48 protein-coding genes (2 of these 48 only partly in view) are annotated in these 57021 nt (G+C 69.8%); 19 read left to right on the top strand and 29 right to left on the bottom strand.

The annotated features are described in order from the left end of the window. Nucleotides 1-1894, bottom strand: the 5' portion of a protein-coding gene (locus AB0J95_RS29210; protein ID WP_364764635.1) for an AarF/UbiB family protein. The gene continues 14 nt to the left of window position 1, outside the view; the window shows 1894 of its 1908 coding nt (coding positions 1-1894); the start codon lies at nucleotides 1892-1894; the stop codon falls past the left edge of the window. 202 nt (nucleotides 1895-2096) lie between these two features. Here AB0J95_RS29210 and AB0J95_RS29205 point away from each other — a divergent pair, with 202 nt between their 5' ends. Both AB0J95_RS29205 and AB0J95_RS29200 read left to right on the top strand, forming a co-directional pair. Further along, nucleotides 2097-3350, top strand: a complete 1254-nt coding sequence (locus AB0J95_RS29205; protein WP_364764589.1) for a histidine kinase — start codon at nucleotides 2097-2099, stop codon at nucleotides 3348-3350. Further along, the gene (locus AB0J95_RS29200) at nucleotides 3347-3994 is read left to right on the top strand and encodes a response regulator transcription factor (RefSeq protein WP_364764586.1); all 648 of its coding nucleotides are present in this window, start codon (nucleotides 3347-3349) and stop codon (nucleotides 3992-3994) included. Before AB0J95_RS29205 ends, AB0J95_RS29200 begins: the two co-directional genes overlap by 4 nt. Here the strand turns inward: AB0J95_RS29200 and AB0J95_RS29195 are convergent. From AB0J95_RS29195 to AB0J95_RS29185, 3 genes are all read right to left on the bottom strand, one after another. Then, complete coding sequence (locus tag AB0J95_RS29195; protein WP_364764584.1) at nucleotides 3991-5427, bottom strand: PLP-dependent aminotransferase family protein; 1437 nt, start codon at nucleotides 5425-5427, stop codon at nucleotides 3991-3993. The two genes, AB0J95_RS29200 and AB0J95_RS29195, sit on opposite strands and share 4 nt — an antisense overlap. Before the next feature lie 198 nt (nucleotides 5428-5625). Further along, entirely contained in the window at nucleotides 5626-7311 is a 1686-nt protein-coding gene (locus AB0J95_RS29190; protein WP_364764581.1) for a GGDEF domain-containing protein, read from the bottom strand. A gap of 42 nt (nucleotides 7312-7353) precedes the next feature. Next, complete coding sequence (locus tag AB0J95_RS29185) at nucleotides 7354-8448, bottom strand: lycopene cyclase family protein (RefSeq protein ID WP_364764578.1); 1095 nt, start codon at nucleotides 8446-8448, stop codon at nucleotides 7354-7356. A 33-nt stretch (nucleotides 8449-8481) separates the two neighbouring features. Between AB0J95_RS29185 and dgt the strand changes: the two genes are divergently transcribed. Both dgt and AB0J95_RS29175 read left to right on the top strand, forming a co-directional pair. Continuing rightward, nucleotides 8482-10035, top strand: coding sequence for a dGTP triphosphohydrolase (gene dgt, locus AB0J95_RS29180; RefSeq protein ID WP_364764575.1), 1554 nt, complete (start codon nucleotides 8482-8484; stop codon nucleotides 10033-10035). A gap of 183 nt (nucleotides 10036-10218) precedes the next feature. After that, nucleotides 10219-13029, top strand: coding sequence for a S8 family serine peptidase (locus AB0J95_RS29175; protein WP_364764572.1), 2811 nt, complete (start codon nucleotides 10219-10221; stop codon nucleotides 13027-13029). 52 nt (nucleotides 13030-13081) lie between these two features. Here the strand turns inward: AB0J95_RS29175 and AB0J95_RS29170 are convergent, their stop codons facing one another. Then, on the bottom strand, nucleotides 13082-14743 hold the full coding sequence (locus AB0J95_RS29170; RefSeq protein ID WP_364764569.1) for a serine/threonine-protein kinase: 1662 nt from the start codon (nucleotides 14741-14743) through the stop codon (nucleotides 13082-13084). 54 nt (nucleotides 14744-14797) lie between these two features. On the opposite strand from AB0J95_RS29170, the gene AB0J95_RS29165 reads away from it, so the two are divergent. The 3 genes from AB0J95_RS29165 to AB0J95_RS29155 all read left to right on the top strand — a co-directional run bounded on the left by AB0J95_RS29165 (nucleotide 14798) and on the right by AB0J95_RS29155 (nucleotide 17669). Next, the gene (locus AB0J95_RS29165) at nucleotides 14798-15433 is read left to right on the top strand and encodes an acVLRF1 family peptidyl-tRNA hydrolase (protein ID WP_364764632.1); all 636 of its coding nucleotides are present in this window, start codon (nucleotides 14798-14800) and stop codon (nucleotides 15431-15433) included. Between the two features lie 222 nt (nucleotides 15434-15655). Beyond that, on the top strand, nucleotides 15656-17284 hold the full coding sequence (locus AB0J95_RS29160) for an ABC-F family ATP-binding cassette domain-containing protein (RefSeq protein WP_364764566.1): 1629 nt from the start codon (nucleotides 15656-15658) through the stop codon (nucleotides 17282-17284). 175 nt (nucleotides 17285-17459) lie between these two features. Next, nucleotides 17460-17669, top strand: coding sequence for a helix-turn-helix domain-containing protein (locus tag AB0J95_RS29155; RefSeq protein WP_133909271.1), 210 nt, complete (start codon nucleotides 17460-17462; stop codon nucleotides 17667-17669). 36 nt (nucleotides 17670-17705) lie between these two features. Here AB0J95_RS29155 and AB0J95_RS29150 read toward each other — a convergent pair whose 3' ends face one another. Next, on the bottom strand, nucleotides 17706-18995 hold the full coding sequence (locus AB0J95_RS29150; protein ID WP_364764563.1) for a glycosyltransferase 87 family protein: 1290 nt from the start codon (nucleotides 18993-18995) through the stop codon (nucleotides 17706-17708). Nucleotides 18996-19072: 77 nt separating this feature from the next. Here AB0J95_RS29150 and AB0J95_RS29145 point away from each other — a divergent pair, with 77 nt between their 5' ends. After that, the gene (locus tag AB0J95_RS29145; protein ID WP_364764560.1) at nucleotides 19073-20950 is read left to right on the top strand and encodes an ABC transporter ATP-binding protein; all 1878 of its coding nucleotides are present in this window, start codon (nucleotides 19073-19075) and stop codon (nucleotides 20948-20950) included. Here the strand turns inward: AB0J95_RS29145 and AB0J95_RS29140 are convergent. After that, nucleotides 20947-22347, bottom strand: a complete 1401-nt coding sequence (locus AB0J95_RS29140; RefSeq protein ID WP_364764557.1) for an MFS transporter — start codon at nucleotides 22345-22347, stop codon at nucleotides 20947-20949. The genes AB0J95_RS29145 and AB0J95_RS29140 overlap by 4 nt on opposite strands. 151 nt (nucleotides 22348-22498) lie before the next feature. Continuing rightward, on the bottom strand, nucleotides 22499-23296 hold the full coding sequence (locus AB0J95_RS29135) for an IclR family transcriptional regulator (protein WP_364764554.1): 798 nt from the start codon (nucleotides 23294-23296) through the stop codon (nucleotides 22499-22501). A 129-nt stretch (nucleotides 23297-23425) separates the two neighbouring features. Here AB0J95_RS29135 and AB0J95_RS29130 point away from each other — a divergent pair, with 129 nt between their 5' ends. Further along, nucleotides 23426-24619: a CoA transferase gene (locus tag AB0J95_RS29130; protein ID WP_364764552.1), complete on the top strand. Its 1194-nt coding sequence runs from the start codon at nucleotides 23426-23428 to the stop codon at nucleotides 24617-24619. Beyond that, nucleotides 24620-25519: a hydroxymethylglutaryl-CoA lyase gene (locus tag AB0J95_RS29125; RefSeq protein WP_364764549.1), complete on the top strand. Its 900-nt coding sequence runs from the start codon at nucleotides 24620-24622 to the stop codon at nucleotides 25517-25519. It begins immediately after the preceding gene. Nucleotides 25520-25526: 7 nt separating this feature from the next. Here the strand turns inward: AB0J95_RS29125 and AB0J95_RS29120 are convergent, their stop codons facing one another. From AB0J95_RS29120 to AB0J95_RS29110, 3 genes are read right to left on the bottom strand one after another with little or no spacing between them, the layout of a single operon-like run. Then, nucleotides 25527-26264 (bottom strand): SIS domain-containing protein, encoded by a 738-nt coding sequence (locus tag AB0J95_RS29120; protein ID WP_364764546.1) that lies wholly within the window; start codon nucleotides 26262-26264, stop codon nucleotides 25527-25529. 59 nt (nucleotides 26265-26323) lie between these two features. After that, on the bottom strand, nucleotides 26324-26884 hold the full coding sequence (locus AB0J95_RS29115) for a nucleotidyltransferase family protein (RefSeq protein WP_364764543.1): 561 nt from the start codon (nucleotides 26882-26884) through the stop codon (nucleotides 26324-26326). Further along, nucleotides 26877-27713, bottom strand: coding sequence for an alpha/beta hydrolase (locus AB0J95_RS29110; RefSeq protein WP_364764541.1), 837 nt, complete (start codon nucleotides 27711-27713; stop codon nucleotides 26877-26879). Before AB0J95_RS29110 ends, AB0J95_RS29115 begins: the two co-directional genes overlap by 8 nt. Before the next feature lie 18 nt (nucleotides 27714-27731). On the opposite strand from AB0J95_RS29110, the gene AB0J95_RS29105 reads away from it, so the two are divergent. After that, entirely contained in the window at nucleotides 27732-28337 is a 606-nt protein-coding gene (locus AB0J95_RS29105) for an alpha/beta fold hydrolase (protein ID WP_364764538.1), read from the top strand. Between the two features lie 79 nt (nucleotides 28338-28416). Further along, a complete protein-coding gene (locus AB0J95_RS29100) occupies nucleotides 28417-29544 on the top strand; it encodes an LCP family protein (protein ID WP_364764535.1) in 1128 nt (375 codons plus the stop codon). A 226-nt stretch (nucleotides 29545-29770) separates the two neighbouring features. Here the strand turns inward: AB0J95_RS29100 and AB0J95_RS29095 are convergent, their stop codons facing one another. The 3 genes from AB0J95_RS29095 to AB0J95_RS29085 are packed head-to-tail and all read right to left on the bottom strand — an operon-like array spanning nucleotide 29771 to nucleotide 34225. Continuing rightward, on the bottom strand, nucleotides 29771-30235 hold the full coding sequence (locus AB0J95_RS29095; protein ID WP_364764532.1) for a hypothetical protein: 465 nt from the start codon (nucleotides 30233-30235) through the stop codon (nucleotides 29771-29773). A 13-nt stretch (nucleotides 30236-30248) separates the two neighbouring features. Continuing rightward, on the bottom strand, nucleotides 30249-30704 hold the full coding sequence (locus tag AB0J95_RS29090; RefSeq protein WP_364764530.1) for a hypothetical protein: 456 nt from the start codon (nucleotides 30702-30704) through the stop codon (nucleotides 30249-30251). Beyond that, nucleotides 30701-34225, bottom strand: coding sequence for an ALF repeat-containing protein (locus AB0J95_RS29085; RefSeq protein WP_364764527.1), 3525 nt, complete (start codon nucleotides 34223-34225; stop codon nucleotides 30701-30703). The genes AB0J95_RS29090 and AB0J95_RS29085 overlap by 4 nt, the downstream gene beginning before the upstream one ends. Nucleotides 34226-34354: 129 nt before the next feature. Between AB0J95_RS29085 and AB0J95_RS29080 the strand changes: the two genes are divergently transcribed. Next, nucleotides 34355-34903, top strand: coding sequence for a GNAT family protein (locus tag AB0J95_RS29080; RefSeq protein ID WP_364764524.1), 549 nt, complete (start codon nucleotides 34355-34357; stop codon nucleotides 34901-34903). On the opposite strand, the gene AB0J95_RS29075 is transcribed toward AB0J95_RS29080, so the two are convergent. Both AB0J95_RS29075 and AB0J95_RS29070 read right to left on the bottom strand, forming a co-directional pair. Next, complete coding sequence (locus tag AB0J95_RS29075) at nucleotides 34870-35205, bottom strand: STAS domain-containing protein (protein WP_364764521.1); 336 nt, start codon at nucleotides 35203-35205, stop codon at nucleotides 34870-34872. The two genes, AB0J95_RS29080 and AB0J95_RS29075, sit on opposite strands and share 34 nt — an antisense overlap. Before the next feature lie 9 nt (nucleotides 35206-35214). After that, nucleotides 35215-35745, bottom strand: a complete 531-nt coding sequence (locus AB0J95_RS29070; protein ID WP_364764518.1) for an ATP-binding protein — start codon at nucleotides 35743-35745, stop codon at nucleotides 35215-35217. Nucleotides 35746-35839: 94 nt separating this feature from the next. Between AB0J95_RS29070 and AB0J95_RS29065 the strand changes: the two genes are divergently transcribed. Beyond that, nucleotides 35840-36709 (top strand): NAD(+)/NADH kinase, encoded by an 870-nt coding sequence (locus tag AB0J95_RS29065; RefSeq protein WP_364764515.1) that lies wholly within the window; start codon nucleotides 35840-35842, stop codon nucleotides 36707-36709. Nucleotides 36710-36898: 189 nt separating this feature from the next. Continuing rightward, nucleotides 36899-39121 carry an RICIN domain-containing protein gene (locus AB0J95_RS29060; protein ID WP_364764512.1) on the top strand — a complete coding sequence of 741 codons (2223 nt, stop codon included), beginning with the start codon at nucleotides 36899-36901 and terminating at the stop codon, nucleotides 39119-39121. A 52-nt stretch (nucleotides 39122-39173) separates the two neighbouring features. On the opposite strand, the gene AB0J95_RS29055 is transcribed toward AB0J95_RS29060, so the two are convergent. Beyond that, a complete protein-coding gene (locus tag AB0J95_RS29055) occupies nucleotides 39174-40193 on the bottom strand; it encodes a glycosyltransferase family 9 protein (RefSeq protein ID WP_364764509.1) in 1020 nt (339 codons plus the stop codon). A 126-nt stretch (nucleotides 40194-40319) separates the two neighbouring features. On the opposite strand from AB0J95_RS29055, the gene AB0J95_RS29050 reads away from it, so the two are divergent. Both AB0J95_RS29050 and AB0J95_RS29045 read left to right on the top strand, forming a co-directional pair. Further along, nucleotides 40320-41468 carry an ROK family transcriptional regulator gene (locus AB0J95_RS29050; protein WP_364764506.1) on the top strand — a complete coding sequence of 383 codons (1149 nt, stop codon included), beginning with the start codon at nucleotides 40320-40322 and terminating at the stop codon, nucleotides 41466-41468. A 171-nt stretch (nucleotides 41469-41639) separates the two neighbouring features. Further along, on the top strand, nucleotides 41640-43166 hold the full coding sequence (locus AB0J95_RS29045; RefSeq protein WP_364764503.1) for an endo-1,4-beta-xylanase: 1527 nt from the start codon (nucleotides 41640-41642) through the stop codon (nucleotides 43164-43166). Nucleotides 43167-43197: 31 nt separating this feature from the next. Here the strand turns inward: AB0J95_RS29045 and alc are convergent, their stop codons facing one another. The 8 genes from alc to pucL all read right to left on the bottom strand — a co-directional run bounded on the left by alc (nucleotide 43198) and on the right by pucL (nucleotide 51001). Then, a complete protein-coding gene (gene alc, locus AB0J95_RS29040) occupies nucleotides 43198-44190 on the bottom strand; it encodes an allantoicase (protein ID WP_364764501.1) in 993 nt (330 codons plus the stop codon). Next, the gene (locus tag AB0J95_RS29035) at nucleotides 44187-44597 is read right to left on the bottom strand and encodes a gamma-glutamylcyclotransferase (RefSeq protein WP_364764499.1); all 411 of its coding nucleotides are present in this window, start codon (nucleotides 44595-44597) and stop codon (nucleotides 44187-44189) included. The genes alc and AB0J95_RS29035 overlap by 4 nt, the downstream gene beginning before the upstream one ends. Continuing rightward, on the bottom strand, nucleotides 44597-46012 hold the full coding sequence (locus AB0J95_RS29030) for an NCS2 family permease (RefSeq protein ID WP_364764496.1): 1416 nt from the start codon (nucleotides 46010-46012) through the stop codon (nucleotides 44597-44599). The genes AB0J95_RS29035 and AB0J95_RS29030 overlap by 1 nt, the downstream gene beginning before the upstream one ends. Nucleotides 46013-46118: 106 nt before the next feature. Further along, nucleotides 46119-46592, bottom strand: coding sequence for a nucleoside deaminase (locus tag AB0J95_RS29025; protein ID WP_364764493.1), 474 nt, complete (start codon nucleotides 46590-46592; stop codon nucleotides 46119-46121). Beyond that, the gene (pucD, locus tag AB0J95_RS29020) at nucleotides 46589-48853 is read right to left on the bottom strand and encodes a xanthine dehydrogenase subunit D (RefSeq protein WP_364764490.1); all 2265 of its coding nucleotides are present in this window, start codon (nucleotides 48851-48853) and stop codon (nucleotides 46589-46591) included. Before pucD ends, AB0J95_RS29025 begins: the two co-directional genes overlap by 4 nt. Then, entirely contained in the window at nucleotides 48850-49323 is a 474-nt protein-coding gene (locus AB0J95_RS29015; protein ID WP_364764487.1) for a (2Fe-2S)-binding protein, read from the bottom strand. The genes pucD and AB0J95_RS29015 overlap by 4 nt, the downstream gene beginning before the upstream one ends. Continuing rightward, nucleotides 49314-50180 carry an FAD binding domain-containing protein gene (locus AB0J95_RS29010; RefSeq protein ID WP_364764485.1) on the bottom strand — a complete coding sequence of 289 codons (867 nt, stop codon included), beginning with the start codon at nucleotides 50178-50180 and terminating at the stop codon, nucleotides 49314-49316. The genes AB0J95_RS29015 and AB0J95_RS29010 overlap by 10 nt, the downstream gene beginning before the upstream one ends. Further along, entirely contained in the window at nucleotides 50177-51001 is an 825-nt protein-coding gene (gene pucL, locus AB0J95_RS29005) for a factor-independent urate hydroxylase (protein WP_364764482.1), read from the bottom strand. Before pucL ends, AB0J95_RS29010 begins: the two co-directional genes overlap by 4 nt. 145 nt (nucleotides 51002-51146) lie before the next feature. On the opposite strand from pucL, the gene AB0J95_RS29000 reads away from it, so the two are divergent. Beyond that, nucleotides 51147-52580, top strand: coding sequence for a helix-turn-helix domain-containing protein (locus AB0J95_RS29000; RefSeq protein ID WP_364764479.1), 1434 nt, complete (start codon nucleotides 51147-51149; stop codon nucleotides 52578-52580). Nucleotides 52581-52589: 9 nt separating this feature from the next. Continuing rightward, nucleotides 52590-52985 carry a VOC family protein gene (locus tag AB0J95_RS28995; protein WP_364764476.1) on the top strand — a complete coding sequence of 132 codons (396 nt, stop codon included), beginning with the start codon at nucleotides 52590-52592 and terminating at the stop codon, nucleotides 52983-52985. Here the strand turns inward: AB0J95_RS28995 and AB0J95_RS28990 are convergent. The 4 genes from AB0J95_RS28990 to AB0J95_RS28975 all read right to left on the bottom strand — a co-directional run. After that, on the bottom strand, nucleotides 52982-53647 hold the full coding sequence (locus AB0J95_RS28990; protein WP_364764473.1) for a hypothetical protein: 666 nt from the start codon (nucleotides 53645-53647) through the stop codon (nucleotides 52982-52984). The genes AB0J95_RS28995 and AB0J95_RS28990 overlap by 4 nt on opposite strands. Nucleotides 53648-53710: 63 nt before the next feature. After that, nucleotides 53711-54229, bottom strand: a complete 519-nt coding sequence (locus tag AB0J95_RS28985; RefSeq protein ID WP_364764470.1) for a permease-like cell division protein FtsX — start codon at nucleotides 54227-54229, stop codon at nucleotides 53711-53713. An 11-nt stretch (nucleotides 54230-54240) separates the two neighbouring features. Further along, nucleotides 54241-56424 carry a patatin gene (locus AB0J95_RS28980; protein ID WP_364764467.1) on the bottom strand — a complete coding sequence of 728 codons (2184 nt, stop codon included), beginning with the start codon at nucleotides 56422-56424 and terminating at the stop codon, nucleotides 54241-54243. A gap of 105 nt (nucleotides 56425-56529) precedes the next feature. Beyond that, nucleotides 56530-57021 carry the 3' end of an AAA family ATPase gene (locus tag AB0J95_RS28975; RefSeq protein ID WP_364764464.1) on the bottom strand. It continues 2421 nt past the right edge of the window, so 492 of the gene's 2913 nt are visible here — the last part of the coding sequence; its start codon lies beyond the right edge, outside the window — the gene reads right to left on this strand; its stop codon occupies nucleotides 56530-56532.

Here is a 57021-nt window from a genome sequence, read left to right as displayed (position 1 = left end):
GGCGGAAGATCATGAACAGCAGCCGCAGCCCGATCAGCACGCTGATCACCAGGAGGTTGTAGCCGATCACTTGGTACAGCGTGACATCGGCGATCAGGCGGGGGCCGCCGGTGGTGCCCAGCAGCAGCACGGCCATGATTCCCGTTGTGGCGCCGATGAAGGCCAGCAGGATCTGGTGCACGATGGTGTTGACGACCTGGCGGTCCCGCTCGTCGGCGAACAGTCTGACGTTCATCGACAGGCGGCCTTCTTCCAGCGCGCTGCCGATCCGGTCGACCCGGCGGGGGAGTCTGCGGAGCACCGGGAGCAGGGTCATCAGTTCCTGCGTCACCGTTTGCTTGACCGAGTCCGGATCCATCTGCTGGGTCAGGCGGACCGACGCGTAGGCGCGGGACTCCACGACGATGTTGAACCCGGGGGCGAGACCGGCGAGGGTTCCCTCCATTGTGGCCAGTGCACGGAACACGGCCGCGATCTCGGGCAGGATCGCGAGGCCGTAGGTGGTGACGAGCTTGAACAGGTCGGTGAACATCTCGACGTCCGGCGCGGTCCCACCGGCGAAGTGCTTGGCCATGAACTGGCCGAGGGCGCGTTCGAGGCGTTGCTCGTCGATCTCGTCCGGGCGTTCCACGATCTCCAGCAGGCCGTCCCGCAGCGCCGCCGGGTCGCCGCGGTCGATGGCCACCAGCAGGTTCGTCAACCCCGCGCGCAGGGCGCCGTCGAGGCGTCCGACCGAGCCGAAGTCCAGCAACCCCAACGAACCGTCCTCGAGCAGCATCACGTTGCCCGGGTGGGGGTCGGCGTGGAAGACACCGCTGCTCATCACCTGACGCAGCAACGCATGCAGCAGCCGGCGGGCCAGTTCGCCGCGGTCCAGGCCGCGTTTCTCGATCTCCGCGGTGGCCTTGCCCAGCGGCACCCCGGCGAGGCGGTCCATCACCAGGACGCGTTCCGTGCACAACTCGGGGTGCACCTTCGGCAGCCGGATATCGTCCACTGTGGACGCTGTGACCACCGCGATGTTCTTGGCCTCCACCCGGAAGTCCAGCTCCTCCAGCAACGCCGCCGCGAACCCCTGCGCCAGGGTCACGACACCCAGGCGCTGGGCCCACCTGGTGCGCTGTTCGAGGGTGGTGGCCAGCCGGTCCATGATGTCCAGATCGCGCTCGACCACCGCGCGGATCCCGGGCCGCTGCACCTTCACGACCACATCCGACCCGTCCTTGAGACGGGCGCGGTACACCTGGGCGATCGACGCCGCCGCGATCGGCTCGGGATCGAACGAAGCGAACACCTCGTCCGGCGGCCCGCCCAGCTCGGTGATCAGCAGCCGGGAGATCTCGTCGGCCGGGGCCGGCGTGACGCGGTCCTGGAGTTTGCCCAGTTCCTGGATGAACTCCGGCCCAAGCAGGTCCGACCGGGTCGACAGCACCTGGCCGAGCTTGACGAAGGTGACCCCAGCCTCCTCCAGGGCCTCACGCAGGGAACGCGCCTGCCGCAACCGTCTCTGCGGGGCATCGGCGCCACCGGACCGGCCCCGCAACGCCGGGCCCAGGCCGTGCCGGACGGCGATCGCGGTGATCTTGGAGTACCGCCGGGCCCGGGCGAGCCGGCCGGGGATGGACCGGAGCCCGCCGACGAACCACAGCCCGGTGCCGCTCGGCCGGATCACCTCCAGCACGAACAGGATCGCGACCGACACCAGCAGCGTGCCGCCGAACACCGGGATGATGAACAACAGGATCGCCTGCTGGTTGTTCTCGTCCAGCGGTGGCAGCCGGGCCGCGATCAGCCCGGTCGCGCTCCACCCGATCACCGCCGCGAACAACGCCCGGATCGTCCCGACCCGCACGCCCAGCACCCGCCGCGCCCCCACGACCAGCACCCATGTCATCGCGAACGTGGCCACCGCGGCGACCAGGAAGAAGATCAGATTCCCCACCTCTGAACCCAACCAGATCGCCCACCCCGCCGCACCCGAAACACTCGGCCACACCCCTCGTGAGTGGTTGTACCGGTGCCAACCACTCACGAGGATGACCAGGGTCACTCCTGGGAGGGAGCGGTGGTGGGGGCGGGCGTGTGAGGATCGGGTCGTGTTGGGGTGGGTGTTCCGGCCGGTCGTCCAACGGCTGACGTACCGGCGGTGGGCGTACATGGTCATCGGGGCCGTGTTGATCGTGCCGTTCACGGTGGCGTCGGTGCTTGTCGTGCCGCCGTTGCTGAACGTCCTGCTGCCCGCGCCGGTGGGGCAGGAGCTGCTGGTCATCGCGGGCGCGGTCATCGTCGTGGTGCTCGGTTCGTCGGCCGCGGCCTCGTTCATCCCGGCCGCACGCGTGGTCGAGGGCACCGCGGCACGGGAGCTGCTCGGCCACGGGGTGCCAGAGCACGCGGTCAAGCGCGCGACGAACCTAGAAGCCCGCTGGAAGACCTGCCAGTGGCTGCTCGTGCACATCCTGATCGGCACGTTCGTCAGCTTCTTCACGCTGTTCGTCCCGCTCGCGCTCGTGCTGTCGTTCGCCGCGCCGTTCACGGGCCTGTGGCTGCAGGTCGGGACGCACCGGTTCACCGTGCCGACCGGGTGGCAGTCCGTGTGGGTGCCAGTGGTCAGCGTGATCGCCGCGCTCGCGTTGGTGCACCTGGTGAACTTCGCCGGCTGGCTGCTCACCAGGCTGTCGCAGATCCTGCTCTCGCCGACCCCGGCCGACCGGCTGGAGGAGCTGCGGATCAGGACCGAGAAGCTCGCCGAACGCAACCGCCTCGCCCGCGAGCTGCACGACTCGGTCGGCCACGCGCTGAGTGTCGTGACGATCCAGGCCAGCGCGGCCGGGCGCGTGCTGGACACCGACCCGCAGTTCGCGCACAAAGCGCTGAGCGCCATCGAGGAGGCCGCCCGCAACGCCCTCGCCGACCTCGACCACGTCCTCGGGCTCCTGCGGGAGGACGTGCCGACAACCACCCCGCAGCACACCATGGCCGACGTGAGCCAGCTACTGGACACCATGCGCCAGGCCGGGGTCCAGGTGAACGCCGAGATCGCCGGTGACCTGCCCGGCCTGCCGTTCGCGGTGTCCACCGAGGCCTACCGGATCGTCCAGGAATGCCTGACCAACGCGTTGCGGCACGCCGGTAAGGTCCCGGTCACGCTGATCGTCAACGCGGCCGGCGACTCTCTGGAGGTCGAGGCGGCCAACCCGGTCCCGGCGAACACCGCGACCACACAAGGCGGCCGTGGCATCAAGGGGATGCGCGAACGCGTGACCGTCCTCAGAGGACAGATTCAGGCCGGTCCGGATGCGGGGATGTTCCGTGTCCGCGCCAGGATCCCACTCCGGAACGGGGGAGCATGACCACCAGGGTGCTGCTGGTCGACGACGAGGAACTGATCCGCGCGGGCCTCAGGGCGATCATCGACGTCGAACCCGACCTTGAAGTGGTCGGCGAGGCCGCGGACGGCGTAGAGGTCCTGCCGCTGGTCAACAAGCTCGAACCGGACGTCGTGCTGATGGACGTGCGCATGCCCACCGTCGACGGCATCCAGGCCACCAGGCACATCCTCGACCGGGCGGCGGAACCCCCGAAGATCATCGTGGTCACCACGTTCGAGAACGACGACTACGTCTATGACGCGCTCATCGCGGGCGCCAGCGGGTTCCTGCTCAAACGCGCCCGCCCGGCGGAGATCGTGCGCGCCATCAGGGTTGTCGTCGCGGGCGACTCACTGTTGTTCCCCGCGGCCATCCGGATGCTCGCCGCGAACCGGGGCGACGCGCGCAGGCCCGGCCTGCGCGAGGCCGGGCTCACCGAACGCGAGGAGGAGGTCCTGCGGCTGATGGCCACCGGACTGTCCAATGTGGAGATATCGGAGCAGCTGTTCGTCGGCATCCAGACGGTGAAGACCCATGTGGGCAACATCCTCGCCAAACTGCACGCCCGGGACCGGACCCAGGCGGTCATCACCGCCTACGAGTCCGGTTTCGTGACGCCCGGCTAGCGGCGGGCTTCGTTCCAGGCGCGGGACAGCCGGTGCACCAGCTCGGTCAGGATCTCGTCCGGGAAGCCGAACGGGAACCTGATGTGGTTGTCGTGCGCGCCGGTCGGGTCGGTCGCCGCGCCGGGCACGACCTCGACCCCGTGCCGCAACGCGACCTGGGCGAACACCCGTGCGTCCGTGCCCGGCAGCTCGATCCACAACGCCGAACCGCCGTCCGGGGTGCGCCAGCGCCATTCGGGGAGGTGCTGGGTGAGCAGTTCCCGGACGCGGCCGAGGCGTTCCTTCAGCTCGGCCGACCGGGCGCTGCCGAGTTCGGCGAGCTGCGGCAGCAACCGCGCCGCCAGCGCCTGGTCGAGGATCGGGCTGCCCAGGTCGGCCAGCGCCTTGTGCCGGGCCAGCCGCTCGGCGGTCTGGATCGACCCGCGCACCCAGCCGATCCGCAGCCCTGCCCAGACGGACTTGGCCAGCGACCCGATGGTCAGCACCTCCGCGCCGGTCCCGGCGAACGCCGCGATCGGTGGCGGTGCCCCTTCGGCCGCCCCGACGGTGTAGGCGTGGTCCTCCACGACCGGCACCGCGTACCGGGCCGCCAGCTCGGCGATCCGGCGGCGGCGGCTCGCGGACATCAGCACGCCCGTCGGGTTGTGGTAGGTCGGCATGACGTACAGCAGGTCCGGGCCGTGTTCGGCCATGGCCTTGCCGAGCAGGTCCGCGCGGATCCCCTCGCCGTCCAGCTCCACGCCCACCAGCCGCACCCCGGTCGCCCGGAACACGTCCAGGCAGCCCGGCCAGCTCGGCGACTCGACCACCGCGGTCCACCCGCGCCGCAGGTACATCTGCGTGATCAGCCCGACCGCCTGCTGGGCGCCGGTGGTGATCACGACCTGCTTGGGCTCGGTCGGCAGCCCGGTCGCGGTGAGGTAGTTGGCGACGGCCGTGCGCAGTTCGGGCAGGCCCGCCGGGTGGTAGCCGGATCCGGCCAGCAGTGCGGGCAGATCCGCGTGCACCAGGTCCAGCAGGGCGCCGCGCAGGTGCGGGGCGCCCGGGTCGATCGCCCGTGCCAGCGAGATGACGTCGCTGGACGAGTCCGACCGGGTGATGATCGGGCTGGCCCGGCCGAACACCCGGCCCTCCACACTGGGCCGGAACCCGGGTGGCCGCACCACCCGCGTGCCGCTGCCGCGCCGGCTGTCGACCAGCCCGATCGACCGTAACTCGTCGTATGCCGAGACAACGGTCGCCCGGCTGACGGCCAGCGCCCGCGCGAGATCGCGCTCGGACGGCAGCCGTTCACCGGCATGCAGGTCCCCCGCGTGTATCGCGCGGCGGACCGCTTCCGCCAGCCGCCGGTACAGCGGCGCCCTTCCGCCTGACGTGCTCGTCCAGTCGCCGAGGACATCGACGAGATCGGAGCCGTCGGTCAAACGGTCCATGTCTCCCCCTGATGGCCCGCTTCAGCCCAAGCCCGTCCACAAGGCCGGGGCCACACCTTTTCCACACTGATCGGTAATTTCTGTGCTTCGTTAGCACCCAGTGTGAACTCGGCTGAGGACGTTTTCATCCATGCAGGTCAGCCCGCCGACCAGGGGAACGCCCTTTCGGGCAGAACCACTTGAGTCCTCAGTGGACAGTCAGGCGGTCTGCGCCCGGCCGCCGTGGGCGCGCCCCCGCAGCACGTCGACCCGGTCCGAGCCGGGCCGCCCGATCACCCAGCTGGACCCGGACACGGCCTTGGCCTGCTGCTTCAGCGGTGCCAGCAGCCGGGACGCCTCGCTGTAGGAGGCCACCGTGTTCACCCCGCAGATCAGCGACGCCAGCGACACGGTGACCGGCATGCCCTCCGCGGACCAATCCTCGTCCAGCAGCATCCCGGCCAGCGGGGAGATCTCGTCCAGATCGGTCACCAGCAGGAAGTCGTCCCCGCCGACGTGCCCGACCAGCACGCCCGGCCTCGTGGACGCGGCCTGGTCCAGAGCCCGGCCGAAACCGCGGATCAGGTCGTCGCCCGCGGCCAGGCCGAGGGTGTCGTTGACCCGCTTGAACGCGTCCACGTCCAGCCAGGCGACGACGAACATGTGCCCGTCCTGGATTCGCCGGTCGACCTCACGGGCCACCGTGTCGGTGCCGGGCAGCCTGGTCAGCGGGTTGAGCGCGACGGCCTGCTCGACCTTGACGTCGGCGACCCCGCGGACCACCTCGGTCACCCGCACGATCCCGACGCACCGGCCGGCCTCGTCGGTGACCACGACGTCGTCACCGGTGCGTTCCCAGTCGGTGTCGCCGACCATCTCGAGCACTTCCAGGCCGGTGGCGTTGCGCTCGATGGTCAGCGGCACGTCCGCGTGCCGGGCGGCGGCACGCTTGGCGTGCAGCGCGTGCCCGTACGGTCCGGCCACGATCAGCAGGAACCGGCTGCGGTCGATGGTGTACTTGGGCACCCACTGCTCGTCGACCAGCACGACACCGTTGATGTCCGGCCGTTCGGCCATCATCGCGCGGACCTCGTCGGCGGTCGCGGTCTCCGGCAGCATCACGGCCGGGTGCAGGAAGTCGGTGACCCGCGGCGGGCGGATCGCGGTGACCCGGCGGGCGGCCGCCCCGGCCATCGCCGTGACCATCTGCGGTTCCCTGACCGCGTCGGCCAGGCCCGTGCCCTGGGCGACCCGCACGCCCAGGCGGCTCAGCGCCAGCAGCTGGGCCTCGGTGTTCACGCCGGACGCGGCCAGCTTGCAGTCCAGCCGGTTGGTCAGCTGGGCCAGCGCCTCGAACATCGCGGTCGCGCCGGAGTCGTCCGGCAGGCCCGCGATCAGCCGGGTGTCCACCTTGACCATGTCCGGGCCGGCCTCGGCCAGCAGCGCCAGCGGCACGTCGCCGTCGCCGATGCCGTCCAGCGCGATGCGGAACCCCTCCGCGCGCAGCTTGTCGATCCCGGCCAGCAGGTCGGTCCGGCGGACCGTGCAGAACGGGGTGCCGACCTCGATCACGACATCGCTGCTGTGCCGCCCGGTGTGGCGCAGGACGGGCGCGATGTAGCGGAGGATCTCGTCGGGTCTGGCGGCGGTGGCCGCCAGGGCGTTCACATGGAGCGGTACCGCTCGGTCCTGGGCGACGGTGTAGCTGTCCTCGGCGGCCAGCAGCGCATGGCCGATCAGCGCGATGTCGGTCTGGACCAGCTGACCCGCCTTGGCCGCGGCGCGGTACAGCGCGTGGACCGAGCCCTGCGCCGGCCTGGCCAGCGCCTCGACTGCCACCACCCGGCCGGTGCGTGTACTGAGCAACGGCTGGAACGCGAAGCTCACTTCTTGCGACGCGGACACGAAGTCAATTCTGCCGAACGAGGGACGGTTTTGAAAAATTAGTCACTTGATGTTCACGTTCCGGATGCCGGTAATCACCGATTTGGCGCAGACCAGACGCAACCGGCCGGACGCACGGCGAAAAATCGACAGCATCGCGGCCGCCGTGGCGGCCGGATCGTCCCGGCCGGAAAGGTACCCGCGCTGGGCGTCCGGCGGTAGGTCGAAGAACAGCTCGAAGAACTGTCGCGTCTCGGTGGCGGACAGTGACAGCAACGCCTCCAGGCCCCACCACCGCAGCCGGTGCACCACCCGGGCCCGGACCGGCCACAGCGCGCGCCACGCGTTGTCGCCGCCGGCGATCGCGGCGGCGATCCGCGGCGCGAGCCGGAACGCCTCGCCCACGCTGTAGCCCGCCGCCGGATGGACGAAGCCGGCCGCCGCGCCGAATGGCAGAACCCTGTTGTGTTTGGGTCGTGGCACGTCAAGGGGGAAACGCACCCGCTCGACCGCCGGCGCGTCGATGTCGATCCCGTGCGGCGCGAGCCGTTGCGCGAGCGCTTGGCGCAGCGTCCGGAAGTCCAGCGCGGGCCGCCGGGCCAGCGACGTCTCCTCCAGCAGCACCCGCCCGCCGCCGAGCGGCATCGCGTAGAGGAACGTGTTGTGCGCGGAGCGCCAGTCCATGAAGACCGCTTCACCCGCTGTGACGACCGGCGCCGCGGTCTGTTCATCGACGATCACACCGTAAGCCGTTTGTTCAGCGGTTCCGCCGCGTGATCCCATGGCGTTGACAACCGTTTTCGCGCGAAATGTGCGTCCGTCGAGAAGATCAACCGAATCGGGTCCGATGCGCACCACTTTTCCCGTGACCGCCGTCACGTTCTTCGTGAGCGCGGCCAGCAGCCGTTCGTTGCTCAAAATGGCGTAACGGCGCGCAATGATGTGCGGCTTGTTTGTGAACGCGCGGACCACGACGGGTTCCGCCGCGGTGACGTCCGGCGGCAGCATCGCCAGCTCGTCGCCCCATAGCCCGTACGTCGCCCGCCACGGCCGCAACGGGTGCGGCGCGACCACCGTGGTCTGCAGCCCGAGACGCGCGCAATGGGCGGCAAGCGCCCACCCCGCTGGACCGGCGCCCGCGATCAAGACGTCGGGCATACGTCGATCTCACCACACCATTACCTTTCCCCCATGAGCGATCCGAGGGAGGAACGGCGGTCCGGCGGGGCCCCGGCGGCAGCGTTCGACCTGGCAGCGAGCCCATTCCGGGTGGATCGGGACCGGATCGCCGGATCACCGTTCTTCGCCCGCCTGGGGGGTGTCACGCAGGTGGTGTCGGCGTCCGGGTCCGGCTTGCTGCACAACCGTCTTACCCACAGCGTGAAGGTGGCACAGGTGGCACGGGCGATCGCCGAGCGGCTGTGTGGCGACCCGGCGAACGCCGTCCTGCTGGACGAGCTGGGCGGGTGCGACGCGGATGTGACCGAAGCGGCCGCGCTCGCGCACGACCTGGGCCACCCGCCGTTCGGGCACCTGGGCGAGCAGGTGCTGGACCGGCTGGCCCGGCACCGGTTCGCGTTGGCTGACGGGTTCGAGGGCAATGCCCAGTCGTTCCGGATCGTCACGACCACCGACGTCGGCGGCCCGTCCGCGGTCGGCCTGGACCTGACCGCCGCCGTGCGCGCGGCGATGCTGAAGTACCCGTGGACCCGCCTCCACCACCCCGACCCGCACCCAAGGTTCATGGACCACCCGCCCCGCGGCGCCGCCGAGCCGCCGGAGGCGCCGGGCACCGGCTCGGGCAAGTTCTCCGCGTATGTCACCGAACTGGACGACCTGGCCCAGGCCCGCGAGGCCTACGCCGGCAAGCTGGCGGACTGGCAGCAGACCGTCGAGGCCTCCGTGATGGACACCGCGGACGACATCGCCTACGCCATCCACGATCTGCAGGACTTCCACCGGATCGGGGTCCTGCAGCACGCGCCGGTCGCGGCCGAGCTGGGCCAGTGGCAGGCGCGGTCGGCCGAGTTCAGCGCGTTGACCGACGACGAGGTGCGCGCGCAGGAACGGCGGCCCGGGTTCTCGCTGGAGCTGGTGCGCCGCAGGATGCACGAGAAGGACGCGTGGGTCGTGCACGACGACGCCTTCGCCGCGGCGGTCGCGCGGATCCGCTCGACGCTGGTGGACGACCTGCTGGCGACGCCGTTCGACGGGTCGGTCGAGTCGGAACAGGCCGTGGCGCGGTTCGCCAAGCAGTGGACGGTCCGGCTCGTCGAGGAGATCTCCGTCGTACGCGAGCCTTCCACGCGGTCCGGGCACGTCGTGCTCGGCGCGGAACAGTGGCACGAGGTGCAGGTGCTCAAGTTCGTCCACCGGCACTTCGTCCTGCTGCGCCCCGACTTGGCGTTGCACCAGCGCGGCCAGGCGCGGCTGCTGAGCAATCTGGTGGAGGCGCTGGACCAGTGGCTGGGCGATCGGTCGGAGGCCGGCCGGCTGCCGCGGCGGCTGCACGACCTGGTGGAGCTGGCCTCAGTGGAGTACGAGGCGCTGGCCCGTTCGGAGCCGGCGGTCTTGATCGGCGCGACCGGCGACGCGCCGCGCACGAAGGACGAGATCCACGCCCTGGCCCGTGGCCGGGCCGTGATCGACTTCGTAGCGTCACTGACCGACAAACAAGCGGTGTCCCTGATGGACGCTTTGTCCGGTCGCAGCGGTCAGCCCTGGTCAGATGCTTTCGTACTGTAACCACAAGTGGCAACGTCGTCACTCAAACGGCTGATATACCCCAGGTAAAAGGAAACCTAACGTCAGCGCGGCCGGGGAACCCGGTACTGGTCGCGTGTGTCGGGGCACGCTTTGTAACGCTGGAGGGGCCTAGTGCGTGCACCCAAACGGGTGAGTCGAAGAATCATTGCAGCGTCTGCTGGTGTGTTACTCGCGTTCGGGATCGTCACCCCGGCCGTGGCCGCGCCGATCCGGGAGCCGGGTGCCGCCGCCGCTGCCGAGAACGCCAAGCGGCAGATCGCCGCGCTGCAGGACCTCAAGGTCTCGCAGTCGAAGAACGAGTCCAAGGTGGACTCATCGCTGGTGCTGGCCAAGCGGGCGTCCTTCGGCGACCGCGCGCTGTCGTCGGCGGCCCCCGCGTTGCAGAACACGGTGAAGGTCGACGCCGGCAAGGTCATCGTCGACATCAAGGCCAAGGTCAGTGACGGCCTGGTCTCGGACCTGCGCAAGGCGGGCGCGGGCATCCGCGCGATCTCCGCCACGGTGGGGCAGGTCCGTGCCGAGGTGCCACTGTCCGCTGTGGACGGTATCGCCGGCCGCGGCGACGTCCAGTACATCGCGCCCGCCGCCGAGGCGATGACCGCGAGCGAGCTGCGCGGCCCGGCCGGCCCGGGCAAGCCCGCGGCCAAGCCCAGCAAGGAAGAACGGGCCAAGAAGGTCGCCGAGGCCACCAAGAAGGCGCTGGGCGCCAAGGCCAGGGCCGCCTCGGTGCCGATCGAGCCCACGGTCAGCCAGGGCGACGCCGCGCACAACGGCGCCAAGGCACGCCAGCAGTTCGGCGTGACCGGCATCGGCGTGAAGATCTGCGCGCTGTCCGACGGCGTCAACTCGCTGGCCGCGTCCGTCGCCTCCGGCGACCTGCCGGCCAATGTGGACGTTCTGCCCGGGCAGGCCGGTGACGGCGACGAGGGCACCGCGATGCTGGAGATCATCCACGACCTCGCGCCCGGCGCCGACCTCGGCTTCGCCACCGCGTTCACCTCGGACGCCAGCTTCGCGGACAACATCCGCCAGCTGCGCGCCACCGCGCACTGCGACATCATCGTCGACGACGTCGTGTACTTCAACGAGGCCGTCTTCCAGGACGGCCCGATCGCCCAGGCGGTCAACGACGTCACCGCCGCCGGCGCGCTGTACTTCTCGTCGGCCGGCAACGAGGGCAACGTCCGCGACGCCACCTCCGGGCACTGGGAGGGCGACTTCGTCGACTCCGGCCAGTCCATCGGCAAGTGGGGCGGCACCGCCCACAACTTCGCGGGCAGCAACGGGGTCCAGATCTACGAGCCGATCTCGGACGCGTCCTCCGCGCAGGTGCCGGTGCTGCTGAAGTGGTCGGACCCGCTGGGCAAGTCGGCCAACGACTACGACCTGTACCTGTTGGACGGCAACGGGAACGTTGTCGCGATGAGCCAGAACTACCAGACCGGCACGCAGGACCCGTACGAGCGGGTCAACACGCCGTTGTTCGGTGGCACCAAGCTGCGCCTGGCCATCGTGAAGTTCAAGGGCGACAACCGTTACCTGTCGCTGTCCGCGCTGCGCGGCCGGTTCCGCGACTCGGTCGACGGGCTGAAGGCCTACACCACCCCGGGTGAGACCTTCGGGCACGCCGCCGCGGCCAACGCCTACAACGTGGCCGCCGCCCCGGCCGCCGACCCGCTCCCGTTCGACCTGGAGCAGGGCGACCCGGCCAACCCGAAGGGCCCGTTCCCGGGTGCCTACACCAGTGCGCAGAAGACCGAGCGGTTCTCCTCGGACGGCCCGCGCAAGATCTTCTACAACGCCGACGGCACCCCGGTCACCCCGGGCAACGTCTCGTCGACCGGTGGTGTGGTGCGGCAGAAGCCGGACATCACCGCGGCTGACGGCGTCGCCACCTCGGTGCCCGACTTCCAGCCGTTCTTCGGCACCTCGGCGGCCGCACCGCACGCGGCGGCCGTGGCCGGCCTCGTGCTGTCCGGAAACCCGGGCCTGCCCCCGGCGGACGTCCGGCAGGCGCTGCTGGCGACCGTGACCGACATCGGCCCGGCCGGCTGGGACAACGTGTCCGGCTACGGCATCGTGATGGCGGACAAGGTGCTGACCTACACCGGCGCCAGCCCGCAGCCGCTGGCCGAGGCGCAGGCGCCTTCGGTCCGCGCCTCCGACGGCGGCGCGTACCTGCGGCCGGGCGACACCGCGACGCTGACCCTGCCGGTGACCAACCGCGGTGACGCGGCGGCGGTGTCGACCAGCGTGGTGCTCACCTCGCCGACGCCGGGCGTGACCATCACGCCGCGGTCGCGGTTCTACGGCACCATCGACAAGGGCCAGACGGGCGTGAACACGTTCACCATCACCGTGCCCGCCACGCAGCAGCTGGGCGACCCGGTGCTGCTGGACACCCGGGTGACCTACGCGGGGGCGACCTCGCCGCGGACCAGCCGGATCGCGGTGCCGGTCGGCCAGCCGTCGACCGTGGTGCACGACTTCGCCTACGCCGGCGCCCCGGTGGCCATTCCGGACGCCGACCCGACCGGTGTGTCGGTCCCGCTGACCGTCAGCGGCATCGGCCGTGCCTCGCGGATCACGTTCTCGGTTGACGGCACCACGTGCTCCAACGCCGACAACGCGACCACCGACGGCATCGACCACACCTATGTGGGTGACCTGGTCGGCACGCTGAAGTCGCCGTCCGGCGCCACCGCGGTGTTGTTCAGCAACAGTGGTTCCAGCGGCAACAACATGTGCAAGGTCGTGTTCGACGACAAGGCGACGACGCCGTTCCGCGGCGTCAGCTCGGACCTGGCGCCGTACACCGGCACCTGGCGGCCGTTCCAGCCGTTCGGCAACGTCATCGGCAACGCCGACGGCACGTGGACGTTCACCCTGGTGGACACCGCGGCCCGGGACACCGGCACGCTGCGCAACGTGTCGCTGCACGTGTCCGGCTATGTGACCGCCGGGCAGCAGTAGTGGTTTCCTGAGTCGGGCCCCCGGGGACTTCCCTGGGGGCTCTTCTCGTTGCTCAGCTGCCGTCGGACATGATCGGCTCGGTCAGCGGGGAGCCGTCCGCCTTGCCGACGAAGCAGAAGATGCGGCGTTCGGCGCCGGTCAGGATGGTGGAGGAGCCGATGGGGTGCAGCTTCCATGCCTGCAGCGTCGGCACGATCACCCAGTACCGCAGGGTTTTCTCTTTGTCCTTGCCGATCACCTTGTCGGACAGGAACTTCTTCGTGCACTCGGTGCCACCTTTGCGGGTCAGCTCGTCGACCGGCGGGTAAGGGACGTCGTGCATGCTGTCGAAGCTGCCGTACACCGTGGCCAGGAACTGCACGTCGTGGGGGACGAAGCAGCCGGTCTGGTGGCTCGGCTTGAACTCGTGCGCACCCTTGGCGGGTGTCCACTTGAGACAGTCCTTCTCCTGGACCTGCAGCAGGTCGCCGTCGGTCTTGATGTCCCCGTCCGGCCCGATGGTCAGTACCGGCTGCATCGCCGTGGAGGACTCGGGGTCCTTCGTCGTCGTCTCGGTCGGCAGGCTGAGGCTCGGCAGGGTGGGGGCGGTGTCGCTCGGCAGCGACGTGTTGAGCAGGTCGCTGTACGAGTGGTTGGTCGCGAACGTGAACCAGAGCAGGGTCGCGAGGATGACCGCCAGCGGAATGAACGCGAACGCCATGCGCCCCCGGGCGCGCTTGCGAGCGGCCCGGACCGCGGCGACGTAGTCGTAGACGGGCGGGTCCGGGTACTTGGACGACGACGGTGGCGGCAGGGGTGGGGCCGGGTACTCGTGCGGGGTCGGTTTGGGCTCGTCCACCTTGGTGGCACCGGGGCCGTTGTCCACTTTGGTGCAACCGTGCCGGTGGCCGGGGTCCACGGGCCGGGTGGCCGCCGGGAGGTCCGCGATGAGCTGGCGGGCGTGCTCCGTGCCGATCCTGCGGTCCGGGTCGGGTTCCAGGAGGGCCACGATGAGGGCGAAGAGCTGACCGGTGGCGCGCGTCGGCTGGGGCCGTTCGGTCATCACCGCGAGCATGGTCGCCGAGGAGGTGTCGCGTTCGAAAGGTCCGTATCCCTCGCTCGCATAAAACAGTGTCGCGCCAAGGGCCCAGAGGTCCCACGCGGGCGACGCGGCGTGGCCGGAGAAGCGTTCGGGGGACATGTAGGCGGGCGAACCGATCAGCGCGCCGGTGGCGGTCAGGCGCGGGTCGTCCAGCGACTGCGCGATGCCGAAGTCGGTCAGCTTGGCGGTGCCCTTCGCCGGGACCATCACGTTGCCCGGCTTGACATCCCGGTGAACGATCCCGGCCTCGTGCGCGGTCTGCAGTGCGGACAACAGCTGGCGGGCGATCCAGGCCACTTTGCCGCCGTCGAGTGGCCCTGTCCTGGCGACCAGATCCGTGAGCGTGGGAGCGTCGATCAGCTCCATCACGATGTAGGTCTGGTCGTCCTGCTTGATGAGGTCGTAGACGGTGACGATCGCCGGATCGGCCAGCCTGCCGGCCAGCCGCGCCTCCCGGATCACCCGCTCCTGGTAGACATCCCGCTCCTCGGGCGGCACACCCCCGGGCACGGCGAGCTCTTTGACGGCGACATCCCGCCCGAGCACGGTGTCCTGCCCCAGCCACACCGCGCCCATCCCGCCGCGGCCCAGCTCCCTGATCAGCCGGTAGCGGCCGTTGCCCACCTCACGCATGATCGGAAGTGTTGCACGGGTTGTCGAAAGGTTTAGCGGGTGAGCCGGGTCCGGATGACCTCCGACGGCGGGCGGGCGGTGCTGGTCGCGCCTGCCCGGGTGGAGGGCTGGTTCGAACGGTTCGCGGAGCGGCATTCCGGTATCGCTGTGATGGACGTGTCCTTGTGGTCGGTGGTGGCGACCGCTTCCGACGGTGCTTCGGCCTCGGTGGCTGTTCCTTATGGGCCGCTTGAGGATCGCACTTTCCCTGGGTTCTTGGCGCATGTGACTCGGCCGCGGGTGGTGGCGGTTCTGCTGGTTCGGGTGGGTGGGTACAGCATGGGGATCGCTGAGGGGGAGCGGGTTGTCGTGTCGCGGACTGGGCGGAAACCCGTGCAGGGGCGGACTTCCGCCGGTGGTTGGTCTCAACGGCGGTTTGCTCGGCGGCGGGCGGGGCAGGCGCGGGTGGCGCTGGAGGCGGCTGCTGATTCGGCTGCGGAGGTTCTGGTGCCGCGGTTGTCCGATGTGGATGGTGTTCGGGTTGGTGGGGATGTCCGGGCTTTGGCTGTGCTTCGGGGGGATTCTCGGTTGGCTGGGTTGTTCGGACGGGCTGAGGGGCGGGTGCTTGAGGTGGGGGAGCCTCGGCGGGAGACCCTTGATGCTGCTGTGGCTCAGGCTCTGGCTGTGGAGATCGTTGTGCGTGAGCCTTAGGTGGTGGTCTCGTTGATCACCTCACCTGACCTCCGCCCACCTCAGCGCACCTCATCTCAACCCGGCCCGGCCCGCCCCGCCCGCCCCCAATCCGGGTGGGTGTGTGATGGGGGACACGGTGTGGTGGCTGTGGGTAGTTGGTGGGGGGAAAGGGGTTCGCGGGGCTCAGTACAATGGGGGTGTGGTCGCCACCTGCGAGCCACCTGTCTACGGAGCCCACTGGTGATCACTGCTATCGACTTGGAGTTGCGTGCCGCCTCGCGCATCCTGCTGTCCGAGGTGACGCTGCGCGTCCAGCCCGGCGACCGGATCGGCCTGGTGGGCCGCAACGGTGCTGGTAAGACGACGTCGCTGCGGGTGCTGGCGGGGGAGGGCGAGCCGTACGCGGGGGCTGTCCGGCGCACGAGTGAGGTGGGGTACCTGCCGCAGGACCCGCGGGAGGGTGATCTCTCCGTCACGGCGAAGGACCGCGTGCTGTCCGCGCGTGGCCTGGACCAGTTGCTGCGGGAGATGGAGAAGGCGCAGTCGGCGATGGCCGAGCTGGTCGACGACCGGGCGCGTGAGGCCGCGGTGGTGAAGTACGGGCGGCTGGAGGAGCGGTTCGCCGCGCTCGGGGGTTATGCCGCCGAGAGTGAGGCCGCGCGGATCTGCAGCAACCTCGGGCTGCCCGACCGGGTTCTGGCGCAGCCGCTGAGCACGTTGTCGGGTGGGCAGCGGCGGCGCGTCGAGCTGTCCCGGATTCTGTTCGCCGCCTCGGATGCGGGGGCCGGGGGCAAGTCCAGCACGATCTTGCTGCTCGACGAGCCGACCAACCACTTGGACGCGGACTCCATCGCGTGGCTCCGCGGCTTCCTGAAGTCCCATGACGGTGGGCTCGTGGTGATCAGCCACGACGTGGAGCTGCTCGACGCGGTGGTCAACAAGGTCTGGTTCCTCGACGCCAACCGCGCGGAGCTGGATCTCTACAACATGAACTGGAAGAAGTACCTGGAGGCGCGCGCCACCGACGAGAAACGCCGCCGCCGGGAACGCGCCAACGCGGAGAAGAAGGCCGGCGCGCTGATGGCGCAGGCCGACAAGATGCGCGCGAAGGCCACGAAGGCCGTGGCGGCGCAGAATATGGCCAAACGCGCGACGAAGCTGCTGGCCGGCCTGGAAAGCGAACGGCAGGCCGACAAGGTCGCGCGGATCACGTTCCCCGATCCGGCTCCCTGCGGCAAAACTCCGCTCACCGCCGAAGGACTCAGCAAAAGCTACGGCTCGCTCGAGGTTTTCACCGGAGTGGATCTCGCCATCGACCGCGGCTCCAAGGTCGTGATCCTCGGCCTGAACGGCGCGGGCAAGACCACTCTGCTGCGCCTGCTCGGCGGGATGGAACCGTCCGACTCCGGCAGTGTCCACCCCGGACACGGGCTCCGCCTGGGCTACTACGCGCAGGAACACGAGACCCTCGACCACGAGGCCAGTGTGTGGGCCAACATCCGGCACGCCGCCCCGGATACGCCCGAACAGCAGCTGCGCACCCTGCTGGGCACCTTCCTGTTCAGCGGCGAACAGCTCGAGCAGCCCGCGGGCACGCTGTCCGGCGGCGAGAAGACCCGGCTCGCCCTGGCCGGCCTGGTCTCCAGTGCCGCCAACGTGTTGCTGCTCGACGAACCCACCAACAACCTCGACCCGGCCAGCCGCGAACAGGTGCTGGACGCGTTGCGGCGCTACACCGGGGCGGTGGTCCTGGTGACGCACGATCCCGGTGCGGTGGAGGCGTTGGAGCCCGAGCGAGTGATCTTGCTGCCCGACGGGACGGAAGATCACTGGTCCGCAGACTATCTTGAACTGGTCCAGTTGGCCTGAATCCCGCACTGGTTCGCAATAGATCTCCGGTGATCCACTCGGATGGAGTAGTGCGACTGGGCGACTTCATGATGATTTTGCGAACTCGCCTGGCGTTCGGCGCTTCCGTGTTCGATCATTGCGGGCGCAGGGGTCGCATTCGCACCCCCGGTTACTCGCTACGGAAGGCGGAGACGTGGCTGACCTCAAGAAAGGCGCGCGTATCACCGGCAGTACGCGCGACAAGCTAGCCGCTGATCTGAAGAAGAAGTACGAAAAAGGCGCCAGCATTCGCGCTTTGGCGGAGTCGACGGGACGGTCGTACGGATTCGTGCACCGCGTCCTGTCGGAGTCCGGTGTGACGCTGCGGGGCCGTGGTGGTGCCACGCGCACGAAGAAGAAGTAGCGACTGATCTGCTTGTCCCGCCACGGAAATCGGCGCTCACCGGGGCTCCCCGACATCGGCCCCTCGCCCGGCGCCCGATGCGGTGGGATGATCGACTGCACACGCAGTGGCCGGCCGGGACGCGGCCCGCTCGGCCACCGCGAAGGCCATTGCGGCCCCCCACAACACAAGCGGGTACACCAGATAGCCGTACCTGCTGGCCGGCACCACCAGAAGCGCTGCGGCCAGCACGATCCCGGCCTTGGTCATCGCCGCTGAGCCCGTCACGGGCGGCCTGCGCACCAGCCAGACCACCAGCGCCAGCGCGGTGATCCCGGCCAGGACCAGCGCGATCGCATGCCCGGCCGGCCCGGTCTGGGCGATCAGATGCCCGGGGAACGGGCTGGCGGCGGGCGAGCTGACCCGGCCCGCACCGGCCGGGAACTTGATCACGTGTTCGACGAACGCTCCCGGTTGGACGATCAACACCGGGATGTTCAGCAGTGCGGTGACCCCGAGGAACACGGCCAGAACCCGGGCCACGACAGCACCTCCGGCCCGGGCGGCGACCAAGCAGAAGATCACCACCACGGCGGGCAGGGCGGTGAGTTTCATGCTCACCACGAGCGCGACCATCACCGCCGAGAGGGCGTAGCGGTCGCGCACGGCCAGCGCGCCGGACAGCACCAGCAGGCCGATGATCGCCAGGTCCGGCCCGGCGACCGCGAATGTCAACGCTGTCAACGGGCTCACGATGGCCAGGTGCGCCGCACGCACCGCAACCCGTGGCCAGTGCAACAGTCGCAGGCTCACCGCGATCGTGGCCACCGCGACCAGCGCGAACATGATCCGCGCATCGGTCAGCGGGCCGCCGAGCAACGCCCTGGGCAGCCCGAAGACGGTCATCACCGGGCCGTAGGGGGTGTAGTTGTTGACCTCGGGGTGCGCCAGCGCGGCAATGTCCACATAGGGCGTTCCGGTGTCCAGCAGCAGCCTGGCCGAGCGTTCGATCACCCACACCTCGGGCTGCGCCGACCACGACCAGGGCGTGATCAGCCAGTCGACGCCGCTCAGCCGGGTCACCACCAACACTCCCAAAGGGACGATCATCCCCAGGCCGGCCACCAGGCCGACCGGCAGCCAGCGCGACCGGAGCCACCCGCCGCTGGAAGATCCGCTGATCAGCAGCCAGACCGCGTGCGCGGCGCCGAACACGTACGCGACCGAGGCGAAGTTGCCCCAGATTCGGTAACCGTAGAACTCCGACCAGATCGCGGTGCCGATGGCGAAGGCGGCGCACACCACGTAGATGGTGATGTCCCACCGCAGATCTCGCCGATCGCCCACAGCGAAAAGGTTACCGACTGGGAAGTAACGGGTCGCCGGGGGTGTTGACTGCGGGGACTGGTGATAGGAGTGCACGCGTGGACGGAAGTTGGAGCCTGCTGATGGGGGCGGCGCGCAGTGGGAGCGTGCCGAAAGGCGTCCGGAAGGGAACTTTCCGGCGCGTCCTGCGATTTGCGCGGCCGCATCGGCGTTTGCTGATCGTCTTTTTGATACTTACAGTGGTCTCAGCGGTGCTCGCAGTGACCACTCCGATTTTGGCCGGCCGCGTTGTTGACGCAATTGTCGGCGGACGCGACGCGAGTGTAGTGGTTTGGTTGGCGGTTCTGATCGCCGCGCTGGCCATTCTGGACGCCGGTCTCGGCGTGGTGGAACGGTGGCAGTCCGCGCGGATCGGCGAGGGCCTGATCTACGACCTGCGCAGGGGTGTGTTCGAACACGTTCAGCGCATGCCGGTCGCGTTCTTCACCCGGACGAGGACCGGTGCCCTGGTCAGCCGCCTGAACAACGACGTGATGGGCGCCCAGCGGGCGTTCACCTCCACGCTGTCGGGCCTGGTGGCCAACGTCATCCAGCTCGTGCTTTCGCTGGGCGTGATGGTGACCCTGTCGTGGCAGGTCACCGCGCTGGCGCTGGTCCTGCTGCCGATCTTCGTGCTGCCCGCCCGGCGGGTCGGCAAGCGGCTGGCGGACCTGCAGCGCGAGGCCGCGGGCCTGAACGCGGCGATGACCACCCAGATGACCGAACGGTTCTCCGCGCCCGGCGCCACCCTGGTCAAGCTGTTCGGCCGGCCGAAGGCCGAGGCCGAGGAGTTCGGCGAGCGGGCCGGGCGGGTCCGCGACATCGGCGTGCGCAACGCGATGGCCACCCGCTGGTTCATGACCAGCCTGACGCTGGTGTCGGCGCTGGCCACGGCCCTGGTCTACGGGCTGGGCGGCTGGCTGGCGATCACCGGTTCGCTGGCCCCTGGCACGGTCGTGGCGCTGGCGTTGCTGCTGACCCGGCTGTACTCGCCGCTGACCGCGCTGGCGAACGTCCGGGTGGACATCATGACCGCGCTGGTGTCGTTCGAGCGGGTCTTCGAGGTGCTCGACCTGCCGCCGATGATCCAGGAGAAGCCAGACCCCGAGACCGTGCCCGAGGGCGGGGTCTCGGTGGAGTTCGACGACGTCCACTTCGGCTACCCGGCCGCCGACAAGGTCTCGCTGGCCTCGCTGGAGGAGGTCGCCGCCCTGGACCAGCGCGGTGGCAAGGAGGTCCTGCACGGCATCTCGTTCACGGCGGAGCCCGGCCAGATGGTCGCGCTCGTCGGGTCCTCGGGGGCGGGCAAGTCGACGATCGCCTCGCTGGTGCCGCGTTTGTACGATGTGGACAGTGGAGCGGTCCGGCTGTCCGGTGTGGACGTCCGGGAGCTGTCGTTCGACTCGATCCGCGACACCGTCGGCGTGGTCACCCAGGACGGGCACCTGTTCCACGACACCATCCGCGCCAACGTCGCCTACGCGCGGCCGGACGCCACCGACGCCGAGATCGCCTCGGCGCTGTCCCGGGCCCGGCTGGCCGAGCTGATCGCGTCCCTGCCCGATGGCCTGGACACCGTGGTCGGCGAGCGCGGCTACCGGCTGTCCGGCGGGGAACGGCAACGCCTGACCATCGCCCGGCTGCTGCTGGCCAACCAGCGGGTGGTGATCCTGGACGAGGCCACCGCGCACCTGGACTCCGAGTCCGAGGCGGCCGTCCAGGAGGCCCTGGTGCACGCGCTGGAGGGCCGCACGGCCGTGGTGATCGCCCACCGGCTGTCCACGATCCGTGCGGCCGACCAGATCCTGGTGGTCGAGGACGGCGAGATCGTCGAGCGCGGCACGCACGAGGACCTGCTGGCCCGCGAGGGCCGCTACGCCGATCTGCACAACACCCAGTTCGCGACGTCCAGCCCGGCGAAACTACCCGCCGCCTAGGCCGGGGCCGGCCTGCTCTGCACGGTTTCCGGCAGGGCGGCCGGCTCGCGGTCGTTCACCGATTCCAGCGTGCGGCCGGTGGTGCGCGGGCCGAGGACGGCGACATCCACCGCGACCACCAGCATCGCGGCGGCCACCACGGCGAACAGCGTGTTCGGGCCGGCGTTGTTCAGCAACGGCACCAGGACGAACGGCATCGCCGCGGTCGTCAAGCGGGACAACGAATACGTGCCGCTGGCGGCGGTGGAGCGCAGGCCGGTCGGGAAGATCTCGGCCTGGTAGATGTGGAACGCGTTGGAGAACACGTTGCTGACCGCGGTGTAGAGGAACCCGAACGTCAGGATCAGGCCCATCGAGGCCGAGTAGCCGAAGGCGATGCCGAACGCGCCCATCGCCAGCCCGGACCCGATCACCAGGTACTTCCGCTCGACCCGTTCCACCACCAGCAGCGACAGCGCCGAACCGACCGGGTAGCCCAGGAACGTCAACGCGGTGAACAGCAACGACTGCGAGACCGGATAACCCTTGGCGGTCAGGACAAGCGGGACCAGCGTGCCGAAGCCGTAGTAGCCGAACGTCTGCAGCACATGGAAGATCGTCATCATCAGGGTACGGCGGCCGGTCGGCGGCTCGAACAGCTCACGCACCCGACGGGCCCGGACCGGTTGTGGCGCAACGGGAACATCGATCGCCTTGCCGGCGACGCCCGCCTCGGCCTCGAACCGGGCCAGCACCTGCTCGGCCTCCTGAGTGCGGCCGACCGAGTACAGCCAGCGCGGTGACTCCGGCAACCCACGGCGCAGCAGGAACACCACGCCCGCGCCGAGCGCGCCGATCACGAACATCCACCGCCAGCCGGCGATGCCGAGGATGGTGTGCTCGGTCAGGCCGCGCGCCAGGAACCCGACGACCGGCACCCCGCAGAACGCCAGCGTGTAGGCCCAGGCGATGAACTTGCCGCGCTTGCGGGCGGGCAGCAGGTCGGTCAGGTACGTGTCGGCCAGCGGCGGTTCGGCGCCGAGGCCGATACCCGCGAAGAACCGCGTGACCAGCAGCATCGCCGGGCCGAAGCTGAACGCGCCGAGGAACGAGAAACTCGAGTAGAGCCCCAGGTTGAGCAGGAACGCGCCGCGCCTGCCGAACCGGTCGGCCAGCCGGCCCAGCACCAGCGCGCCGAGGAACATGCCCACGAACGTGGACGCCAGCAGCGGCGGCAGCTCGGCCTTGGTCAGCTTGAACTGCTCGACCAGCACGGAACTGAGCACGCCGGTCAGGAACACCTCGTAGAACTCGAAGAACAGGCCGAGGCCGACGGCGAGCGTCGCCCGGCGGTGCGTCCTGGTGACCGGCAGGCGGTCCATCCGGGCCGCGATCGGGTCGGTGTGAACTTCGGCCATCCGCTTGTCTCCCTTGACGTTGGGCCGGGTGAGCCACACGTGGCCGCCTTGGCTGGAACAGCGTTGGTTCGATGAGCGGCGAATCCACAATGCAGGTTGGCAACCCATGATGTGACTCGGTATACCGTCGAGTCAAGGACTGTGGCGAGGGTCAGTCGACTGAATCGGTCAGGCGCGCGCCTGACCTGTAGCCCAACAGCCGCGACGCCGACGCGGCCGCCTCGACGACGAGCGGGGCCAGCCGGGGCACGTCCGCCGGGGACATCCGCTGGGTCGGCGCGCCGATGCCGATCGCCGCGGTGAGCTCGCCGCCCATGCCGAACACCGGCCCGCTGATCGAGGCCGCGCCCAGGTCGCGTTCCTCGAAGCTGCTGGCGTAGCCGTCCTGGCGGACCTGGTCGAGCTGCTCGGTCAGCAGGTCGATGTCCACAATGGTGCGTGGCGTGAACCTGGACAGCCCATGCTGCACGGCGTCCTTGCGCGCCAGCGGATCCCACGCCAGGAAGACCTTGCCGGCCGACCCGGCGTGCAGCGGCATCACCATGCCCACCACGAACAACCGGATCACCGTGTGCCGCGACTCGGCCAGCGAGACGACCGTGCGGAACGCGCCATCGCGGACGTACAGGCACGCGGTCTCACCGGTCTCGTCGCGCAGCTGCTGCAGCGCGGGCTTGGTCAGCCGGACGATGTCCAGGCCGAACGTGCCCGGCGCGGCCCACTGCACCAGGCCGAGGCCGACCCGGTAGACGTCCTCGTGGCGGTCCAGGAACCCCTCGCGGACCAGGTTCTGCACCAGCCGCTGGCAGGTGCTCGCGGGCAGGCCGGTCGCGCGGGTGATCTGCTGGAGGGTCTGCTCCGGGCGTTCGATCGTGAACGACTCGAGGATCTGCCGGAACTTGCGCAGCACCAGCACCGGTGCGCCCGCGCCGCCCCGCTCTTCCGACATCGGCCCAACCCTCCCTTTCCGGGCACATGGTAGCCAGGGTGACTCCTGTGACCACGGCAACGCTTGACCGCGGCTCTAAAACCCGTATCGTGAGATTACAACTCACTATATGGGTTTTAGGAGCTGGTCATGGGTCCCTTGGACGGGGTGCGGGTTCTGGAGCTGGGCAATTTCATCGCCGCGCCGACCGCGGGCCGGCTGCTGGCGGACTTCGGCGCCGAGGTGGTCAAGATCGAACGCCCCGGCACCGGCGACGAGCTACGCCGCTGGCGCCTGCACGGTGCTGAACACGGGGCGAACACGTCTCTGCTGTTTCGAACCCTGGGCCGCAACAAGAAGTCCGTGACCCTGGACCTGCGGCACGAGCAGGGCCGCCGGATCGCCCTGCGGCTGGCCGCCCGCAGCGACGTGGTGCTGGAGAACTTCCGCCCGGGCACGCTGGAGAAATGGGGCCTGGGCCCGGACGAGCTGCGTGCGGTCAACCCGGACCTGGTGATCGTGCGCGTGTCCGGCTACGGCCAGACCGGCCCCTACCGCGACCGGCCCGGCTTCGGCGGTGTGGCCGAGGCGATCGGCGGGTTGCGGGCGCTGACCGGGTATCCCGGGCAGCCGCCGACCCGCGTGGGCATCAGCCTCGCCGACTCGGTCGCCGGTCTGTACGCCGTGATCGGGGCGTTGTTAGGGCTACTGCGCCGGGGCGGTGAGGTCGTCGATGTGGCGCTGTACGAGGCGGTCTACTCGCTGATGGAGTCGCTCGTGCCGGACTTCGACGCCTTCGACGTGCGCCGCGAACCGGCCGGAGCGGGCCTGCCGGGGGTGGCGCCGTCGAACACATATCGTTGTGCGGACGGCAAATACATCGTGATCAGCGGCAACGGAGACGCGATCTTCCAGCGGCTCATGCGCACGGTCGGCCGCCCGGATCTGGCGGACGATCCGCGCCTGGCGGACAACGCGGGCCGGGTGCGGCACAGCGGTGAACTCGACAATGCCATCGGCGCGTGGGCAGCTTCGCGCACCCAGGATGCCGCCGCGCTGGAGCTGGACGCGGCTTCGGTGCCCAACGGCCCGATCCTGACCGCCGAGGACATCGCCAAGGACCCGCACTACGCGGCCCGGGGCATGCTCGACCGGCACCCGGTCCGGATCGGCGACCGGGTCGCGCAGATCGCGTTTCCCGGTGTCGTGCCAAGGCTTTCCGAGCATCCGGGCGAGGTCCGCAGCCTCGGCCCTGAGCTGGGCGAGCACACCGACAGCGTGCTCGAGGAGCTGAGGATCGGCGCGGAGGACCGCGTCCGGCTGCGCTCACAAGGGGTGATCTGAATGGCCGACCAGGTGCTGGTCACCGAAGTCGTGCTGCGGGACGGGTTTCAGGACGAGCCGCTGGTGGTGCCGACCCACGAGAAGCTCCGGCTGGCCCGGGCCCTCGTCGATGCGGGCCTGACGTCGCTGGAGGTCGGCTCGTTCGTCGCGCCAGGCAAAGTGCCGCAGCTGGCCGACACGGACGAGCTGGTGTCCACTTTGGAACCTGGCACGCCCGCGACCCTGCACACGTTGGTGTTCAACGAACGCGGTGCGCGGCGGGCGATCGCGGCCGGGGCCCGGTCGGTGCGCTTTGTCGTGTCCGCCAGCGAAGGCCACAGCGTGGCGAACGCGGGTGTCGGCACCGATGCGGCCCTGGATCGGTTGGCGGCGGCCGCTTCGCTGCTGACCTCGGCCGGAGTCGCTTTGGAGGCCTGCATCGCGACGGCGTTCGTGTGCCCGTTCGACGGTGACACCGATCCCGGCCGGGTGGTCGCCATCGCGTCCCGGCTGATCGGGCTGGGGGCCCGGGTGATCCACTTGGCGGACACCATCGGCGCCGCCAACCCCAGTCGGATCCGCCGTACCGTCAAGGCGGTCCAGGGTCTTGACCGGCCGTTGGGCTTGCACGCGCACAACACCTACGGGCTCGCGGCCGCGAACGTCTGGGAGGCCTTGAACCTGGGCGTGCGCCGGTTCGACAGCTCACTCGGCGGGATCGGTGGCTGCCCGTTCGCCCCGGGCGCGGCCGGCAACGCCGGCACCGACGACCTGGTCAACCTGTTCCACCGGGAAGGCCTGGCGACCGGGATCGACGTGGTGAAACTGGCCGAGATCCGCACCCAGGTCGGGATAACGGTCGGGCACCGGCTGGAATCCGCCCTGTCCGCGATTCCAGCGGTGCCCGCCGCCCTTCGGTGATACTCCGCTACAGCGGAGGAATGCGGGAGCCGTACTGCTCGAAGTAGCGCGCGTTGGCCTCGTCACCGCCGGGAACGTTGGAGCTGCGCCACAACGGCACCTCGGCCCCGGTCTCGGCGGCCTTGTCCACCAGCCGCGCCAGCACCTGGTTCCAGAGGAACGCGTTGGCCACAGTGGACAGTGCGGCGGTGATCGGCTCGGCCGCCGGGTAGCTCGAATCACCAGGCGCCACAAGGGTGTCCAGCACGACAGTGGCATTCTCGGCGAGGGTGCTTTCCGCGCGGCGCGGGGCGACGGCGTTGGCAGGGCTGGAAGTCACCGCCACCACCGGGATGTTGTTCTCACGGGCGGTCACGGCCAGCTCGACCGGATAGGGGTTCACCCCAGAGGTGGAGAACACCACGAGCACATCGTGCCCGCTCAGCCCGACCTTGCCGAACACCTCGGCGGCCAGCCCGGTCAGCCGTTCGGCGCTGGTAGACGCCTTGGCGCCGTGCAAGGGGAAGATGTCCGGGTGGTACAGCGGGTACACGCAGGCCAGACCGCCCGCGCGGTAGAAGGTCTCGGCGACGGCCGCGAGGGAGTGCCCGGCGCCCGCGGTCAGCACCAGGCCGCCGGCCCGGATGCTGCTCAGGAACAGCTCCGCCACGTCCTCGATCGCCGCGGCGTTGTGCTGTTCCACCTTGGTCAGGTGGGCGCGGACCAGGTCGCCGTACTCGGACGTGGTCACGGCTTCGGCCGTCATGCTGCTGGTACCTCCATCGTCGGATCCCGCAATGGTCTATACCACTGGGCCGGACCCGGTCAAGAGGGCGGCAGGTCCCCGGGCGTGTCGACGTCCCGGCCGTCGGAAACATCCCCACATGGAACGATTTCCGGACGGTTGCGGCGGAGGTACTCGCGGGCGCCGGCGTCCCCGGTCGCCAGCTCGTACGCGCCCGCCCAGTGCTCCCGGCCGAGCAGCACCGGATGACCCGGTTCACCGTCGTATCCCGCGCGCAGCAAGGCTTTCGGTGTCGCTCGTCGAACCAGCCGCCGGACCGCCTCGGCCGTGACACCAGGTGTGTCCACCGGCAGCACGACCACCGCGTCGGCCTCCGGCAGCGCCTTGAGGCCGACCCGCAACGACGAACCCATGCCGGTCGCCCAGTCCGGGTTGTCCACGGCGTTGAGGTCCGGCAGCCGCTCGCGGACCTCGGCGGCGCCCGCACCCAGGACGGCGATCACCGGTTCGCAGCCGCCGTCGATGAGGACCCGCACGGCTCGTTCGACGAACAGCTTTCCCTGGTAGCGCACGAGGGCCTTGGGCATGCCGTACCGGCGGCCGGCCCCGGCCGCCAGCACCAGCCCGGCGACGTCAGGCATGCGCCGACAGGTGTTCCAGCAGCAGCCGGGACAGGCCCTCGTCGGCCTGCTCGGGCAGCCAGTGCGAGATGTCCTCGAACATCTCGAACCGGTAGGGCCCCTCGACCCACTCGCCGGTGCTCAGCGCGGCCGTCGACCCGAACGCCGCGTCCTCGGTGCCCCAGACGTACAGCGTCGGCACCTTCACCTTGTCGGTGTGCCCGCTGAACTTGATGCCGCGGTACCAGTTCAGCGCGGCCACCAGCGCACCCGGCTCGGACAGCCGTTCCACGTACTCCCGCACGTGCCCGTGTGGCACGACGCCCTCGAACAGCGCCTTCAGCGAGCTCGCGTTGTTGGCCAGGAGCTGCTTCTCGGCGGTGCGGACGTTCTGCAGGTTCGGGATGTACGACGAACGCAGCTGCTGGTCCTCGTCGGTGCGTACAGCGCGCGCGTAGGCACCTGGGTGTGGCGTCGACACGACGGTGAGGGTCCGCAGTCTGTCGGGGTTCTCGGCGGCCACGTGCCAGGCGACGCTGCCGCCCCAGTCGTGGCCGACCAGGTCGAACCGGCTCCAGCCCAGCTCGTCCGCGATGGCGAGGGCGTCCCCCGCGACCTCCTCGATGGAGTAGTCCTCCGGCCGCTCGGGCCGCACGCCGGGGGAGTAGCCGCGCTGGTCCGGCGCGACCGCCCGGCAGCCCGCCGCCGACAGTGTGGCCAGCTGGTGTTCCCACTCGGTGGACGCTTCCGGGAACCCGTGCAGCAGCAGGACCGGCCTGCCGTCGTCCGGGCCCGCGGCCAGTGCGTCGAACCGGCCCTGAGGTGTGCTGATCCCGATGTGCTCGATCACGCGGCTAGTCTCGCAAACGTGGGTGAACCTCGTTTGCGCCAGTTCTCCTCGTCCCGTCCCCAGGCCGCCGTGCTCGTGCTGCACGGTGGGCGTGAGCACGGCACGAGCGTCGTTCCGCCGTGGTCGCTGGCGTACGCGCGGATGGTCCCGTTCGCTCGTGACCTCGCGCGGCAGCCGTCGCTCGCGGTGTTCCAGCTGCGCTACCGGGTGCGCGGGTGGAATGCCCCCGCGTTGGACCCCGTCGTGGACGCCCGGTGGGCGCTGGGCGCCATCCGGCAGCAGCATCCGGACGTGCCTGTGGTGCTCGTCGGGCACTCCATGGGCGGACGCGTCGCGTTCCGTGTGGCCGACGACCCTGCCGTGACTGCTGTGTGCGCGTTGGCACCGTGGTGCCCGCCGTCGGATCCCGTGGACCAGCTGGCGGGACGGACCGTGCTCATCGCGCACGGCACTGCGGACCGGACTACCGACCCACGGCAGTCCCAGGCATATGCAAAACGTGCCGCTGACATCGCATCCGTCGAACTGCGCTGGATCGAGGGGGAGGGTCACGCCATGCTGGGCAAACCCGCGGTGTGGCGTGACCTAGTGCGACGGTTCGTGCTCGGAACGTTAGTGTCCTGACAACGGACGCAACCCCGGCCTGCGGTGCCACGTCTTTGTAGGCATCCTTGAAAGGTCGGGGGACAACATGAGGATGGCGATGAGCTACAGGCCACCGTCCAGGGACGGGCAGAGGCAGACCCGTGCGTATCCGATGTCCGGTCAGGACTACCGGCAGCAGCCCCAGCAGGGCGGCTACCGGCAGCCGCCGCCACCACCCGGCGGCGGGGTCGGCCTGGCGGAACGGCCACCGGCGCCACGCAGAAAGCGGCGGGCCGGCCGGATCCTGCTGATCATCCTGCTCGCGTTCGTGCTGCTGATCGGCGTGATCTGGGCGTACCTGGAGTTCTCGATGAACCGCGTCTCGGCGCTCGAGGACTACGCGGGCCGCCCGGCCGCGGGCGCGGGCACGAACTGGCTGATCGTCGGTTCGGACAGCCGCGCGGGCCTGGACTCCGAGGACCAGGAGCGGCTGTCCACAGGGGACGCCAAGGGCCAGCGCACCGACACCATGCTGCTGCTGCACCTGCCCGGCAACGGCGAGAAGGCCACCATGGTCTCGCTGCTGCGTGACTCCTATGTGGACATCCCGGGCAAGGGCAAGAACAAGCTGAACGCGGCCTACGCGCTGGGCGGCCCCAAGCTGCTCGCGCAGACCGTGGAGCGCTCCACCGGGCTGCGGCTGGACCACTACATCGAGATCGGCTTCGGCGGGTTCGCCGGGATCGTCGACGACGTGGGCGGCGTGAACATGTGCCTGGACAAGCCGATCAACGACCCGCTCGCCGGGATCAACCTGCCGGCCGGCTGCCAGGACCTCGACGGCGCCAACGCGCTTGGCTACGTCCGCACCCGGGCCACCCCGCGGGCCGACCTGGACCGCGTGATCCACCAGCGCCAGTTCATCGGCGCCCTGATGAACAAGGCGACCAGCTTCGGCACGCTGATCAACCCGTTCCGGATGGTCCCGATGATCGCCGACATCCCGGACGCGATCACCCTGGACGAGGGCGACCACCTGCACAACCTGCCGTCACTGGGCTTCGCGATGGCCGGCGCGAGCAGCGGCAAGACCCAGACCACGACCGTGCCCGTCGGCGGCTCCCGCAGCGTCGCCAAGATCGGCTCGGTGATCCTCTGGGACGAGACCAAGGCGAAGACCCTGTTCGACGCCCTGCGCAACGACACCGCGGTCCCAGCGAACCTGATCGTCACACCCGGAAGCTAAGTGCCGCCAAGCCAAAATGCCGGTGCCCTCACGGGGCGCCGGCATTTTCGCTGTGGGGCAGTGGGTTTGGCCTGGGTTTTGGCCTGGGTTTGGCCTCCGGCCCCCGGACTCGATGCTACCCGCCGCTACCGACAAAACGTGGTCGCGAGTCGCTGACCTGCGGAGACGCGGATCTTGTCGGTGCCCGTTGGTAGCGTGGAAACCGGGGCCGGAGGCCAAGCCGGAATCAGGCCTTGGTGGCGTGGATCTCCAGCAGGGTCGCGGGCAGGCTGGTGGGGTCGGCGCCTTGGCCGACGCCCCTGAACTGCCCGGGTGCGATGGTGACCTGGGAGGCCGTGCCGCCGATGGTCACGCCCACCGTCACCGTGTGGCCGGCGGGGCCGCGGATGTTGTAGGTGTTCGGGATTTCCAGGGTGAGGCGGCCGGTCTGGCCGGTCACGGTGAAGCAGACCTGGTTCTTGGTGTTGCTGTACACCTCCAGCTGGCCGGTGCCGGGCAAGCAGTCGGCCAGCAGGATGTGCCCGTCGCCCTTGAGCAGCTTGATTCCCTTGGTGCGCAGGATGTCCGCGGCGCCCGGGTAGTCGTAGTCCTCTTCGAGGGTCGGTGGTTCGTCGTCGGCGGCGGTGGCCGGGACAGTGAAGGACACCGTGCAGGCCGCCAGGGCCAGTGCGAGCAGTGGGAGCTTTCTCATCGGTTCTCTCTTGTCATGCGCGCGTGCCGTACAGGTAGACCACCTGTGGGGACGCGGAAGTGTCAACGGCGATCTTGAACAACGTCTGGCTGTCCGGCGCGATGGCGTAGGTCTGGTAGTCCCTGACCGGGTCGAAGGACCAGCCGAACTTGTCCACAGTGGACTGGTGGAACGGCAGCGCCGAACCCTTGCTGACCGCTTGGCTGCGTTGCCCGGCAGGCGCCGCCACGAAGCCGTCCACACAGGACGGAGGGGCGCTGAACCGGAGGTACAGCGAGGATCCCCGTGGCAGCCCCTCGACCACCGCGTACCGGATGTCCGGGGTGTCGCACGGCGGCGCCGTCAGGGCGAACTCCCGGAGCGCTTCCTCCAAGGAGGACGGTCCGTCGTTGTCCGGGTAGGCGCGGGCGTCGGACTGCCCGCACGCCGCGAGGGTGAACACCAGGGCTGCCACGAGGATTCGTCTCACCGGGGCACCGTCTCCGAGAGCGGCAGGCCGGAGCTGGTGCCCTTCATCGCGAACGGCCGGGCGATGCCCAGGCCCGGCATCATCGCGAACTGCTCCAGGCTGACCTTGCCGTCGAACACCTTCTTGGTCCGGTCGAAGTTCCAGTCCTTGTAGACGTCCAGGTCGTACGAACCGCTGACCTGGTTGCCGTTCGCCCCCACGGTGACGGTGAAGCTCCCGGACAGCCGGAACTTCATGTGCCCGATCCCGTACAGCAGGCTGGCGTTCTTCTCGAACGAGGTGTCCACCCACTTGCTGTCCGCGGTGAGCGTGCAGGTGTGGCCGACCGGGCCGGTGCAGGCCGCGGACAGCTTGGCGGCCAGCGCCTGCCGTTCCCGCTGGGCGTCGCTCGCGAACTCGTCGACCAGCAGGTCGTTCGGGTTGACCATGAAGTCGGCGCCCGAGTGGTCCCCGTAGCGGTGCCACAGGTCGCAGGCCAGCTGGTTGAACTTCACGCACACCGCCAGCGTCGCCTCGCCGAGCAGGTACACCTCGGCCTTGATCAGGTCCTTGTTCATGGCCGCCTCGTAGGGCGACAACTCCTTGTAGGCCGCGCCGTCGTTGGGCGTGAACGGGTCGTTGTTGTGCCCCGGGTCGTTGTTGGTGACGTCGGACGGCAGGGGCGGCAGGCCGGCCTTCTTGCGCCGCTCCTGTTCCTCCTGGCGCTGCTTCTGCTCGGCGATGGTGCGCGCCTCCTTGGCGGCGGCCAGTGCCTCCTCGGCGGACTTGCCCGCCGCCTCGGCGATCCCGCGAGCCCGGTCCGCGGCGGCGTAGGCCTCCGCGGCCGACGCCTGGGCGGCCGACGCCGAAGCCTCCGCCTTGGCCGCGGACTCGGCAGCGGACCGCGCAGCCGCACGGGCCGACGCCTCGGCTGCCCGCGCGGTGCGGGCCGAGTCCGCGGCCCGGTTCGCCGACTCCTGCGCCGCGGCAGCGGAAGCCTGCGCATCCTTGGCGAAGTTGGCGGCCAGCGTGGCCGAGTCCTCGGCCTGCCGGGCGTAGCCCGCCGCCTCAGCGGACGCCTTCCTGGCCTCGGCGGCCGCACGCAGTGCGTCGAACGCGTTCTGCTGAGCCAATGCCGCGACCTGACGGCCCTCGGCGACGTACTTCTTCACCGTGGCCTCGTGGACGGCCGCGTCGGCGTCCCGGCGGGCCGCCTTGTACTGGCCGACGTCCAGGAAGTCCTTCAGGTAGGACGCCGGGCCGGCCAGCGCGATGGACGCCGCCGCCTGGGTCTCCGGCTTGTCCGCGGCAGCGGTCAGGATCTGCGAGACCTTGATCCGGTTGTCGTGCTCGGCGGCCACGAACTGGCCGGTGCGCAGGAAGTCCTGCCGGTCCTGGTCGGTGCCGCGCAACGCCTGCTGGGCGGCGTCCTTGGTGGCCGGGCCGCCGGCGTCCATGATCTGGGTGATCCTGATCTGGTCGTCGTCGGTCTTGCCCGGGTAGGACCGCGACTTCAGGAACTCGGTGACCCCGGCGTACGGGCCGAACATCGCGGTCTCCGCGGCCGTCTTCTGCGCCGGCTTCCCGGCGACGTCCGCGAGGTGCCCGACGGTCGCCCGGTCGTCCTGCTCGGCGGCCGCCGCCAGACCGGTGAACACGAAGTCCCGCACCTCGAGCTCGGTCCCGGCCAGGGCGGCCGTCGCGGCCCGCTGGGTCCAGGAGCCGCCGGTCTTGAGCACCCGCGCGGCGATCTTGCGGCCGTCGGCCAGCACGACCGCGGCGGGCGTGCCCTGGGCCATGGCCTCCGCCAGCAGCCGCTTGGTCTCCGCGTCCCGGCGGGCCGTCTCGGCGGCGTCCCAGGCCAGGTCCGCGGTCCTGGCGTCCTCGGCGGCCTTCGCGTCCTCGGCGTCGGCGATGGCCTTCTCGGTCTCGGAGGTCAACCGCTGCTTGTCGGCCAGCCGAGCGGCCTCCTCGACGCGGGCGGCGTCCTCGGCCGCGGTGGCCGCCTCGGCCGCGGCCGCCTTCGCCGCGTCGGCGTGCCGGGCGGAGTTCTCGGCCGCGTGTGCGGCGTCCGTGGCGTGGGCGATGGCCTCTTCCGCTGCCGCTGCGGCGTTCTCGGCGTGGGTGGCCGCGTCGTTGGCGGCGTCACGAGCCTCGTACGCGGCCTGTTGTGCTTGGCGCGCAAGGGACTCCGCCGCGTTCGCGGCCCGGATCGCCTGCTGCGCGGCCCGCTGGGCGGCCGCGGCGGCCTGCCTGGCCTGGCTGGCGTCGGCCTTGGCCTGCTCGGCCCAGCTGCCGGCCTCGCCCGCCGCGGTGGCGGCATCGGCCGAGTGCCCGCCGGCGGCCAACGCGGCCTGAGCGGCGTCCACAGCGGCCTTGGCGGCGTCACCGGCGGCCTGAGCCGCCTGGGCGGCCAGTTTGGCGCCCTTGGCCACGTCACGGGCGTCTGTCGCGGCCTTCTTGGCGGCGTCGACGTTGCCGCCGCTGCTCGCGGTCAGCGCGGCCGCGTCGTTCGCCCGGGCGGCGGCCTGGCTGGCCATCGTGGCCGCGTTGGCGGCTGAGGCGGCTGCGTTCGCCGCGCGCCGGGCCGCCGCGTTGGCCGCGTTGGCGGCGCCGATGGCCACCCGCGCCGCCGCCGCGGCCTTGTTGGCCGCGTCCGCCGCCCGCCCGGCCGCGTTGGCCGCACGAACCGCCGAGTCCTGCGCCAGCTTGGTCTCGCCGGCGGCGCGCTGGGCGGCCTCCTTGGCCAGGCGCGTCGCCTCGATCGCCTTGTCCGCCTCGACCTTGGCGCCCTCGGTCTCCACCGCGGCCTCCTGGCCGGCCTCCTTGGCGAGGTCCACCAGGTGCGAGACGGTCAGCACCTCCTTGTCCCGTTCGCGGGCGACCGCCCAGCCGGAGTCGAGGTACTCGCGGATGTCGTCGATGGTGCCGCGCAGCGCGACCAGGGCGGTCCGCTTCACCTCCGGGCCGCCGGCGGTCATGATCTGCGTGACCTTGATCCGGTCGTCGTCGTCCTTGGCCTTGGGCCAGTCGACGTGCAGGAACCGCAGGATGTCGTCGTCGGTGCCGCGCAACGCGGTCTGCGCCGCGGCCTTCACCCCGGGGCCGCCCAGGGTCATGATCTGCGTGACGCGGACCCGGTTGTCGTCCTTGTAGGGCTGCTGCCAGCCACTGTCGAGGAACCGCCGGACGTCGTCCTGGGTCCCGCGCAGCGCGGCCGTGGCGGCGGCCTTCATCCCGGGCCCGCCGACCGTCATCAGCTGCGCGAGCCGGATCTGCTCGTCATGGTTGCGTGCCTGGAACTGCCCTGACTCCAGGAACTTCCTCAGGTCGTCGTCCGAACCGGTGAGCGCGGACTCCGCGGCGGCGGCCACCCCGGGCCCGCCGGTCCTCATCAGCTCGACACATGTCACCCGGTCGGCCCGCGGGACGGTGTCCGCCGCGGCCGCCACCGGCCCGAGGATCACCACCCCGCCCAGCCCGACCGAAACCAGCGCGCCCACCGTCACGGTTCTGAGCGCGCGCAAAGGCCACCCGGCCATCTATTACCCCCAGTGTCCATTGAGGACTAGTGCGGCCACCCCTTGACCGCGAGATCAATACTGCCCGATCAACGTACCCGGGTCCACAACCGCCAGGCGGGCGGCGGTCAGGATCGGCATACTGCGGGGGTGCGGTGGGAGACGGAGCGGTTGGTCATCCGGGAGTTCGAGGACCGGGACGCCGAGGTGTTCGCGGAGTACCGGTCGGATCCCGAAGTGGCCCGGTACCAGTCGTGGGACACGCCGATGACCGTGGCGGAGGCGCGGGCGAGGATCGCGCGCTACCGCACCCTCGACCCCACCGCCGAAGGCTGGTTCCAGTACGCGATCGAGCTCGACGGCTCCCTGATCGGCGACATCGGGGTGGGCACCCACCAGAACCTGATGCAGGCGGAGATCGGGTTCACGCTGGCCCCTCCCTACCAGGGCAAGGGGTACGCCACCGAGGCGGTGTGCCGGGTCGTCGAGCACCTGTTCACCGACCGCGGCCTGCACCGGCTCTCGGCCGGCTGCGACGGGCGCAACGACGCCTCGGCCCGGCTGCTGGAGCGCGTGGGCTTCCGCAGGGAGGGCCTGCAGCGCCAGCACACCTGGATCAAGGGGGAGTGGACCGACGACCTGCTGTTCGGCCTGCTCGCCTCGGACTACGCGGAGATGGCCGCCGAGACCGTCGAGTAGACCGGCAGCAGCTCCAGCAGCCCGGCGACCTCCAGCGACCGCAGCACCGGCCGGCCGGTGGCCACCACGCGCAGCGGGGTCCCGCCGGTGAAGCACTGCTCGCGCGCGGTCAGCAGCACCGCCAGGCCCGCGGAGCTCAGGAACGTCACGTCCGAGAGGTCCGCGACCACCGGCGCCGGTGCGGTGGCCGACTCGAGAGCCGAGGCGAACTCGGCGGCCAGCACCGGGGCGGTGCTCATGTCGATCTCGCCGGCCGTGTGCAGCACGACGGCGAGACCCTCAAGACGCAGGTGGACGTGCACCCGCGTTTTCTACCTCAGGCCCCCGGGCGGCGGGTCCTCGGGGGATCGGTTCAGCTTGGACAGCAGCCGCTCGAAGAACTCGTCGTCCACGTCGGCCGGCTCGTCGGCGTGGCTGCTCGCGCTGGCTGGCGGCTTGCGGCGCTCCCGGCGGGGCAGCGGCACGGCGGAGGCGTTCATGCCGGTCGGCAGCGCGACCTCGCACCACATGTAGTTCCCGCCCGCGGGGTTGGCCATCGCGCCGCCCTTGCGGCCCTCCAGCGACTTGGGCAGGAACGGCGGCAGCACCTCGCCGTCCTCCACCTCGATGACCAGGCAGTCGCCGTGCAGCCGCAGCCGCAGGGTCAGGAAGCCGGGCACCTGCTCGGTGTTGCGCTCGACCACGTTGGCCACCAGCTCGCTGGCCACGTGGCTGGCCTCGTCCTGCAAGGCGACGAGGTGCCATTCGCGCAGCGCGAACCGGACGAACATGTCCGCGCAGTTCATCGCGGTCGGTAAGGCGACGAGCCTCAGGTCGTCGACCTGTGTGGTCTGCGGGTCCACCAGACACCTCCTGCGCAGGTCACCCGAACGGCCGTATCTTGCCAACATAAGGTGGCATAGCGGTAGCCAGGGTTCGCCCGACCTCGAAGAGGTGATGCTAGTGATCCGAGCGATCGGCATCGTTCTGCACCCCCAGCGCAACTGTGCCAACGTCATCGACACCATCACCGGCTGGGCCAAGGCCCGCGACACCGAGATCATCGGGCTGGCCGACGAGATCGCCGGCCGGACGAACGGCCAGGTCAGACCGGTGAACGAGGTCGAGCTGGGCGAACAGGCCGACCTCGTGGTCAGCCTCGGCGGCGACGGGACGATGCTGCGCGCGTTGCGAATGTGCATCGATCGCCGCACGCCCGTCCTGGGGGTGAACCTCGGCCGGCTCGGATTTCTCGCCGAGGTGGACATCCCGGAGCTCGGCGACGCGCTGAGCGCCATCGACGAGCACCGGTTCACCGTGGAGCCGCGCACCGGGCTGTGCGCGGTCATCGACGGCGACGAGTTCATCGCGTTCAACGACGTCGCCCTGGTCAGGGTGCCCGGCCATGGGATGACCGAGGTGCTGCTGCACGTCGAGGGACACCCCTTCGTGGAATATGCAGCGGATGCCGTGGTGGTGGCCACGCCGACCGGGTCGACCGCCTACAACTTCGCCGCGGGCGGCCCGATCGTCTCGCCGCGCGCGGAGGGCCTGCTGGTCACGCCCGCCGCGCCGCACTCGGCGTTCAACCGGGCGCTGTTCCTGTCGCACGGCGAGAAGCTGGCCCTCGAGGTCATGCCGGGCAGCGGCGAAGTCGCCGTGGAGGCCGACGGACGGCTGGTCGGCCAGGTCCGGCCCGGTACCATGATCGAACTGCTCGCCCTGCCCGGCGCGGCCCGGGTGGTCCGGCTCGGCCGGACCACGTTCTACCAGCGCACGCAGCGCAAGTTCCAGCTGATCGGCACGGTCCGCACCGACGAGTCCTAGGCGTTGCCGTTGACCGTCAAGGGAATCCGGGCGAACCGGCCATAGTTTAGGACTTAATTTTAGGGGCGTATTGACGGCGTGGAAGCGCGCTCATACAGTCTGCGGTAAGCCGTGTGTGGTCTAGGCCACTTCGGCGAGATTCCGCCGTGTTTCTCCTGACCCTGCAAGGAACACATGTCCTCCGAAATCATGCCCAGACAACGGCGCCGGGGCGCGAGGATCGCCACCTTCGCGCTGGCCATCCTGAGCCTGGCCGCCGCCTACCTCACCGTCGTTTCGGTGGTGGGAGCCACTCCCGCCGCGTCCGCAGCGGTCGACCCGAGCACGTGGTACACCGCGACCAACCTCAACAGCGGCAAGTGTGTCGACGCACGGGCCGCCGGCACCTCGAACGGTACTGTTGTGCAGCAGTACACCTGCAACAGTACGGGGTCGCAGCAATGGCAGTTCCAGCCGACCAGCGACGGCTACTACCGGGTGAACAACCTCAACAACTCCGCCATGGTCTGGGACGTCGCCGACGTGTCCACACAGGACGGCGGGTTGATCCACCTGTGGACCTACGGGGGCGGGAACAACCAGCAGTGGCTGCCGGTGCAGGAACCCAGCGGTGCCTACCACTTCGTCAGCCGCAACAGCGGCAGGTGCCTGGACGTGCCGGGCGCGTCCCAGGCGGACAGCCAGCAGCTGCAGCAGTACGCCTGCAACGGCACGGCCGCCCAGTCGTTCACACTGGCGCCCGTGGGTAGCAACCCGCCGCCGGGCAACGACATCGACCTCGGCCCGAACACGTTCATCTTCGACCCGTCGATGTCGGCCGCGTCCATCCAGAGCCGGCTCAACCAGGTGTTCAGCCAGCAGGAGCGCAACCAGTTCGGCACCAACCGCTACGCCCTGCTGTTCAAGCCGGGTACGTACAATGTGGACGCCAACATCGGCTTCTTCACGCAGATCGCCGGTCTGGGCTTCTCGCCGGACAACGTGACCATCAACGGCGCCGTGCACGTCGAGGCGGACTGGTTCCCGCCGCAGAACGCCACCCAGAACTTCTGGCGCTCGGCCGAGAACCTGTCGGTCAACCCGAACGGCGGCCTCGACCGCTGGGCGGTCTCGCAGGCCGCGCCGTACCGCCGCATGCACGTGCGCGGCAACCTGGCGCTGGACGACGGCGGCTGGGCCTCCGGCGGCTGGATGTCCGACACCAAGATCGACGGCCAGGTCCGGTCCGGCTCGCAGCAGCAGTGGATCACCCGCAACTCGACCATCGGCAGCTGGTCGGGCGCGAACTGGAACATGGTCTGGGTCGGCACCCAGGGCGCGCCGGGGACCAGCTTCCCCGAGCCGGGCTACACCAACGTGGGCAACACGCCGCTGGTGCGGGAGAAGCCGTTCCTGTACATCGACAACGCCGGCGCCTACAACGTGTTCGTGCCGGGCCTGCGCTCGAACTCCAGCGGCATCTCGTGGGCCGGCACCCAGCCGGGCCAGTCGCTGCCGATCGACCAGTTCTTCATCGTCAAGCCGGGCGCGACCGCCGCGCAGATCAACGCGCAGCTGGCCGCGGGCAAGAACCTGTTGTTCTCGCCGGGCGTCTACCACCTCAACCAGACGCTGAACGTGACCCGCCCGGACACCGTGGTGCTCGGCCTCGGCCTGGCGACCCTGCAGCCGGACAACGGGGTCACCGCGATGAACGTGGCCGATGTGGACGGTGTGAAGCTCGCCGGCCTGCTGATCGACGCGAACACGACCAACTCGCAGACGCTCATGCAGATCGGCCCCGCCGGGTCGGGCGCCGACCACGCGGCCAACCCCACGTCCATGCACGACGTGTTCTTCCGGATCGGCGGCGCGGTCAGCGGCAGGGCCACCCAGAGCCTGGTCATCAACAGCAACAACGTGATCGGTGACCACACCTGGATCTGGCGGGCGGACCACGACGACAACAACGGGACGGTGGGCTGGACGAAGAACACCGCGCAGAACGGCCTGATCGTCAACGGCAACAACGTGACGTTCTACGGCCTGTTCGTCGAGCACTTCCAGCAGTACAACGTGATCTGGAACGGCAACGGCGGCAGGACGTACTTCTTCCAGAACGAGCTGCCCTACGACCCGCCCAACCAGGCGGCGTACATGAACGGCTCCACCCGGGGCTGGGCCGCGTACAAGGTGGGCAACAACGTCACCAGCCACGAGGCATGGGGCCTGGGCAGCTACGCCTACTTCAACGTCAACCCCAGCGTGGTGGCGGAACGCTCGTTCGAGGTGCCGAACACCCCGAACGTCAAGTTCCACAACATGATCACCGTGTCGCTCGGCGGCACCGGCACGATCAACCACGTGATCAACAGTACCGGTGACGCGGCCCGCAGCGGCCACACCGAGGCGACGGTGAACAACTATCCCTAACTGAACAAGAGCGAAAAGCGCGTCACGGCCCCGTATCCGTGGCGCGCTTTTCCTATGCGAGCAGCTCCAGCACGTCGTTGAGCACGTCCGGTACGCCGACGTCGGCCACGAACGAGTCCTCGTGTTCACAGCGCGGGGTTTCCTCGTGCACACAGTCCACTCCGCACACTGGGCACTGCGTCGTCCACGAGATGTGCACGCGTTGCAAGGCACGGCTGTGCGGGCCGGCGTTGATCACGTTGCCCATCCAGTAGATCGAGACCGTCGGGGTGCCCACGGCCTGAGCCAGATGCCTCGGGCCGCTGTCGTTCGCGAGCACGACACGGGCCTGTTTGAGGACGCCGACCAGGCCGGGCAGGCTCAGCTCGCCGACCAGCGAGCGCACCGGGATCTCCTTCTGCTGGGCCAGGTCGACGACCTCGGACTCGTTGTCCGTGCCCACCACGACCACGTCCGCGATCTCCGTCACCGCCGCGATGACCTCCACAAAGGACTCAGCGGGCCAGCAGCGGCGGCGGTCGCGGGCGCCGGGGTGGACGGCCAGGACCGGTTTCGCCAGGCCGGTGAGCGCCCCCGAGGCTTCGAGGAGATCGTCGCCGGTGACCGTGAGCTGTGGCTCCAGCATGGTCGGGCGGGCACCGGCCAGCCCGGCGATCTCCAGTCCCCGCATGACTTCCTGCTGGTAGAACTGGAACGGCACCCACCGGTCCAGCGGCTCGGAGTCCGGGGTTCGCGAGCCGATGGTGTAGCGGGCGCCGAACTTGCGGACGAAGGGGTTGGACCATTTGCCGCCGCCGTGCATCTGCACGACCAGGTCGAAGTCCTGGGCGAAGAACTCCGGCGTCTCCGGCTCGGGCAGGATCTGCACCTCGTGGATCGGCCCGGGGCGGCCGGCCAGCAGTTCGGCGTGGTTCTCCCGGCCCAGCAACACGATGTGCGCGTCCGGGTAGGCATCGGCGAGCGACTGGATGGCGGGCAGCGACAGCAGCAGGTCGCCGATTCCGCCACCACGCAGCACGCCGATCCGCGTGACGCCGGGCAGGTGCGTACCGGCCGGGCCGATCTCGAGCATCCTGCACCTCCTCCTCGCCGGAGGGTTGCCCGCGCGGCGGCCAGGTATTCACCGTGAAATTAACTGTGAATTCCGGTAATGCTCTTTTACTGGATTTCGTAATGTGGCGTTACTAGCATCGGTCGCATGCTGAGCGGCATGGTGTCCGGGACGAAGGTCATGCAGCTGAACCTGCAGGCCGTCTACCAGGCTGTCCGCCGGCTGCGGCCGGTGTCCCGAGCCGAGCTGGCGCGGCGGCTCGGGACGACCAAGCCGACGATGGGCCGCGCGATCGACGCGTTGCTCGCGGCCGGGCTGATCCGGGAGGCGGACGCGTCGGGGTATGGCGCGGTCTTCTTCGAGCCGTGCCCGGACGCGGCGGTCGTGCTCGGCCTGGACGTCGGCAGCCGCTATCTGCGCGGGACGGTCGCCGACCTGGATGGGCGGCAGCTCGCGCGCAGGGATCTGCCGCTGGCGTCCTGTGAACCGGCGACCGTGGTCGCCAAGGCGGTCCAGCTGCGGGACCAGCTGGTCGCCGAGGCCGAAGTGGACGGTGTGGCGCTGGCGGCGGCCGGGGTCGGTGGTGTGATCGATCCCAGGACCGGCCGGGTCAGGGTGGCCAACCAGCACGAGCTGAACGGGTTCGCCGCGGGTGCGCAGCTGCGGCTGGCCCTGGGCGTGCCCGTGCTGGTGGAGAACGAGGTCAACCTGGCCGCGGTCGGCGAGGGGTGGCGCGGCGCCGGTGCCGGCCTGCGTGACTTCGCGTTCCTCGCGGTCGGCAGCGGCGTCGGCGCCGGGCTCGTCCTGGCCGGTGAGCTGCACCGCGGGCACAACGGCGCCGCCGGGGAGATCGACTTCGTCCGGCCGGGCCGGGACTTCGAACCGTCCAGCCCGGCGGCCGACTCGTTCCTCGCACACGCCGAGACCCGGCTGCGACGCACCGAGGACACCATTCTGCGGAACCCGTTGACCACTGAGTCGATCATGGACGCCGCTCGCGCGGGCGATCGCCTTGCCACCTCGCTGATCCGGGTGGAGGCCGACCGGATCGCCCGCTGTGCCACCACGTTGACGCAAGTCGTCGACCTGGAGCTGGTCGTGCTGGGCGGCGGGGTCGGTCTGAACGGCGACCTGCTGCTCGACCCGGTCCGCACCGCGCTCAACTCGCTCACGCCGTACCCGCCCCGCGTCGAGATCTCACAGCTCGGCGCCGGCGCGACCCTCACCGGCGCGGTCGCGCTCGCGCTGCGCGCCGTCGCCGAGGACCTCGTACCCAGCCGAGTTGCCACCGGCTGAAAAGAAACACGCACACATCTTCCGTGTGTGGCCCGCCGCCCTGGGATCCGCGTGCGGCCCGCCGCGCGCGGACAACGGGGCGCCTGTCTCGTGGAGGGTTCATGTTTCGCTTACTCGCACTCACAGCCGTTTTGGCCACGGCGGTCGCCTCTCCCTGCCCAGGCGTCCACTGTGGACCTCCTGGCAGGCCATGACTGGTCGCACTTCGCCGGGGCGGCACCGACTGGTTCGGGAGTCCGGATCTCGCCGCTGGACCGGTGGATCACCGCGACCGAAGGCGCGCGCCTGCAGCCCAACCCGCCGGTGAACCTGGCCGGGCCGCACCTGGAGGTCAGCGGGGATGTCCAGGTCGACTTCACTGGTGCGGTCAACGGAGCTTACCTGCAGCTGTACGCGAAACCGCCGGTGATCTACGACGAGTGGCGGCAGGAACGGCCGAGCCTGCGGGTCGGGATTGTCGGCGGCAAGCTGGAAGCCGCGGTGTGGGACGGGAAGTCCACCAAGGCGGTGGAGACCAAGAAGCTCGGCTCGGGGCTGTCCGGCGAGGTCGCCGTGTCGGTCCGGCGTTCCGGCGGGACGATCACGGTGCTGGCCAACGGGAAGAGCCTGGGCACGGTGGGGGAGCACGGCGTGTTCTCGGCGGGCACGCTGTGGTTCGGCGCGGACGGCTCGTGGACGCTGAAGTCGTTGTCCGCCAGCGGTTCCGTGCGGGCCGTGGACGCGCCCGGCTGGCATCAAGCGCCTTCCTCGAACTCCTTGCGAGCCAAGGCTTCCGCGTTGCCCCGGCCGATCGGCATCGGTGCGGCGATCGCGAGCGGGCCCCTCGTGGAGGACGCGGCGTACCGGGCGATCGCCGGGCGTGAGTTCAACGCGTTGACGCCCGAGAACGACATGAAGCCCCAGTTCGTGCAGCCCACCCGAGGGGTGTTCGCGTTCGCCGAGGCGGACCTGCTCGTGGACTTCGCGCGTGCCAACGGGATGGCCGTGCACGCGCACACCCTCGTCTGGTTCGAGGCGTTGCCTACCTGGATGCGGTCGGCCTCGGACAAGAAGACCGTGCTGATCGACCACATCAAGGCGGTCGCCGGGCACTTCGCCGGCCGCGTGGCCGAGTGGGACGTGGTCAACGAGCCGATCAACGAGGACAACTCCGACGGCCTCGAACACAACCTCTGGTACCAGGCCATGGGCAAGGACTACATCACCCAGGCCTTCAAGGCCGCCAGGCAGGCCGACCCGCACGCGGTGCTGTACCTCAACGAGTACGGCGCCGAACCGGACGGCGGCCGCTGGGACGCGCTGTACAAGCTGGTCAAGGAGCTGAAGGTGAACGGCGTGCCGATCGACGGCGTCGGCCTGCAGAACCACGAGTACGAGAAGGGCGACCGCACCCCGCCGGAGACGTTCCGCAAGCACGTCAAGGCGTTGGCCGCGCTGGGCCTGAAGGTCCGCATCTCGGAGATGGACGTGGTCTCCGGCGGCGACGACACCACGCAGGCCAGGGAGTTCGCGGGCAAGCTCGCCGTCTGCCGGGACGAGCCCAACTGCACCACCTTCGGCATGTGGGGCTTCACGGACCGCTACGGCTCCACCGCCAACACCGACGTCACCCCACCCCAGCCCGGCGACGCCCTCCCATGGACGGCGAATCTGACCCCGAAGAAGGCCTACACCTCGATGGCGAACGAACTGAAATGACAGGCCCGCCCTCGTGAGTGGATGGAGCCGCTCACGAGGGCCTGCTGGGGGTTGTCGACGTCCAGCGGTTCCGCAGCGTGGTCAGGGCTTCGGGGGTGGGGTGGCCGTAGAGGCGGAAGCGGGCTATGCCGCCGTCGGGGTGGCTTTCCAGGAGGACCTGAGTGATGGGTTCCGTTGTGGTGAGGCGGAAGCGGTGGGTGGTGTCGGGCTGGACGTGAGTTTGGGGGAGGAGGGGGACGTCGTTGTTGCCGAACAAAGCCACACGATCGGGGGAGTTGCCGCGGTAGTGGGTGGTGGCGATCTCGGCGACGGTGGGGACCGCCGGGCAGGCCAGGGTGATGACCGCCCAATCGTGTGTGTCCGTACGCCTTCGGGCGGTTTCCCAGCCGTCCGCCATGAACCTGGATTCACCCGGCTGGAGCATGTTCGCGGGCGGCGAGAAGAAACCGTCGCTCGATTCGGTGACGACACCGCCGTTGAGAGTGGCGACGAGGTCGAACGGCACCTCGGTCACGAACGCCGGGTCGGGCACGACCTCGCCGTGCACCCGCAGCCGCGCCACCCCACCATCGGGCAGGATGTGCAACCGAACGTGGGTCACCCGCCACGGCACGGTGACGGCGAACGGGTTCTGCGTCCCGCCCTTCAGTTCGCTCTGCGGTACCAGCTCGAACCAGGACAGCTCATCCGCATCCGGGTAGCCCTCGGCGCAGGCGCCCTCGATCCGGCAGTGCGAGGGGTAGTTGCCCAGGAAGAACGCCGTGTCCACGACGATCCCGCGCACCACCCCCGGCGCACCGAGCCGCAGGACCACCCAATCGTGTCCCGGGGCGCGGCCGAACCGGCGGCGGGTCTCCCAGCCGTCGTACTGCTGCCCCTTCGGGGTGAACGTGTGCGGCTGGAAGGTGGGCGGCTCCGGCTTGATCAGGTTCTCCTTGTCGGCGAAGAACTCGTCGCTCGCCGCCATCACCGTCCCGCCGCAGGACCGGGCGGCGAGGTCCGGTAGGCTACCGAAGTCGATCATGGGGATACCCTGCTCTCAGTGTCCACAGTGGATTCACGTGAAACGAATTCGCGCCAGTCGGCCACCGAGGTGATGTCCGTGAGCTGGGCAAATGACGTGTAGGGCCGGCGCAGCAGCATCGCGAACGAGCTCGAGCCGTCGGCCAACTCGATGACGCCGAGTTCCAGCGCGGGCGGTTCGGCGGGCAGCAGCCGGTCGCGCAGCACGTCCATCGGCACGTCGTAGAGCTCGCCCGCGATGGCCTGCCCGCCGTGGGCGACGGGACAGAGCCCCGGGAAGGCCCCGCCGACGGCGTAGAACCGGTACTTCGGCGCGGTCGAGGTGACCGCGACCAGGGGAGCGCCGCACAGCAGCCCGTGCAGCGGCTCGCCCCGCATCGCCCCGCCGTTGAGGAACATCAGCGCCATCAACCCTCCAGCAGTGCTTCGACGCCGGTGATGCCGAAGTACACGGCGAACAACCCGGCCAGGACGGTGAGCAGCCAGCCCGCCTCACGCCAGCGCCCGGTGCAGATCTTGATCGCGACGAACGAGATCAGGCCGGCGCCGACGCCGTTGGTGATCGAGTAGGTGAACGGGATGACCGCGACGGTGAGGAACACCGGGATCGTGTAGTCGCTGTCCTGCCAAGGAATTCCCCGGCACTGGGCCATCATCAGCCCGCCGATCACGACCAGCGCGGGCGCGGCGGCCTGCGCGGGCACGACCTCGGTCAGCGGCGTGAACAACATCGTCACCGCGAACAACGCGCCGGTGACGACGCTGGCCAGCCCGGTCCGCGCGCCCTCGCCGACCCCGGCGGCCGACTCCAGGAACACCGTGTTCGGCGCCGAACCCGTCAGCCCGCCGGCGATCGCCCCGGCCCCGTCGACGAACAGGATCCGGCCCATGCCGGGGACTTTGCCGTCTTTCATCAGCCCGGCCTCGGCGGACACGCTGGTGATCGTGCCCATCGCGTCGAAGAACCCGGACAGCACCAAGGTGAACAGGAACACCGTGGCGGCAACGGGTCCGGCCGAGGCGAACCCGCCGAACAGGTCGATGTGCCCGAACAGGCCCAGATCAGGGGCGCCCAGCACGTGATCCGGCAGGGCGGGATCGGTGCGGCCCCAGCCGCCGACGTGCAACCCGTCATGGAGCACTATCGACAGCACGGTCATCACGCCGATGCTGATCAGCAGCGCACCCGGCACCTTGCGGGCCACCAGCACGATCATCAGCAGCAACCCGAGGCAGAACACCACGATCGGCCAGCCGGACAGGTGCCCGTCGACGCCCAGCCGCACGGGCACGGGGGAGTTGGCTGCGTCCGGCACGCGGGTGACGAACCCGGCGCTGACCAGGCCGACCAACGCGATGTACAGGCCGATGCCGACGGTGATCGCGGTCTTGAGCGGCATCGGGATGGCGTTCATGATCCGCTCGCGGATCCCGCTGACGGCCATCAGGACGATGCAGAACCCTTCCAGCACAACGAGTCCGAACGCCTGCGGCCAGGTCATCGCGGGCGCCATCTGGAACGCGACGATGCCGTTCACGCCCAGCCCGGCCGCCAGGGCCAGCGGGGCGTTGCCGATCAACCCCATGAGGATGGTCATCACCGCGGCGGCCAGCGCGGTCGCCGTGGTCACCTGGCCGGGATCCAGGCGGGCGCCGGTGATGTCGGCGGAGGCACTGAGAATCAACGGGTTCAGCAGCACGATGTAGGCCATCGCGACGAATGTCGTGACACCGCCGCGAACTTCGCGGCCGACCGTGCTGTTGCGGGCTTTGATGTCGAAGAAACGGGTGGCTGAACGGGCTTCGTTGTCCGTCTGGGTCATGTCTGGTTCCCTTGCCGGTGGGCGTGCTGCACCGGACCCGCGACTCGCGGGCCTGGCGGACACACGTTTGGGGACTTCAGGCGCTCCGGTCAGCGCCGGGGTTCACTCAGTACTCGACCCGGTCGGGGTTATCGAGCCAGGCGGCGAACGGGACGAACCCGTCCACCGAGGACAGTTGAGCCACGGGTACGTGCCAGCTGTCACGGGGTTTGTCGAACAGCTCGTAGAAGGCGCGGTCGTCGAACCCGGCCTTGGCGGCGTCGTGCCGGTCGGCGGCGTAGATGATCCGGTCGACCCGCGCCCACAGCGCCGAGCTCAGACACATCGGGCACGGCTCACAGGACGACACCAGCAGGCAACCGTCCAGTTTGAACGTTCCCAAGGCCTGACAGGCCCGGCGGATGGCCACCACCTCGGCGTGCGCGGTGGGATCCAGGGTGGGCGTGACCTGGTTGGTACCGGTGGCGACGATCTGTCCATCGTGGACGACCAGCGCCCCGAACGGGCCGCCGCCGTCGCCGACGTTCTGCTTGGCCAGGTCCACACAGTGGTTGAGCCACTCGGTCTCTTGGGGGTTCATGACGTTCCTGTGATGTGCTCGGGGCGGATCGGGACACGGGGCAGTTCCAGGCCGGTCGCGTCGCGGATGGCGTTGGCGATCGCCGGGGTGGCGGAGATCGTCGGCGGTTCGCCCACCCCACGCACGCCGTATGGCGAGTGCGGGTCGGGCCGTTCGATGACGTCGACGTTCATCGGCGGCATGTCCAGGATGGTCGGGATCAGGTAGTCGGTGAAGGACGGGTTGCGCACCTTCCCGTTCGACACCTGGATTTCCTCCATCACGGCCAGGCCGAGTCCCTGCGCGGAGCCGCCGTGGATCTGGCCGGCCACCGCGTCCGGGTTGATCGCCTTGCCGACGTCCTGGGTGCAGTCCAGCTGAACCACCTTGACCAGACCGAGGTCGAGGTCGACGTCGACCACCGCCCGGTGCGCGGAGAACGCGTACTGCACATGGGCATTGCCCTGCCCGGTCTCCGGGTCGAGCGGAGAGGTCGGCCGGTGGTGGTACTCGCGGGTCTCCTCGATCACCTCGTCGCCGAGGATCTCGACCATGGCGGCCGGGGAGATGTCGTCGATGTGCATGCCGAACCTGGTGTCCGCCAAGTCGAGCAAACGTTCGCGCACGGCCACGCAAGCGTTTCGCACCGCGCCACCGGTGACATAGGTCTGCCGGGACGCTGAGCTGGAGCCGGCGTCGCCGACCTCGGTGTCGTTGGCCAGGATCGTGACCCGCTGCACGCCCAGCTCGGTGCGAGCGATCTGTTGCTGCACGGTGACCAGGCCCTGGCCGACCTCGGCGGCCGCGGTGTGGACGGTCACGACCGGTTCGCCCGCGATGACTTCCAGGCGGACGCGGGCCGTGGAGTAGTCGTCCAGGCCCTCGGCGTACGAGATGTTCTTGATCGTCACGCCGTAGCCGATACCGCGGACCACACCCTCCCCGTGGGTGGTGTTCGACGCCCCGCCAGGCAAGTTGAGAATGTCGCCGGACGCATGTGGCTCGGGCAGGGGAATGTCCCGGACGCGTTGCACGAGTTCCGCCACCGGGGCCGGAAAATCGACCACCTGGCCGGTGACCGTCGTGGAGCCCTCGCTCATCGCGTTGCGGATCCGCAGCTCCGCCGGGTCCATCCCGAGCGCGGCCGCGAGTTTGTCCATCTGGGACTCGTAGGCGTAGGTCGGCTGCACCGCGCCGAGACCGCGCATGGCGCCACAGGGCGGGTTGTTGGTGTAGACGCCCCAGCCCTCGATCTTGGCGTTGGGCACGTTGTACGGGCCGACACCCAACGTCGTCCCATTGCCCACCACGACCGGGGTCTTCGAGGCGTAAGCACCGCCGTCGAAGTACAACCGGGCACGGACGTAGATCAGGTTCCCGTCGGTGTCGGCGCCGTGCTCGTAGTACATCTTGGCCGGGTGCCGGTGTACGTGCCCGAAGAACGACTCTTCGCGGTCATAGACCATCTTCACCGGACGGTTGGTGCGCAACGCCAGCATGCACGCGTGGATCTGCATGGACAGGTCCTCGCGCCCGCCGAACGCGCCGCCCACCCCGGACATGGTCAGCTTCACCTTGTCCAGCGGCAGCCCCAGAGCCTTGGCGGTCTGCCGTTGGTCCACATGCAACCACTGGGTCGCCAGGTAGAGGTGGACGCCGCCGTCCTCGTCCGGGATGGCCAGTCCGGACTCCGGGCCGAGGAAGGCCTGGTCCTGCATGCCGATCTCGTACACCCCGGACACCACGACGGGAGCGGTGGCCTCCGGGTCGCCCTTGATGATCCGCTGGTGGCGCACCAGGTTCCCGCCGGGATGCAGCTTCGGCAGAGTCTGGTCGTGCGCGGCCCGCTCGGCGTCGATGATCGGGTCGAGCACCTCGTAGCAGACCTTGATCTTCTGCCGGGCCCGGCGAGCGGTCTCCGGGTGGTCGGCGGCCACAATGGCGACCGGTTCGCCTTGGTAGCGCACGACATCCTCGGCGAGCACCGGGGTGTCCTGGAACTTCAGGCCGTAGACGTTCTCCCCGGGAACGTCCTTGTAGGTCAGAATGGTGTAGACGCCGGGCTGCGCAAGCGCTTCCGCGTAGTCGATGGACACGATCCGGGCGTACGGGTGCGGGCTGCGCAAGGTCGTGCCCCACACCATGTTCTCCAGCCACAGGTCCGACGAGTACGCGAACTCGCCGCGGACCTTGAGGAACCCGTCTGGCCGAAGTGGACTGTCGCCGATCCCGCCGGAGATGTCGCTGCGCAGGTCCTGCGGGGACCGGGCCGGAGCGCTCATACCGCACCGGCTTTACGGGCGGCGGCGAGCCGGACGGCGTCGAGGATCTTCTCGTATCCGGTGCACCGGCACAGGTTCCCGGCCAGCGCCTCGCGGATCTGCGCGTCGGTGGGGCGTTCGGTCCGCTCGATCAGGTCGTGCGCGGCCACGATCAGGCCGGGCGTGCAGAACCCGCACTGCACCGCGCCCTTGTCCACGAACGCCTGCTGGACCGGGTCCAGCTCCTCGCCGTCGGCCAGCCCCTCGACCGTCCGCACCTCGCGTCCCTCCGCCTGCGGTGCCGCCACGAGGCACGAGCACACCGGCACCCCGTCCAGGTACACCGTGCACGAGCCGCACTCGCCCTGCTCGCAGGCGTTCTTGGAGCCGGGCAGCCCCAGCCGCTCGCGGAGCATGTACAGCAGGCTCTCACCCGCCCAGACGTCGTCGGCCTGCAGCTGTTCGCCGTTGACCGTCACGTTCACGCGCACTGTGATGACCTCCTGTAGTCGTCCCACGCCCATCCCAGCGCGCGTCGGGCCATCACCGACAGCGCGTGCGTGCGATAGGCGGCACTGCCACGTACATCATCGATGGGGGCCGCGGCTTGTGCCACCAGTTGCCCGAACCGGCGCCCCAAAGCCGGGGCCAGTGACTCCGCCGATCCCCAGGGCAGCTCGGCGTCGGCGAACTCCTCGGCCTCGTAGGCCCGGCGCGGAGTCGGTGCGGCGGAACCGATCCCGGTGCCGACCCGGTTGCGGTCGGCGTGCAAGGCGACCGAGAACGCGCACACCGCGATGACCATCGCGTTGCGCGTGCCGACCTTGCTGAACTGCTGCGGCCCGGTCGCCGGTTGGACGTGCACGGCCGCGATCAGCTCGTCCGGCTCCAGCACGTTGCGCTTCACGCCGGTGTAGAAGTCCTTGGCCGGCACCATCCGCACACCCCGGGCCGAGGCGATCTCGACGTCGGCCTCGGCGGCCAGCAGCGCGGGGTGCGAGTCACCGGCGGGGGAGGCGGCGCCCAGGTTCCCGCCGACGCTGCCGCGGTTGCGGATCTGCGGCGACCCGACGGTCCGCGCGGCCATCGCCAGCCCGGGCAGCCGGTCGCCCAGCTCGGCGATGATCCTGGTGTACGGCATGCCGGCGCCGATCCTGACGCGACCGTCCACATCGGAGTGCTCGTGCAGCGGCGCGATCCGGTTGAGGTTCAGCAGGGCGGGCGGCCTGCGGCGGTCGAAGTTCAGCTCCACCATGACGTCCGTGCCGCCCGCGATCGGCACCGCGTCCGGGTGCGCGGCCTTGACCGCCAGCGCCTCGGCGAACGTGTCCGGACTGAAGACCTTCATCGGTCCTCCCGCCGGACCGTGCCCTCGATCAGCCCGTACGGCCGGTCGCCGACCTGGAACACCTCGCCCGGGTTGTCCAGGCCGAACGGCGAGAGGTCGCACAGATAGTGGTGCTTGTTCGGCAGGCTGAGCCGGATTTCGCTGATCTCGGTGACGTTGGTGAGCACACGTGAGCCCATCGCGTACAAGGTCTGCTGCAACGAGTAGCTGTACGTGTCCGCGAACGCCTCCAACAGGCTGGTCCGCGCGGTCTCGAACGCCTTGGCCCAGTCCACGTCGGTGCTCGCGAAGGTCCACTTCGCGGTGACGGCGGTGGCCAGGATCCGGTCCTTGGTCTCCGGCAACGTCGTGTACTCGTCGCGCGGGTAGCCCCAGAACTCCGAACCGGTCGTGTTCAGCACGGTCAGGTCCTTGATCCCGCCCTTGACCGTGGCCGTGGCGCCGTCGAACCTCACCACCGCGAGCCGGGTGCCTTCGCCGGACCGGGTGAACGAGTGCTGGCCCATACGGGTCCACGGGTACTGCTCGATGTCGATGCGCGCGCCATGGATCGGGCCGCCGACGAAGTGGCGGGCCAGCCGCAGGCCGAAGTCCTCGATCTGGCCGATCCCGTCCCGGGCGAACGCGAGCACGGTGTTCTTCTGCGTGTCCGTCGCGAGCACCTTGTCGTTGGCCCCGGTCAGGTGCGTGTCGGCCATGTCGCCGGACAGCGCGGTGCTGACGTTGAGGTCGACGAGCCGATGGGTGTCGCTGTCCCGGTCGACCTTGACCAGCCGGGTCTCCGCCTTGCCGTACCGGTTCGCGCCGAGCACGATCGCCATGGTTCTCCTCTCGGAGTTCGGGTGTGATGCAGTAAACAGCCGGCTGGAGGCGACCGGCCAGCGGCGAAATCGCCGAAAGCCGGTGCTCGCCCGGACGGGGTTTTTGGAGGATCGTCCAAACGCGGCTGCGTTACCGTGGAGAACAGTGCGCCTTCGAACACTGTTAGAGACGACCGACCTCGGCTTGACCCTGCTGACAGGGGGACCCGAGGCGCTGGATCGTGTCATCTCCCGGGTGTTCACCGCGACGCTGCGTGACCCCAGCCGTTACCTGTCCGGCGGCGAGCTGGTGCTCAGCGGCATGGAGTGGTGGGACAGCCCGGAGGCCTCGGACGCCTTCGTATCGGCCCTGGCCGCGGCCCACGTGACCGCACTGGGCGCTGGAACCGCGGAAATGGGCGGCGGACCGGTTCCCTCGCACGTCCTCGACGCGTGCGAGCGGCACAAGGTCCCGCTGGTCGCGGTCCCGGTGCACGTCTCGTTCGCCACGATCAGCGAACGCGTGATCCTCGGCCTGGCCTCCTCGCGCGGCCTGGACCGGCACCGGAGCCTGGTCGCAGCCGTCCCCGCCGGCCTGTCCGCCCTGGTCGAGGCGGGTTCGGTGGCGCTCGGTGCCCCGGCGTGGGTGCTGACCGCGGCCGGGCGGCTGCTCGCCGGGCCGGAGATGGCGGGCGACCGGCGGACGACGTTGGTGCGGCGGGTGTTGCGGGCGGACCGGTTGCCGGTCTTCGCCGCGGGATGCTCCGTGTTCGACTGCCGCGGCTGGTTCCTGGTCATCGCGGGGGACCACCGCACCTGGGACGCCGACGAACAAGCCGTGGCCACCGAGTTCGTGACGCTCGTGGGCCTGGAACGGTCGCGTCTCGACGAGACCCGCCGGATCGAGAACCGCGCGGCCGGGCCGTTGCTGAAGGTGTTGTTGTCGGAGTCCGCGACCCAGGCCGAGGTTCAGTCCCGGCTCGCAACCACGGAATTCGATGGCCCGGTCGTCGTGTTGTCGGCGGTCGGCATCCCAGCCGTGATCGAGGAACTGCTCGCGTCCTTCCCCGGTCCGGCCCTGGTCGGGGCGGTCGAAGGGGAGACGTTCGGGCTGCTCGGCGCGGACGAGCCGGGAGCGGTTGTGGCCGCGTTGAAGGAGACCCTGCGGATCACTTCACCCGCGTTGCGGATGGGCGTGAGCGTGTGCCCGGACCTGACAAGTCTCAGGACCGCCGTCCAGGAGGTCCGGCACGCCCGCAAGCTGGCCGAACTGTCCGCGAGCCGGACCTCGATCGTGGTCGGCGACGAGGTCGCGTCACACCAGCTGCTGCTCGCCGCCGTGCCGGACGAGCTGCGGCGGTCGTTCCGGGCCAAGATCCTCGGCCCGCTCACCGCCTACGACGCCCAGCACCGCTCCGAGCTGGTCCGGACCCTGCGGGTGTTCCTCGAGCACTCCGGATCGTGGGCGGCCACCTCCGCGGAACTACACGTTCATGTGAACACATTGCGCTATCGGGTGAGCCGGATCGCGGAACTCACCGGCCGCGACCTGACCCAGTTCGCCGACCGGGTGGATCTGTACATGGCCCTGCAGATTTAGTCTGTCCACATGCCACTGGGACACCTGGGCCTCAACGTCTCCTCGTTGCCGCGCGCGAAGGCGTTCTACGACGTGCTCATGCCGATGCTGGAGTACGAGCCGTTCTTCAGCGCTGACACCGAGTTCTCCTACCGCCCGGCCGACGGCAAACCCGGGACCTACGTGTTCTTCTACGGCGAACCGATGACCGGCGAGTACTCCCGCACACTGCCCGGCCTGCAGCATCTCGCGTTCATCGTCCGCACCCGCGACGCCGTGCACGAGGTGTACACACGCGCGCTCGACCTCGGTGCCGAGTCCGAGATCGAGCCGCGCGAGTTCCCCGAGTACCACCCGGGCTACTACGCCGCGTTCGTCAAGGACGTCAACGGGTTCACCCTCGAGGTGGTCTGCCACAAGGCCTAGCTGGTCGTGGTCATCGTCGTCGGGCTGGTCGGCGTCCCGCTGCCGCTGGGCAGCTGCGAGGCGATCGCGGCCTTGATCCGCTGGCACTCCGGGGCCTGCTCGGCCGCCGCGGCCATGTCCGCCGACTTCAGGTTCGGCTGGTCCAGCGGGTTCTGCATGCCGCTGAGCCCGCTCAGGTCCTTGCCCGCGTCCTGGATCGCCGCGTTGACCGACTGCGGGTCGTTGGCGTTGACCGACTCCAGCTTGGTCCTGGTGCGGTCCACCGCGTCCTTGATCTGGCCGAACGTCTTCTGCAGGTCATCGACCGCCTTCTGACCGTCCGGCACGCCCGAGGTGTCGGCGTCCTTGAGGTCCGCGGCCGCCTCGGTCAGCCCTTGGGACAGGCTCGCCAGCTGGGTCTTCAGCGAGGTCACCGCCGCTGCCGGGCTGCTCGTGTCCGGCTTGATGGCGGTCATCGGCGTCAGGAACTTCGACACCGCCCCGCAGATCTCCCCGGCGAACTTCACCTTGGCCGGATCAGCGGTTCCGCTCGCACTGGTGCCGGCACTGGTCGTCGTCGACGGAGTGGCCGACGTCGATGTCCCACCGCTTTGCCCTTGGTTGGCGCATCCCGCGACGAGCAGGGCGAACCCGGCCATGGCGGCGATGACGGTGGTACGCATGGGAGTCCCCTTCCGCAGTGACATGACACGCAAGGGGTAACCCGCCACGGACGGTAGTAACCCTCAGCGCTCCCCACTCGCCGGGCACGGCTCCGGCTTCCCGGTCGACGGCGGCAGTTTGGTCATCAGCTCCGCCAGCTCCCCGGGGCCGTAGGCGTTGACCTTGTCCGCCTGCGTGATCTGCGAGGTGAGCCGGTCGCGCAGTGCGTACAGGTTGACTCCCTCGGCAGGCAGGATGGTGAGAGACGGCGACAAGGCCCGCTCGCTGCCCACGGCAATGAGATCCGGCTGGTGGGCGAAGATCTTCTGGTAGCGCTGCCAGGCCTCGTGCTTGGTCTCGGTGAAGACCCGGCGGATCTGCGGATCCGCCGCCATCGCCGGGGCGGCGGTCTGCATCTGGTCATCGGTCTTGAAATTGACCACCAGGTTGTAGCCGCAGACGTCATGGCCGGCGAGCGGCTGGGGGCCGTGCGCGACCGGTTTTTCCGATGTGGACCGGATGATGAGCACCACGGCGACCGCGGCGGCGACGAGCACCACCGCGATCGCGCCGACAAGCAGTCTTTTCTTTCCCCCATTCATGGGGCCGGATATTACTCCGGTGGGGTCAACCGCAACACGGGATCGATCGGGGCCGTGCCGTCGAACGGTTCGTGCAGGCAGTTGTCCGCAAGGGACACCAGGTGGTCGAAGGTGCTGTCGACCTCGGCGGTGTACGGCTCGACGACCGGGGGCTTGACCGTGCCGGTGAACCAGCCCGCCATCGCCTCGGGAATGGGGTAGCGCGCCGCGCGCTGCTTGTACATGCCCGCCCGCGCCTTCGCCTGGAACGCCACCTCGCGGTACTCCCGCAACGCCAACCGCATCCGGATCCACCGGTACCGGTCGGTGCGCGTGAACCCGGGCGCCTCACCGTCGCACTCCGCGGTGAACCGCTCGCGCAGTTTCGCCCCGGCCTCGTGGCCGCGCAGCGCGAGTCTGGCGATGACTTCGGGGCACATGAACAGGTTCGTGCCGCCCTCGCCCGGACCCTGCGGGATGTTCGCGATCCGGCCGCGGAACCCGGGCAGCGCGGCCTGCATGGTGTCGCGCCAGTCCAGGAACGTGTTGAGGATCCGGTCGAGGAACGCGACCACGGAGTGGCCGACGACCTCGTAGGGTTGTTGCGCCACCGAGGAATCCTGGTCCGGCAGCTGAACGTCGCCGGGTTTGACCGGCCGTTCGGACGCCTCCAGGTTGAGGCCGAACGTGGGCCAGCGCGGCAGCAGCGAGTCGAAGAAGTGGATCGGGAAGTTGCTGGTGATCCCGCCGTCGGAGAACCAGTGCTGCCTGCCGTCCAGGATCAGCGGCACCGGGCAGATCAGCCCGGGCAGCGGCAGGCTCATCCGCACCGCCATGATCACCGGGAGTTCCGCCGGATCCGGCAGTTTGTACAGCGTGGCGCCGGGATGGTCGGCGCACTCGCCGTCCACCCGGGCGACCGACATCTGCCGGACGATCCGGTCGGGAACCAGACCCGTCAGGCACTCCTGGCAGAACTGCCATTCGGCGCCGTCGTGGAAGGGCAGCTCGAACGGCCTGCTCGCGGAGATGTCCGTGGTCATCAGGGTCAGGTTGATCACCCGGTCGCCGGTCTCGGCCGGTCCCGGCTCGGCGCCCGGCCCGCGCCAGAGATCGCCGAACGTCAACGCCCGGGAGTGATCGCGCCCGGCGAGGTCGTCGATCCGGTCGGCCAGCCACGACGACAGCGGCGGAACCCCAGTGGAGGCAGGCATTCCGGACCGCCGGTCCGTCCACGTCGGAGTGTAGGCGACGCCGCCGGGGATGAGACCGAACCGGTGCTCACGGTAGTTGCCAAGCACCTTCCAGCAGGCCGTCCCATAGATCACCGCAAACGCCGCCACAGCGGCGAAAGTCAGCAACAGCCAGCTGTAGATGATGATCGCACTCGCCACGAGCCACGCGGTCACGTCGGCCGAGTACAGCAGCACTCCGCTCAACCCGATCACCACGGGCAGCAACAACACCAGCGTGATCCTGCCGAGGCTCGCCTTCACCATCGCCCACACACCCAGCGCGATCGCGATGGCCAGCACCAGAACCGCGACTATCCACAGTGAACCGTTCCAGCCGTCCGGCGGCATCAGCCACCGCACCGAGTACGGCCCGACCAGCCACGCCAGCAGCAACGTGACCAGCAACGACCGCGCGGGAATCCTGATCGCGCACAGCATCGCCATGAACACCGCGGCGAACCGGGACCGCCCGGTGGTCGCCGCGCCCTGCATCAGCGCCGCCGCGACCCGGAACATCTTGTGCAGCCCGGCTTTCGGCTGGAACAGCTGCGGCAGCCGCCAGCGCGCGTCGCCGGTGCCGGAGATCAGCCATGTGATCATCCCGGCCAGTCCGGCGAACCCCGGCCGCACCGCGTCCCCGGTCACCTCGCCGGGAGCGGAGGCGAACCGGCCGTACTCGGCGGCGGCCGTGGCCGCGGCGCCGATCGCGCCGGCAGACGCCCCGCCGACGTTGCGGAACTGGTAGTGCTCGGCCAGCGCGCAGACCGCCAGCGGGTAGATGACCCCGCTCGTCGCGCCGCCACGCATGGTCACGTCGCACGAGTGCCGGATGAAGGCCGCATAACCGTCCGGGTCGGACGCGGCCATGGTGTCCGCTGTGGATGGCGTCCACCGCAGCCACGGCGCGCCTGGTGTGAGCTGGTACCGCTCCGGCCGTTCCAGGTCGAGGCTGTGCACCGCGGTGATGTCCGGATCCGTCATGGCGACCTCCCCCGAGGGCTTGTACCCCTATATCGGCCGGGAGGGGAGTGGTCTAACGGGTGTGACGGACTACGAACAGGTGAACATCAGAGCGTGACCGTCCCGCTACGCCCGCCAGGTGATGTCGGAACCGGGCTGGTATCGGCAGTGTGTCCCGGTTCGGATGGTCGCGCGCAGGTGTCCGGCAAGGGTGGGGTGGACCTGGTCGATGCGGTCCAATGCGTCCTTGATGCGTGCGGTGACCGTCTTGCGGGCGCGTTCGGTGTCGTCACCGAGCCGTCGCGGCCGGCCGCCGAGCCCGGTGGCGGCGGCCAGCTGGTGGATCAGCTCGTCCCGTTCCGCCTGCAACCGCTCGGCTTCCTCGTCGGAGGCGGCCTCGTCGATGGCGGAGTCCAACTGGCCCAGCCGGTTGCGGTAGGCGCGGCGGGCCGAGTCGTCCAGAATCGGGTCCGCGCCGGCCGCGGGACGACGGCCCAGCAACTCCAACGCGTGCACGTCCTGCCGGGGCGCCGAAAGCAGGCGCGCGATGTCCGCCAGCCCTTTCACGTGCGGCAGCTGGACCCGTTTGCCCTGGAACGCGAGCGTCCACAACGGACC

The organism is Actinocrispum sp. NPDC049592, assembly GCF_040675465.1.
Taxonomy (GTDB): domain Bacteria; phylum Actinomycetota; class Actinomycetes; order Mycobacteriales; family Pseudonocardiaceae; genus Kibdelosporangium.
Note: the sequence above shows the minus strand (reverse complement) of the source record. Positions and strands in the feature narration are given on the sequence as shown.

What these genes read in the sequence shown, in the direction of transcription:
- AB0J95_RS29200 (WP_364764586.1), top strand. Translation starts at nt 3,347, where the DNA reads ATGACCACCAGGGTGCTGCTGGTCGACGACGAGGAACTGATCCGCGCG.
- AB0J95_RS29195 (WP_364764584.1), bottom strand. Translation starts at nt 5,427, where the DNA reads ATGGACCGTTTGACCGACGGCTCCGATCTCGTCGATGTCCTCGGCGAC.
- AB0J95_RS29185 (WP_364764578.1), bottom strand. Translation starts at nt 8,448, where the DNA reads ATGCCCGACGTCTTGATCGCGGGCGCCGGTCCAGCGGGGTGGGCGCTT.
- dgt (WP_364764575.1), top strand. Translation starts at nt 8,482, where the DNA reads ATGAGCGATCCGAGGGAGGAACGGCGGTCCGGCGGGGCCCCGGCGGCA.
- AB0J95_RS29170 (WP_364764569.1), bottom strand. Translation starts at nt 14,743, where the DNA reads ATGCGTGAGGTGGGCAACGGCCGCTACCGGCTGATCAGGGAGCTGGGC.
- AB0J95_RS29165 (WP_364764632.1), top strand. Translation starts at nt 14,798, where the DNA reads ATGACCTCCGACGGCGGGCGGGCGGTGCTGGTCGCGCCTGCCCGGGTG.
- AB0J95_RS29140 (WP_364764557.1), bottom strand. Translation starts at nt 22,347, where the DNA reads ATGGCCGAAGTTCACACCGACCCGATCGCGGCCCGGATGGACCGCCTG.
- AB0J95_RS29135 (WP_364764554.1), bottom strand. Translation starts at nt 23,296, where the DNA reads ATGTCGGAAGAGCGGGGCGGCGCGGGCGCACCGGTGCTGGTGCTGCGC.
- AB0J95_RS29130 (WP_364764552.1), top strand. Translation starts at nt 23,426, where the DNA reads ATGGGTCCCTTGGACGGGGTGCGGGTTCTGGAGCTGGGCAATTTCATC.
- AB0J95_RS29125 (WP_364764549.1), top strand. Translation starts at nt 24,620, where the DNA reads ATGGCCGACCAGGTGCTGGTCACCGAAGTCGTGCTGCGGGACGGGTTT.
- AB0J95_RS29120 (WP_364764546.1), bottom strand. Translation starts at nt 26,264, where the DNA reads ATGACGGCCGAAGCCGTGACCACGTCCGAGTACGGCGACCTGGTCCGC.
- AB0J95_RS29115 (WP_364764543.1), bottom strand. Translation starts at nt 26,884, where the DNA reads ATGCCTGACGTCGCCGGGCTGGTGCTGGCGGCCGGGGCCGGCCGCCGG.
- AB0J95_RS29100 (WP_364764535.1), top strand. Translation starts at nt 28,417, where the DNA reads ATGAGCTACAGGCCACCGTCCAGGGACGGGCAGAGGCAGACCCGTGCG.
- AB0J95_RS29095 (WP_364764532.1), bottom strand. Translation starts at nt 30,235, where the DNA reads ATGAGAAAGCTCCCACTGCTCGCACTGGCCCTGGCGGCCTGCACGGTG.
- AB0J95_RS29085 (WP_364764527.1), bottom strand. Translation starts at nt 34,225, where the DNA reads ATGGCCGGGTGGCCTTTGCGCGCGCTCAGAACCGTGACGGTGGGCGCG.
- AB0J95_RS29065 (WP_364764515.1), top strand. Translation starts at nt 35,840, where the DNA reads ATGCTAGTGATCCGAGCGATCGGCATCGTTCTGCACCCCCAGCGCAAC.
- AB0J95_RS29060 (WP_364764512.1), top strand. Translation starts at nt 36,899, where the DNA reads ATGCCCAGACAACGGCGCCGGGGCGCGAGGATCGCCACCTTCGCGCTG.
- AB0J95_RS29055 (WP_364764509.1), bottom strand. Translation starts at nt 40,193, where the DNA reads ATGCTCGAGATCGGCCCGGCCGGTACGCACCTGCCCGGCGTCACGCGG.
- AB0J95_RS29050 (WP_364764506.1), top strand. Translation starts at nt 40,320, where the DNA reads ATGCTGAGCGGCATGGTGTCCGGGACGAAGGTCATGCAGCTGAACCTG.
- alc (WP_364764501.1), bottom strand. Translation starts at nt 44,190, where the DNA reads ATGATCGACTTCGGTAGCCTACCGGACCTCGCCGCCCGGTCCTGCGGC.
- AB0J95_RS29035 (WP_364764499.1), bottom strand. Translation starts at nt 44,597, where the DNA reads ATGGCGCTGATGTTCCTCAACGGCGGGGCGATGCGGGGCGAGCCGCTG.
- AB0J95_RS29030 (WP_364764496.1), bottom strand. Translation starts at nt 46,012, where the DNA reads ATGACCCAGACGGACAACGAAGCCCGTTCAGCCACCCGTTTCTTCGAC.
- AB0J95_RS29025 (WP_364764493.1), bottom strand. Translation starts at nt 46,592, where the DNA reads ATGAACCCCCAAGAGACCGAGTGGCTCAACCACTGTGTGGACCTGGCC.
- pucD (WP_364764490.1), bottom strand. Translation starts at nt 48,853, where the DNA reads ATGAGCGCTCCGGCCCGGTCCCCGCAGGACCTGCGCAGCGACATCTCC.
- AB0J95_RS29010 (WP_364764485.1), bottom strand. Translation starts at nt 50,180, where the DNA reads ATGAAGGTCTTCAGTCCGGACACGTTCGCCGAGGCGCTGGCGGTCAAG.
- pucL (WP_364764482.1), bottom strand. Translation starts at nt 51,001, where the DNA reads ATGGCGATCGTGCTCGGCGCGAACCGGTACGGCAAGGCGGAGACCCGG.
- AB0J95_RS28995 (WP_364764476.1), top strand. Translation starts at nt 52,590, where the DNA reads ATGCCACTGGGACACCTGGGCCTCAACGTCTCCTCGTTGCCGCGCGCG.
- AB0J95_RS28990 (WP_364764473.1), bottom strand. Translation starts at nt 53,647, where the DNA reads ATGCGTACCACCGTCATCGCCGCCATGGCCGGGTTCGCCCTGCTCGTC.
- AB0J95_RS28985 (WP_364764470.1), bottom strand. Translation starts at nt 54,229, where the DNA reads ATGAATGGGGGAAAGAAAAGACTGCTTGTCGGCGCGATCGCGGTGGTG.
- AB0J95_RS28980 (WP_364764467.1), bottom strand. Translation starts at nt 56,424, where the DNA reads ATGACGGATCCGGACATCACCGCGGTGCACAGCCTCGACCTGGAACGG.